Consider the following 56,361-nt stretch of genomic DNA (forward strand, 5'->3'; position numbering starts at 1 on the left):
ACCAAAGCAGGGCCCGGTGGTGGCCATCGGTTCGGAGAGGCAGCAAAAGCGCTGACTGTCTGTCCAGACCGGTTTCGAGAGGGAGCCCGTGAGGGCTCCAGTAAATCTCCGTGTGCAGGATGTCCCTGATGTCACTCACACTTACATATACCCACCGGCATCAGCCGGCATCCTGCACCCCTCATACCGCCAGGCCGGAAGGTCGTGGCGCTGAAAGTGCTTCGTCCTCCCCGCCCGGGGGAGGTGTCCCGAAGGGACGGAGGGGGAATGGTGAAGGATGGGGCGCCGAATACCCCCATCGACCCGCGGCCTTGCCGCGGCCCACTTCCCCCGGCGGGGGAAGATGAAAGTCGCTCTGACACCCGGGACCACCGTTCCCGCAAGCGCGACTGCGCGCCGGCCCTTATGGGCCGCCCCATCGGAGGCGTCCGCGAAGCGGACTGCCGTGAGATCGAACAGATTACCCGGGGGAAGACGAAGCGTCCCATGGAAGCAAAGGCCCGGAACCTCGCTGCAAGATGGCCGGGGCTGCAGTCAGGGTTCCAGGGCTGCGGCGAGGGCGTTGAGGTCTGCCGGGATGTCGGCGACCAGGACTGGGCGTTCCAGGACGGCGCCCAGCGAGGACGGGAGCGGGATGGTCTGGCCGATCAGAGGCTCGACGATGTCGGCGAATTTGGCGGGGTGCGCCGTTGCGCCGATGATCCAGCCGCGGTCCTCGCGCGCTTTGCGGGAAAGGCGTTTCCAGGCGGCGAGAGCGGTCGCCGTGTGCGGACAGGCGATATAGCCCGTCGTCTCGAAGGTCGAACGGATCGTCTCGCGAATGGCGTCGTCATCGACGCGGATGGCCGCCTCGATCGTGCTCTGCCCGCCGTCCTCGGAGAAGGCGGCGAGGCGTTCGAAATTGCTCGGCGCGCCGACATCCATCGCATTCGCAAGCGTCGCGAGGGAGGGGCGGGCGCGGTATTCGCCTGTCTCCCGCCAGTCCGCCAGGGTGGCGTTGGCATTGGTCGCGAGCACGACGGGTCCGATGGGAAGGCCGCAGGCGCGGGCGAGAATGGCGGCGAAGGCATTGCCCAGATTGCCGGTCGGGATGACGAGGCCCGGCTTCTCGCCCCTGGCCCTGAAGTGCCGGAGCGAGGCATGCGCCCAATAGCTCATCTGCGGCAGAAGCCGTCCCACGCTGATCGAGTTCGCCGAGGTCAGATGATGCCGGCCGGTCAGGGCGGTGTCCGCGAAGGCCGCTTTTACGAGCCGCTGACAATCGTCGAAATCGCCGTCGATCCGCAGGGCCGAGACCGGCGGTTTCCAGCAACAAAGCTGGCGCTCCTGGAAGGCCGAGATACGTCCCTTCGGGAAGAGGATGAAGGCGCGCACACCGGCCAGGCCTTCGGCCGCGCAGCCGACGGCACCGCCTGTATCGCCCGAGGTCGCGACAAGAACCGTGAACGGGGCGTCCTCGGACTGGCCCAGCGCCGCGAAGGCGCGGAACAGGAAGCGGGCGCCGAAATCCTTGAAGGCCCCGGTCGGCCCGTGGAAAAGCTCGAGAATGGCGGGGCCGGTATCGGGACCGAAGGGACGGACTTCGGGACAGGGAAAGTCGAAGGCGTCGCGGCAGATTTCCGCCAGGGCGGCTGCGAGCGGCGTGCCGGCGAAGAAGGGCGCCAGGAGACGTCGGGCGACATCCGCCAGCCCGGTATCGGCATCGAAGTCGGCTGGCGTGAAGCCAGGAAGAAGGTCCGGGAGATAAAGGCCGCCATCGGGCGCGGCTCCGGCCTGGAGCGCGGCGTCGGCGGAAACCGGAGGGGCGTCGCCCCGGGTGGAGAGAAACTTCATTCGACCGCCTCCACACGCAGTCCGCTGGAATCGATATCGGCCTGATAGGCAGTCGCCTCGCAGCCGGCCGACCGGAAGGCCTGGAGCATGGCGGCTTCGACCGCATCGCGGTCGGCGTCCCGGACCCAGGCGAAGACCGAAGGGCCGGATCCGGAGAAGGAGCAGCCCAGCGCGCCGGCCGCGCCTGCGGCGTCCTTGACGGCGGTGAGTTCGGGCAGGAGCGGCAGGCGTTGCGGTTCGATCAGGATATCTTTCAGGCCCGACGCGACGAGGTCGAGATCATCGGCTGCGCAGCCGGCGACGAAGGCTGCGATGTTACGGGCGTGCTCGACGGCGATATCCCGGGCAACGTCCGACGCAAGAAGTTCGCGCGCCGCCTGCGTCTCGATATGCCGGTCCGGATGGATCAGGACGCAGGCCACGCCGGAGGGGACGGGCAGGCGCCGGATCAGCGGCGGGTCGAGTCGTGCGGCGAGAACCATGCCGCCCAGCAGGGCGGACATGACATTGTCCCAGGGCGGCGGATCGGCGGAGACGCGTTCCCCTTCCATGGCGAGCGGAAGCAGGTTTTCGAGCGCAAACGGCTCGCCGAGCAAGGCATTGGTGGCGCCTGCGGCCGCCACAGCCGATGCCGCAGAGCCGCCCATTCCCGCACTCAGGGGCACGCCCTTGTCGATATCGAGGCGCAGTCCGAACGAAGCGCCCGCCGCGTCGATCACCGCCTTGGCGGCTGCGAGTGCGCAATTCCGCTCGACCGCGTCGGGAAGCGTGTCGACGAGACCGCTGACGGCACCGAGACGGATGCCGGGCTCGGGCTCCCGGAAGACGGTAACGCGATCCCGGACCGCATCGAAGGCGAGGCCGAGCGCGTCGAACCCGACGCCGATATTCCCGATACTGGCCGGCGCGCTGGCGCATGCCCGGCGAATGGACTGGTTCATGCTGGCCTTCCCGAAGACAGGCGAGCGTCATGGCTAAGCGGATTCTCCGCCAGCCGCGATTCCCCGGCGAGGGTTTGCGGATGATCCGCCGCGGCGAGCTCACGCTGAACGTCCATGATGTCGGCGAAGACCGCTTCCGCCGTCGGCCAGCGTCCGGCTCCCTTGCCGGTGAGGCATTCGGTTCGGCCCGGCAATTCCAGCAGGAACCCATTGCCCTCGTTTCTGAGCGCGGCGAGGGGGTGGTTCGGCTCGAGGGCGCGAATCTCGACGGCGGCATCGACACTTCCATCGGGGCGCGTGGAGCATCGGGCGATCTGTTTGAAAACCCGGCCCTGTTCCCGGGCTGCATGAATCTTTTCAGCAGGCAGGGCCGACAGGCTTTCGCGCCTGATCTGGTCGGGATAGAGCGGGACGCCGAAGGCGTGGCGGACGATGAGTGCGAGCTTGTCGGCGGCGTCATGGCCGTCCAGATCGGTCGACGGGTCGGCCTCGGCGAACCCCAGCCGCTGGGCTTCCGAGACGGCTTCCGCGAGCGTGGCGCCGGCGTCCAGCTGGCCGAACACGAAATTACAGGTCCCGTTGAGAACGGCCTCGACGGAGAGGACGCCGTCGCCCCGTTTCAGCGCATCGAGCCGTTCGAGGACGGGTACGCCGCCGCCGACGGCTGCGGAATAGTGCAGCTTCAGGCCGTTGGCGTCGGCCAGGTCGCGGAGCCGTTCGATATCCAGGGCGATAACCGCCTTGTTTGCGGAGACGAGGTGAGCGCCGTCGCGCAGGACGCTCTGCGACAAGGCGCGGGCCAGTCCGGTTCCGCCGATCGTCTCGACGACGAGTTGCGGCGAACCGGCGAGGGCCTCGGCGGGATCTTCGGTGAAGTCGAGGCCCGGCGCCAGTGCGGCATGGCGGTCCCGGTCCCGGACGAGAACCGGATTGAGCGAGAAACGGCCCGGATGGGCGAGGATGTGTTCGCAGACACCCGCACCTACGGCCCCGTGGCCGAGCACGGCAACGCGCAGCGGAGCGCACTCGCGTGCGGCGGCTTCACGCCGCTTCACGCTGTCGATCCGCGTGGCATAGCCCCGCCCCAGAGCGGCGACCTCGATGACGACATTCTTGTCGCGTGCCTGGAAGATGGCTTTTTCCTGCACGAGGCCGCGGCTGACACGAGCAGCTTCCTCGTAATCGAGTTGTTCGAGGCGCCGGGCATTGGCGACTTGCGCCGGATCGTCGGAATAGACGCCATCGACATCCTTGATGAGCCGGACCCGGTTCGCGCCCAGCCAGTGCGCGAACTCCACAGCCGTCAGATCGGTTCCGCCGCGACCCAGCGTCACCGGACCGGCTTCGCCTTCGCCGAAGAAGCCCGGCGCCACGATGACGTCGGCCTGATCGAAGTGGGCGAGCACGCGTTCGGCGTCCAGACCGGTGAGATTGGCATCGAGCGGCGACCCTTCCGCCTTCAGGCCCATCTCATGCGGGTCGAGCACGCTGACCGGGACGCCCGAGCGCTGCAGGGCCAGTCCCATCAGGGATGCCGATTTGAGCTCCCCGCAACGGACCAGGCGGGCAACCAGGCTGTCGCTCTGACCGTCGCCGACGGCCGCACCGACCTCGAACAGTGCATCGGTTTCGCCATCCAGCGCGGAGACCACGGCCACGACCTTCTCTCCGCCTCTAACATGGCGGTAGATTTCATGGGCGGCGCGGGCGTAGTCGTCCGGTTTTCGGAGCACGCTGCTACCGAATTTCAAAACGCAGAACTGGCGGGGCCGGGCTGGCTGTTCGTGTTGGGGCATCGGGTCCTCTCGGGTCTTGGTCTGACGGTTGGTCTGGAATTCGGGCATGAAAAAACCCGCTCGCCTTGCGGGGAGCGGGTTGGTGTGTCTTCGCGGTTATTTGTCTTCCGCTAGCGCACGCCGGCCGCCCCCCTTTCATAGGTGGAGGTCGTAATCATCATGGTGATGGTGGTGGACGTGCGGGTCATGGAACGCGCGCAGGAGCTCGCCGTCATGCCGGGCCGGGCATGTGCGGAAAGAGCCGTGATGTCGCGAACGAGCGCCATGTCAGTGTCCATTTTTTCGCCGCAGCTCGTGCTGCATCTGCGAGATACTGTTTCAAGCAAGGCTGAAAAAAGTCTCAAGGTCAAACATATTTTTCCGCATGAGCTGATTTTGACGAGGCTGCTCGGCGAAATCTATTCGCTCAGTCACGTTTCCCGCACGAAAATTTCACGCGACGGTTTTGCGCTTGGGGGAGGTCCAACCTGTTGTCCAAAAAAAAGAACCCCGGCCGAAGCCGGGGTTCCCGATGAGTCGTCGTGTAAGGTGCGCTATTCGGCCGCCGTTTCCAGGACGCGGCCCTTGGCCTTCGGTGCAGCGGCGCGGACATAGGGCGCGACATGGTCTTCGAAGACCTTGAAGTTGTCGTTGAACATGGTGGCCAGCTTGGCCGCCTGGCGGTCGTAGGCCTCCTGGTCGGACCAGGTCGAGCGCGGATCGAGGATCGCGCTGTCCACGCCGTCGACAGCGATCGGGACCATGAAGCCGAAATTCGGGTCTTCGCGATAGGCCGCTTCGTTCAGCGATCCGTCCAGTGCGGCATTGAGCAGGGCACGCGTCGCCTTGATCGGCATGCGATGACCTTCGCCGTAGGCGCCGCCGGTCCAGCCGGTATTCACCAGCCAGCAGTCGACATCGTGTTCTGCGATCAGCTCGCGGAGCAGGGCGCCGTACTCGACCGGGTGACGCGGCATGAAAGGCGCACCGAAGCAGGCGGAGAAGGTGGCGGTTGGCTCGGTCACGCCTTTTTCCGTACCGGCGACCTTTGCGGTATAGCCGGACAGGAAATGGTACATCGCCTGGGCCGGCGTGAGCTTGGCGATCGGCGGCATGATGCCGAAGGCGTCGCAGGTCAGCATGACCAGGTTTTTCGGGTGACCGCAGCGCCCTGTCTCGCTGGCATTCGGGATCGCCGAAAGCGGATAGGCGCCGCGGCTGTTCTCGGCCAGGCTCGGATCGTCCAGATCAAGGACACGCGTCTCCGGATCCATCACGACATTCTCGAGCACCGTGCCCCACATTTTCGTGGTGGCGTGGATCTCAGGCTCGGCTTCCGCGGAGAGGCGGATCATCTTCGCATAGCAGCCGCCCTCGAAATTGAAGAGACCATTCTCCGACCAGCCGTGTTCGTCATCGCCGATCAGCGTGCGGCTGGCATCGGCGGAGAGCGTGGTCTTTCCGGTGCCGGACAGGCCGAAGAAAATCGCGGCATCGTCATTCTCGCCGACATTCACCGAGCAGTGCATCGGCATGATTTTCTTGGCAGGCAGGAGATAGTTGAGAATGGTGAAGACCGATTTCTTGGTCTCGCCGGCATAGGATGTGCCGCCGATCAGCACCAGCTTGCGCGCGAAATCGACGCCGATGACGGTCTCGGAGCGGCAGCCATGGCGTTCCGGGTCGGCCTTGAAGCTCGGCAGGTTCACGATGGTGAACTCGGGATCGAAGCCGGCGTATTCGTCCTCCGCGGGAATGCGCAGGAGGTGACGGATGAAGAGGGAGTGCCAGGCCAGCTCGTTGACGACCCGGACCGGAAGCCGGTGATCGAGATCGGCACCACCGAACAATTGCTGCACGAAGAGCTCCTTGCCCTCCATATGCGCGCGGAAATCGTCCCAGATCGCTGCGAAATGATCCGGCGAGATCGAGGCATTGCTGTCCCACCAGACCTGGTCCTCGGTCTCGGCATCGCGGACCGTGAACTTGTCCTTGGCGGACCGGCCCGTATGGGCGCCGGTCTTCACGACCAGGGCGCCGCCCTCGGCCACTTCGCCTTCGCCACGGCGCACGACTTCCTCGTACAGGCGCGCTTCGTTCCAGTTGAGGTGAACCGTTCCGGCTCGAATCCCCAATGCGTCTAGGCCGCCGTCGCGACGATCAGTGTTCAACATGATTTTCCTTACCCCCAGTGCGCTCGGGTTCTTTGTATGCCGCGAGCCGGTCACCTTATGCCAAGGCCTGCAGGGGCCGCTCCCGGCGGTCCCGATGCCTCGAGTTCAGATCAACGGAAAGCAAGTCCCTTGCCAGCTCCGCCGAATGGTTTTGGAATATCGCGGGTACCAGATCGGGCGGGTGCAGAAAAGCCCCCTAGGCACGACCGAAATCGAATGTGAAGGGGGAGACAAGCAATGATCGCCAAGTCCATTTTCCGCTGTGCCGCTGTTTTTGCTTTGCTTTGCAGCAACATCGCGACTGCGCAGGAAGAGCAAGACCAGATGGATGGGGAAACCCGATTCATGCAGCTCGCACTGGATTGCGTGCAGCGCGAATATCCCAACAAGGTGAGTCACGTCCTGCAGGGCGACTCGGACGCCCTGCCGCCCCGCGCGCTGCACCCCGCCTTCTACGGGTGTTATGACTGGCACTCGGCGGTGCACGGGCACTGGCTTCTGGTCCGCCTTCTGCGCTCCTCGCCGGAGAGCGAGCTGGCCGCGGCAGCGACTGCGGCGCTCGACGCCAATCTGACGCCGCAGACCATCGCCGGCGAAGTCGCCTATTTCCGCGGCGAGGGGCGGGCGTCCTTCGAGCGTCCCTACGGTCTTGCCTGGTTGCTACAGCTCGGCCTCGAACTGCGCGAATGGGACGATCCCCGTGCATCACGCTGGGCCGAAGCGCTCGCGCCGCTGGAGGCGGAAGTCGCCGACCGGTATCGCAGCTGGTTGCCCAATCTGCTCTACCCGATCCGCATCGGGACGCATAACCAGTCCGCCTTCGGTTTTGCCCTGGCTCTCGACTGGGCGCGGGAGACGGGGGATCGCGAGCTCGAGCGGCTGATCGTCGAGAAGTCTCTGGAATTCCATGGCGATGACCGGAACTGTCCTATCGCCTATGAGCCGTCCGGCGAAGATTTCCTGTCGCCCTGCCTGATGGAAGCGGACCTGATGCGCCGCATCCTGCCGCCCGATACCTATCCGGACTGGCTGGCCGAATTCCTGCCCGGCATCCCGACCGATGGCAGTGCCGACTGGCTCGAGCCGGGTGAAGTCGTCGACCCGACGGATGGCAAACTGGTTCATCTGGATGGTGTGAACCTGTCCCGCGCCTGGAATCTCGACGCGATCGCCGCGGCTCTGCCGGAAGACGATGCCCGCCGTGCGGCGCTTCTCGCGGCGGCCCGGCGGCATGCCGAGACCGGGATCGCATCGGTCAGCGGCGAAAATTACGAAGGCGGTCACTGGCTGGCGAGTTTCGCGACCTATTACACGACCCGCCGGGCACTGGAGGCGCCGGCCTGGCGCCCGGTGCCGGAGGCGGACGCGCCCTGATCAGCTGGTGGGGCAGTCCTTGCTGGCTTCGACGGGTTCATGGCTCGGCTTGCCGTCGGGCAGGGGAATGTGTTCCGTCTCGCCTTCCGGAAGGGTGAAGCGCCCGCCGGCCGGGAACCCCTGCTCCGCGGCCCGGGTCCAGTCGGCGCGGGCAGCCTGGATTTTTGACGCATCCGACGCAACGAAATTCCAGTCGATCTTGCGTGTGCCCAGCGACTGCCCCCCGCACAACATGACGATGCTGTCGGTCGCTGCTGAGATTTGCGGCGCGCTTCCCGGAGCGAGCACCGCCATCTCGCCCGGTGATATGCTTTCGCCGTCGATGCTGACGTCGCCCTCCACCAGGTAGAGCGCCCGTTCATCATGCGTGATGTCGAGCGTGGTGGTGCTGCGGGCGGGCATGGCGCCGTGCAGGTAGAAGATCGGCGAAAAGACCTCGACAGGGGACGTCTCGCCCCAGGCATCGCCAAGGATCAGCCGGAAGGTCGCACCACCGCGCGAGATTTCCGGCAGGGCTCCGGCATCATGGTGATGGAAGGCCGGGTCCGCGTCTTCGAGCCGCTCGGGCAGGGCGACCCAGACCTGAACGCCATAGAGCCGGTGACCCGTTTCGCGCTCGGGATCGGGCGTGCGTTCGGAATGGACGACGCCGCGACCCGCGGTCATCCAGTTGATGTCGCCGGGACGAATCACTTGGCTGATGCCGAGGCTGTCACGGTGGTGCATCGCTCCGTCGAACAGATAGGTGACGGTCGCAAGCCCGATATGCGGGTGAGGCCGCACATCGATACCCTGTCCCGGTGGCAATTCCGCCGGGCCCATCTGATCGAAAAATATGAAGGGGCCGACGGTCCGGCGCTTGGAGAAGGGAAGTACGCGGGCGACTTCGAAACCGCCGATGTCCCGGCGGCGGCCCTCGATCCGGCATTCGATGGACGTGGTGGCAGTATCGGTCATGATCTTTCCTTCCCTGCAGCCCGACCTGCCGCCGATCGGCGAAAGATCGCACCGCTCTCTCTTGCGTCGCGCGGCGTGGCGCTCATAGTGCTGCCATCGATATTCGGGGAGAATACAATGAAAGCAATCGTCGCGCTCGGAATGACGGTCTTTCTGTCGGCGGAAACAATCGCCCAGGAGCGGTTCGAGGTTTCCGAAACGCATGCCGAGACCACCCAGGCGCTCATCGACACCGCGCTTGAGAGCGATCTCGCCTGGGACATCGTCGAGTCCCTGACGACGGAAGTCGGTCCGCGCCTGGCCGGTTCCGAAGCCGAGGCCCGCGGCCGCGAATGGGGGCGTGCGCTGGGCGAGGAGCTGAGCTTCGACAGGGTCGTGGTGGAAGAGTTCACCATGCCGTTCTGGGATCGTGGCGAGATGGAAATCGTCATGACGGCGCCCTACGACATGCCCTTGCACGGCACGGCGCTGGGCGGTTCGGGACGTTCTCCACGCCTTGGCCGCCTCGAATCCGAGATCGTATATTTCCGCAATGTCGATGCCCTGATGGCGGCAGAAGACGGGTCGCTCGATGGACGCATTGCCTTCGTCGATGGCGACGCCATGGTGCCGAGCCAGACCGGTGCCGGCTACGGTCCTGCCAATCAGCGCCGCCGTATCGGCTGGCAGCATGCCGAGCGAGCCGGGGCCGAGGCCCTCGTCGTCCGTTCGGTGGGATCGGACAGTCACCGCAATCCGCACACCGGCATGATGTCCTCGATGGACGGCGCGTGGGCGGACATCCCGGTCATCGCCGTCTCCAACCCGGACGCCGATCATTTGCGCCGGCTGCACCAGGGAGGCGAGAGCATCTCGCTGCGCATCCACTCCACCGCCGGCTGGCATGGCGATGTTTCGAGCGGCAATGTCGTCCTGGACATCGTCGGCAGCGAATACCCCGACGAGATCGTCCTGATCGGCGGCCATCTGGACAGCTGGGACCTGGGTACGGGCGCGGTCGATGACGGCGCCGGCATTGCGATCACGGTTGCGGCCGCCGAACTGGTGGCCCGCCTGCCTGAGCGCCCGCGCCGCACGATCCGCGTCGTCATGTTCGGGGCCGAGGAAGTCGGCCTGCTCGGCGCACGTGCCTATGCCGAAGCGCATGCGGATGAAATCGGAAATCACGTCCTGGCGACCGAGTCCGACTTCGGTGCCGGCACGATCTGGCAATTCGTCTCGAACGTGTCGGACGAGGCCGATCCGGCCGTCGATGCCATCGGACGGGCGATCGCGCCGCTGGGGATCATCCGCGGCGGCAGCGATGTTCCGGGCGGCGGACCGGACATTATTCCGCTGGCCATGCAGGGCGTGCCGACGGTTCGCCTGAACCAGAACGGCATGGACTATTTCGATCTGCACCACACGCCGGACGACACGCTCGACAAGATCGATCCCGACGCGCTGGCCCAGAATGTCGCGGCCTATGCGGCCCTGATCTATCTTGCGGCCAATCTCGATGTGGACTTCCGGACGCGGGAAGAGATGGCGGGAACCGAATAGGCCGACGCCATCTCGCTGGTCCAGCATGAAAAAGGGCGGCTCCTGCGAGCCGCCCTTTTTATTGTCCGGAGTTCAGTGTCGGACCAGCCGTCTGCGACCGGCTATCCGCCGATAATGCCGAATTTCCCGCCGCGCTCCAGCGCACGCTTGTAGGCCGGCCGCTCATGAATCCGGTCGAGCCAGGCGCGGATATTCGTATGGGACGCATCCAGCCCGCCCCGCGCCGAGGCCGCTTCGATGGGGAAGCTCATCTGGATGTCCGCCCCGGTCAGCTCGTCGCCGGCAAACCAGTCACGGTCCGACAATGCGGCGTCGACATACGCGAAAAGGCGTTCGATTTCCGGATTGGTGAAGCTGCTATTGAGCTTGTTCGCCAGCATCCGCGCGATCGGCCGGACCAGGAAGGGGACGCGCGGCCCGGTCAACTGGGACAGCACGAGGCGGACGAGGAGGGGCGGCATGAGGGACCCTTCTGCGAAGTGGAGCCAGTAGGTGTAGCGTCGCGCTGCTTCCGTTCCCGCGTCCGGCCGCAGCTTCGGCGCATAGGTTTCGATGAGATATTCGATAATGGCTCCCGATTCCGCGACGCGAATCGCGCCATCGGTAATCACGGGTGACTTGCCGAGAGGGTGGATGTCGCGCAGCGCGGCAGGGGCCCGCATCGTCTTGGAATCGCGCTTGTAGAGCTTCACCTCGTATTCGATGCCGATTTCCTCAAGCAGCCAGAGAATGCGCTGCGAGCGCGAATTGTCGAGGTGGTGGAGCGTTATCATGGCTGGGACCCGGCGTTTGAGGACGATAGTTCGAAACTAGCCTTCATACGGGGCGCTGCAATGGGTAGATCAGTCGAGCTGCGGTTCGATCGCATCAGCCGCCGGAGCGTCCCAGCCTTCGAGCGTCATTCCGAAGTCCAGACCGGCATGCCGAAAGCGGTGATGAAGCTCGTCCGCCAGTCGCGTATTGCCGTCCGCCAGGTCGATGATGGTGTACAGGCTGAGACGCGCCACATGGCCGACATGGGTGTGGCCGTGGTCGGCGAGGGTAAAGGCGAGCTCCATCAGATGGGGCTGGCGGGCACAGAAGGTGATGATGTCCTTGTCGACGATCCGGCGCAGCGTTTCCCGGCCATGGCGGGCGGAGTGCTCATAGACGGCATCAGCCATTTTGCTCAATCCCTAGCGGCTCGGCATGTGCGATACACTAGATATTGTGGTGATGCGCGAGTCGGGGGAACGCATAATCTATAACCTGCGGTGCCCGCTTGTGGATAAGCGCGCAGCCGCCCGCATGTCCGGGCCCATAGCGTCAGGCGGGAGTCACATCGAGAGGTCTGGCAGACTCAAATGTCGTACCAGACCGCGTATATTCCCAATTGAGAGAAGACCGCGTCCCAGTAGGCGCGAAGCTCGGTATGCTGGTCCCGTTCCCAGCCGTCGCGGGGGATCAGACGGATTTCCAGCGTTACGCCGCGAAGCGTATCGCCATAGGTTTCGCGGATCGTTGCGGCCACACTGGCCGACGGCGGAAGCCGGCGGGCGAGGTCGCCGCGATTGCGGCCATAGACGCTGAAGGTCTCGGAGTTCTGAAGCATGTCAGAAACCAGCACGATCCGGCGTGCCGGGACGTTGCGGTCGAAGCTCGGATCCTGGCCGAGGCGCGCCAGCGCCTCGATGATCGGGCTGCTCGGCGCATCCTTCGGCTCCACCAGGTCCGCGAGGGCGCGATCCAGCGGGTCCGCGAACAGTGCTTCATAGCGGGCCTGGATGCGGGTCGGATTGCGGTAGAGCGGATTGACCTGCGCGCCTGCCCCCGGATTGCATAGCGAGAACCGGTTGGTGTTGCGCAGCTGGCCCGTCTGGTTGAGTTCGTAGAGGGACAGCCGCTCGCCCACATCCAGCGCATCGCGCTCTTGAAGGATCAGATTCCCGATCATGTTCGCCTGTGCCGGCGAGTAGAGGTCCGTCTTGTCGATGACCACGACGCGGTGAGGCGGAACACTGTCCGCGAGACACAGCGTCTGGCTGTCGTATTCGGCCGGCTTCAGGACGAAAGCCGCATAGCTGATTGCACCGAGTACGCCGACAATGATCAGCAGGTTGAATAATCCCAAGGCGTCGCGTCCGGACATGGCCCCCCCTCCGTCGCAGTCAGAACGAAGCGACGCCGGAGCGCCGCTTCGCGTTCAGCTTAACCATGCTGGCCCGGTCCGGCCAGATCGATACAGATCTGCTCGTGAAGATCCTTGGCGGCGACCAGTTGTTCCAGTTCACCCTGGCTCAGCTTCTTGGCATCCTTCCAGCCCGATTCCAGCGTCTTTTCGAGATCGCGCGACGCGGCTTCCAGGCGGCGGGTGACAGCGCCATATCCGGGGATGGCGTCGTCGAACGTGCGACCCTTATAGGCGGCGATTGCGGCGAAAGTCGTGCCCAGAATGAACAGCAGCAAGGCTTCCAGCGTCTGAATTCCGAACGGGTTCTGCCGCGCTTCCGTAACTGGCGTCAGGACTTCGCCCGTTGTCTCCGCACCGCCGAGCGCCAGCGTTGCGGCGTTCAGCTCCAGCAGGTCGCGGAAGTGCGATGCTGTGAGATTCAGTGCGATCAGGGCAGCGATCGCGACGGCGACACCGGCAGCAGCGGCTCCGCTGATCAGAGGTTTGTGACGGTTGGACATGTGTCTCAGACCGATGAAACCGATCAGGAAGAAGGCGGCGATGACATTAGTGAAGGAGACGGTGATCGCCTGCAGCCAGCCACCCAGCAGGCCGAGATCGGACCCCTTCGAGAAGAAGTATGCGTTCGCCAGGCCTTCAAAGAGAACCAGGGCTGCCAAAACGGAGAAGTGCAGGATGTGGCTTTTGGGATAGACCGCGGCCCGGTCGATCGGCTTGATCGCCGGCTTGTCGGTGCCCTGCGAGTCTTCGACCGCACCACCCCAGGTCCGGCGGAATTTGAGCAGGTCGGCCCGGCGCGCTTCTGCGATGGCACGCGCACGGCCAAGCTGAATCATCGCGGCCGGAGCCCGCGTATCGCGAAAATCCGAGATGTCGGAGCGTTCGTCCGCACGCGACTCGAAGACGTCATTATCGAAGTCGTTACGGTCGAGAACTGTCTGGTCCAAGGGCATGGCCTCCCCCTTTATTCAAAATGCCGGTCCGGCACATGAATTAGGGTTAATGATGAATTGTGAACCGAAATGGGGCGGAATGCGGCAATTTGTGGGTCAATTCGATTTCGCAAATTCCGTTTGCGATTGAACTTCGAGGTTCGGGGACGCAGATTTGCGGGGGAAGCCGGTATGGGGAGAAGCATGAAGAAATCAGACACGTCGCGCCGCGATCTGCTCAAGGGTGGTGCCGTTGCGGTGATCGGCGCCGGCGCATCGGGCGCTGCTTTCGGGCAGTCGCAGGCCCCTGCCGCTACCGCCATCGAGGCGTCCTCTCCGGTCACAGTCGATACGGTCCAGTGTGCCGAGGCCCTGTTCGACGTCCAGTATAGCGATTCCGAGCGTGAGCAGCTGGTGATGGAGATCGACGATTGGATCGATCGGATGACGCAGCACCGCGGGCTGGAAAAGCCGAACACGCTCGCACCGGCCAGTGTCTTCGACCCGCGACTGCCGGGGCGTGCCTATCGGGCGCAGGACGGTGGGGTGATCGCGTCGGGAGCCCGTGCGGGGCCCTTGCCGTCCGATGATGCCGCGATCGCCTTTGCGCCGGTCTGGAAACTGTCGACCTGGCTGCATGCCGGGCAGTTGACCTCCCGCCGGCTCACCGAGATCTATCTGGATCGCATTGCCCGCCACGGCTCAACCCTCGAATGCTTCGTTACCGTCACGCCGGACATCGCTCGGCGTGAGGCCGACATTTGTGATCTCGAGTTTGCCGAAGGACGCTCGCGGGGGCCCTTGCACGGCATTCCCTACGGTATGAAGGACATTATCGACGTGGCCGGTGTTGCTGCGACCTGGGGGGCGACACCCTATCGCGACCGGGTTGCCGAGACCGACGCTGCGGTCACGCAACGCCTGCGCGAAGCCGGGGCGGTTCTGCTCGGCAAGACCACGAACGGTGCCATTGCCTATGGCGACCGCTGGTTTGGCGGCGTCACACGCAATCCCTGGAACACGGCGGAAGGATCATCGGGCTCGAGCGCCGGCTCCGCATCCGCGACCGCGGCGGGTCTGATCGGATTCGGGATCGGGACGGAGACGCTCGGCTCGATCGTCTCGCCCTCCAATCGTTGCGGCACGACAGGCCTGCGGCCGACATTCGGCCGCGTATCGCGATCTGGGGCGATGGCCTTGTGCTGGTCGCTCGACAAGATCGGTCCGATCGTGCGCGGAGTCGAGGACACGGCATTCGTGCTGGCGGCGATCAATGGCTTCGATCCGCAGGACCCGGGCTCAGTCGAAGCCGGGTTCGAGGCGAATGCGGGGCGCGATGTCCGCGGCATGAGGGTCGGCTACAATCCGGCCTGGTTCGAGAACGGGACGGATGCCGACCGCGCCGCACTCGAGGGGGCCCGAGCGGCCGGCGTCGAACTGGTCGAGGTCAGTCTGCCCGACTTGCCCTATGACGCGCTGTTCGCTGCCGTCGAGGCCGAATCCGCGGCGGCCTTCGAGGATCTGACCCTGAGCGATCGCGATGATCTGCTCGTCTGGCAGGAACCGGCGGCCTGGCCGAATACCTGGCGCCGGGCACGCTTCATATCGGCGGTCGACATGATCAATGTCGACCGTTTCCGCCGTCAGGTCATGGTCGAGATGGATGCTGTCTTCTCGGATCTGGATGCGATGATCGCGCCGAATTTCGCGGCAGGCCTTCTCGTTATCACCAATTTCACCGGTCATCCGCAGCTTGCTTTCCGATCCGGCTATAACGAGGTGCCGACCCGGACCATATTCGGCGATTCCGCGACGGAGAATCCGGAGCGTTTTCGCGTCCCGCAGACGACCAGCTTGTGGGCGCCCCTTTTCGAAGAGGGCAATATCATCGCGCTGGGGCGGGAAATCGAGCGGCGCCTCGGTGTCGCGGACGATCGTCCGGCCGGCTTTGCATAGGGGAAGTTCATGAAATTCTACGATTACAAGCCCGCGCCCAGCCCGCGACGTGCCCGGATATTCATGGCCGAGAAGGGGATCGAGATCGAGACCGAACAGGTCGATCTCGCGGAGAAGGCCCAGTTTTCCGATGCCTATCGTGCGGTCAATCCGCGATGCACCGTGCCGGCGCTTCAGCTCGACGACGGCGCTGTGCTCTGCGACAACGCCTCCATCATGCGCTATCTTGAGGAGATATATCCCGATCCGCCTCTGCTCGGTCGTGACCCGGTGGAGAAGGCGATGGTTGCGGAATGGATTGCCCGCGTCGAAGGCGAGGGGCTGATGGGTGTCATGGAGGCGCTGCGCAATCGTTCCGAATTCTTCAAGGATTCGTCCCTGACCGGCCCGCAGCGTTTCGCCCAGGTTCCCGAACTGATCGAACGGGGGCGTGCACGCGCGGAGGCCTTCATGGCCGAACTCGACAAGCGTCTCGCCGAAAGCGCCTATCTGGCCGGCGATACCTTCAGCGCGGCGGACATAGCGGCGGCCGTCTTTCTGGATTTCGCAGGCTGGATCAAGCTGCCGGTTCCCGAAACGCTGACCCACCTGGCGCGATGGCGCGAAGCGGTTGCCGCACGTCCGAGCATGTCGGCCTAGTCTGACGGTCCGCGCGGGGAGGGCGGCCAGACCCGCTCTCCCTTGAGGCGCAGTTCGAACAGGTCCGGGCGAGCGTAATGCCCGGCCGGATCGCAGGCCGATTTGGCCTTGCGCACTTCTTCCATTTTCGCAGTGGCATAGAGGATGGTCTCGCCATCGGCCGGCCCGGCGATGATTTCTCCGCGCGGATCGATGATCGCGCTTTGCCCCGTATGCTCGAACGTGCTCAGCGAGCGGAAACGGTCCGGGACGTGCTCGTTCAACCGGAGCCCGGCCGGTGCGATGACATAAGCGCCGGCCTGGCTGGCGAAGGCGCGCGACAACAGAATCTGGCGAGACCAGACGGGCTCGGTCGGCGCGGTTTCCGGTTCTCGTCCCGGCCATGCGGCGACGTGAATCTGCGTGCCTTGGCTGATCAGCGTGAAACCGGGAAGCAGGATGTTGTGCTCCCAGCAGTTCAGGCCGGACAGCCGGCCATAGGGGCGCTCATGCACACGAAGCCCGCCGGCATCGCCATCCGCCCACACTGAACGCTCGTGATGGGTCGGTTTGAGCTTGCGGTGGCGGCCAAGTATTTCGCCGTCGCGACTGATGAAGAGGAGGGTCGCGTAGACGCTCCCTTGCGTGTCCGGGTCAAGCTCGGCGATCCCGATCACGACATCCGTGCCGGCAGCTCGGGCCGCGGCACAGAGCCGGTCCGTCTCGCCGCCCGGAACCGTGACGGCCTGGTCCAGATAGAGCGCAGCCGCTTCCCACCAGAGATCGCTCAGCGGAGCCTCGATGAAGAAGGGATAACCGGGCAGCCAGGTCTCCCCGAATGCCGCGATGTCCGCACCCTGCCGCCCGGCCTCGGCAATCAGCGAGCAGGCCTTGTCCAACGAGGCCGCGCGGTCGAAATAGACCGGCGCTGCCTGGATTGCTGCAAGCTTGAGTGTCTTCACCGGTCGGTCCCGGCGACGTTGTCCGACGCTGCGGTCTGCGGGTCATATGTCTCGAACCAGCGCAGGATCTCGGCGACCTTGCTGAGCAGCCGGCTGGGGCGCGAATTCGAGATGCCGTGGAAGGAGTCCGGGATGACGACGAGGCGCGTCGGGACGCCCTCGAGCTGGAGCGCGGAATAGTATTGCTCCGTCTCAGAGCGCGGCGTGCGGACATCCGCTCCTCCCACCATCATCAGGGTCGGTGTCTCGACATTACCCACGAGCGAGAGCGGCGAACGGCGCCAGTACTCCTCCGGCGCTTCCCAGGGGGGTGCGGCGAACCAGTAGCGCGAGAAGAATTGCGGCAGGTCGGCGTGCAGCACGAAGCTCGACCAGTTGATCACGGGCTTGACCACGGCTGCAGCCGCAAAGCGGTCCGTATTGCCGATGATCCAGGCCGTCAGCACGCCGCCACCGGATCCGCCGGTCACGAAGAGCCTCTCCTCGTCGATGAAGCCGCGGTCCAGCATCGTGTCGATGGCGCCCATGAGGTCGTCATAATCATTGCCGGGATAGTCGTGGTGGATCAGGTTGGCAAAGTCGTAGCCATAGCTCGTGGAGCCGCGGGGGTTGGTATAGAGGACGACATAGCCCGCTGCTGCCATCAGCTGAAGCTCGGCAGTGAAGGAAGGGCCGTAGGCCGAGAACGGGCCGCCATGAATTTCGAGGATGAGCGGCCACTCTTCCGACGGATCGAAACCGGGCGGGTAGAGCACCCATCCCTGTATCTCCGTCCCGTCATGCGGGGATGTCCAGCGAATGTCCTCCGCCATGGAAAGCGACCGGTGGGCCAGAACGTCTTCATTGAGCGCCGTGACCTGCCTCGCCTCCTCACCTTGCGGGAAGACCGTGATGTCGGACGGGCGGACCGGGGAGCCGGTCATCGCCGCAACAGTACCGTCGTCGGCGACACTGTAGCTACCGCCCGTATAGGGGCGGCCGAACGTGGCGCCGATCAGACCGTCGGCCCGGATCGTGACTTCACCTCCAAGCGAGACGAAGGCGACACGGGTCTGTCCGTGATCGTCGTACTGGACATAGAGACCGCTCCCGTCATCAGCCCAGACCGGGGCGCTGACAGACCGGTCCAGACCGGCCGTCAGGGATTGCGGATCGGACCCGTCCGGAGCGCCGACATAGAGTTCCACATTATGATAGCCCATCCGGTGGTCGTCATATCCAAGCCAGGCGAGACGCGACCCGTCCGGTGCGCTGCGCGGGCTGCTGTCAGGGCCGCGCCGGTTGGTGAGCTGGGAAATGTCTCCATCGCGCAGCGTAATCCGATGCAGCTCGGTGTCTGGTGCAAGGCTGCCGGCGTCGGGGCGCCGGTCGGCGGAAAAGAGAATGGCGCTGCCGTCCGCCGACCAGGTGAAGTCCCCGGATGCGCCGGGCGAACCGTCGGTCAGCTGGCGGGTATTTCCGGTTTCCGGGTCGAGAATGAAGATTTGCTGTGAACCACGGGGCAGGGCGCCCGTTCCGTCGAAGCGGAACATGAGCCGGTCCTCCACGGTAGCGGACGCGGCCCATTCGGCCCCTTCCGGCTGTTCGGGCAGCGGGGCCGGATCGAGCCCGCCTTCAGGTACGAAGCTGGCGAAGGCGAGCCGGCGGCCGTCGGGGGACCAGGACAGATTGGAGACGCCGCCCTGCACGGTGGTCAGTTCGCGGTCTCCGGACGCGTCGTGAATGCGGATGCTGGCACCGTTCTCGACCGACTGGACAAAGGCGAGTCGACTACCGTCTGGCGACCACTGTGGCGATTGGGTCTGAGCATCGCCGGCAACCAGCGGGCGATGATTGCTTCCATCGGTGTCGACCAGCCAGATCGAAGACCGGGTCTGGTCGGTCATGATGTCATTCGAACGCCGGATATAGGCGATCGTGGATCCGTCGGGCGCGATGCGGGGCTCCGCGGCAGCCTCGAGCAGGAAAATATCCTCGGGAGAAAGCGGTTCCGCCGACTGAGCGAAAACCGGGTTCGATGCTGCACCCGCACAGGCGAGTGCTGCAATCGCGAAGGCCAATCCGGACACCCGTCCGTAAAACATACTCGTCACGCTCTATCTCCCGTCTCGCCTTTTGGTTGCGAATGGAAACGCGGCGAGGCGTTCGCTTCATTCCTCGGTCTGTCGATTGTGACAGGTACGCAACACTCGGCAGAAATCATGCGATTTGAACATCAAGTTCGTCGAAATGGCCACCTTCAAGCAGCAATTGTGCTTCACCCGCCAGGCGATCTGCACCAGATTTGGTTCAGCGCGTGGCTCCCGGATTCCCGGGACCGGCCGCGTTCGATAAGCGGCAATGCCCGCATTCCAACGGGAGGAAGTTAAAGCATGTCTTCGACCAAGCGCACCCTTTTGCTCGCCGCAGCATCCGCTGTCGCGATTACCGGCAGCCAGGCCTTTGCCCAGGAAAGCCGGTCTGTCGACGTGATCACCGTGACGGCCCAGAAGCGCGAGCAGGGCATTCAGGACGTTCCGGTCGCCGTGACCGCGTACAATGAGGAACTGCTCACGAACGCCGGCATCCGCGACATCAAGGATCTCGCGGTCATCGCTCCGGGTATCAATGTGACGTCTACGTCCAACGAGTTCGTGACGACGGCCCGCATCCGCGGCATCGGCACCGTGGGCGATAATCCGGGTCTGGAATCGTCTGTCGGCATCGTCATCGACGGTGTTCCGCGCGCCCGTAACGGTGTCGGGTTCAACGATCTCGGCGAAATCGAACGCATCGAAGTCCTGCGCGGCCCGCAGGGTACGCTGTTCGGAGCCAACACCTCCGCCGGCATCATCAATGTGGTGACCAAGCGTCCGGAATATGAGTTCAGCTCGCACGCCGCGCTGGAATACACCGCTGGTGCTGTTGAAGGTTACGGCGTGTCCGGCGGTTTCACCGGCGGCGTATCCGACAATATGGCGATGCGCCTTTTTGGCGCCGTTCGCGAACGTGACGGCTTCCAGTCGGTCGAAACCTTCGGGGGGCCACGCACCGAGACCGAAGATGCGGATCAGGATTACTATACGGTTCGGTCTCAATTCCTGTTCGATCTCAATGACAATGCCAGCCTCCTGCTGACTGGCGACTACACCAAGCGTGAAGAGAATTGTTGTGGCGCGCCGAGCCTTGTCTCAGGCCCGACTGCATTGGCAATCAATGCGCTGGTGCCGGGGGCACGTCCGCTTCCCGGTTCGGAAGATCCGTTCAGCCGCGTTATCCAGTCTAATCGCGATACGTCTCAGGATATCATCGATCACGGCTATAGTGCCGAGCTGAACTGGGAGTTCGACAATTTCGACATGACTGCGATCTATTCGGATCGCACTTATGGGCTTCGGTCTGGTCAGGATACTGACTTTACCGGTGCGGACATCGTGTTCCGTGATGCTGACTCGAACACGTTCGACTTCGACAACTCGACTTTCGAGCTTCGCTTCTCGGGCGCTACGGAAAATGTCGATTGGCTTGTCGGCATGTACTATTCCGACGAACTGCTTCGTCGCGGCGACCAGATTCAGATGGGCTCGGTCTTCGAACCCTATCTTGGCCTACTCGGCGGTAGCCCGACGCTGGTGACGGACCTGGCCAACGGCCTGGGCCTGACCTTCATTCCGGGCTTTACGCCGCTCGCACCCGGCTCCGGCGCGCCGCTCAATGGCGGCAATGCCGAGGGTGACCTGTTCACGCAGGAAGGCGAGAGCCTCAGCTTCTTCACCCACAACACCTGGCACCTGACCGAAAGCACCGATTTCACCTTCGGTCTGCGTCACACCAGCACCGACAAGACGGCCACGTTCGACTTCGGCGACAGCAATGTACCGGCGTGTGACGTCTGGGAAGCCGTTTTCGGCGATGCGCTGGACTTCTCCGATCCGACCAACCAGGCGATTCTGTCCGGTTTCTCGACGGGTTCGGGCGTGCCGGTTGCAAGCCTTGTGACCTTCGGCACATTCACCTGTCTACCGTTCTCACGTGACGTCTATCAGCAGATCGACAACACGCAGTCTCTGAGCGAGAACGAGTTCTCCGGCCTGCTCTCGCTGTCGCACCGTTTCAATGACGACCTGCTCGTCTACGGTACGTATTCGCGCGGCTACAAGGCCGGCGGTTTCAACCTCGATCGCTTTACGCAATCCGGTTCCTCCGCTGTCGACTTTACCGCTGTTCTCGCCGACCCGAGCAGCTATCCGGCCCGTTTCGATCCGGAAATCGTCGACAGCTTCGAACTCGGTTTCAAGACCGAGTGGGCCAATGACACCGTCCTTGCCAATTTCTATCTCTTCTACTCGGATTTCGAGACCTACCAGCTGAATACGTTCAACGGTCTCGGCTATTTCGTGACCTCGATCGACGGTGCTTCGACGCAGGGCGCCGAAGCGGAAATCCTGTGGCTGCCGGACTCCATTCCGGGGCTGACGGTTCAGGGTGGCATCACCTACGCGGACGCCAGCTATGACGAGTTCGCCCCGACCGGTACGCCGGATGTCGATGTCTTGTCCGGCCGCAATTTCTCGCTGGCTCCGGAGTGGTATACCTCGGGCTCGGTCACCTATAATGGTGAACTCGAGAACGGCATGACCTGGCTCGCCCACCTCAACGGCCGCTGGGTCTCCGAGCAGAATACCGGCTCGGATCTGGATCCGGAGAAGGAGCAGGACGCCTATGCGATCTTCAGCGGTCGTGTCGGTGTCGGCGCCGGTGACGAGAGCTGGTCGCTCGAGCTGTGGGGCCAGAACCTGTTCGATGAGGAATACATCCAGGTCGGCTTCGACGGTCCGTTCCAGCCGGGCTCCTTCAATGCCTTCCTCGGCCAGGAGCGCACCTATGGCCTGACGCTGCGTCTGCGCAACTAGGCCTGATACCGTCAGACGGTTCGGGAAGGGCCGGGGCCGCAAGCCCCGGCCCTTTCTGTTTGGCGGCAATTAACCGCAGGCAGGGTTTGCACTCTGGAGATGCCCAATCTTTAATGGTAACGGCTGGGGGTAGCACTGCCCTGAAAACGCCGAGATTCGCGGGTTTACCGCGTTGCCTGACAGGTTTCCGATCCGATGCTTCGCACGACCATGACAAACCGGGTTCGAAAAATCCTTCTGATCGCTGCCGGCGTTCTCGTGCTTGGCGGCGCGCTGATGATGTCCGTGGGGCCGTTCTCGGTCGGCGCTGTCGAGGCACGGCTGACGCAGTCCGCCGAGGATGCGCTCAGCCTGCGCGGGCATGATTGGGCGGCGGTTCGCTTTTCCGGTCAGCATGCGACCCTGACCGGTGCCGCGCCGAGCGAGCGTGCGCGGCTCGATGCGCTGGAAACCGTGGCTCGGTCAACCTGGTCGGGCGGGCGTATCGCCGGCGGCGTGACGCGCGTGACCGACGAGACGGTCGAGGCCCGGCTGCAGCGCGGGTTCATCTTCCGCGCTGACGTGGCGGTCAATGGCCGCGTCCTGATTCGTGGCGATGCGACCGACGCCAATGCGCGCCAGGCGATTACACGCTACGCCGATGCCAATTTCCCCAATGGTGCCGATACCGACCTGACCCTGGTGCCCGGCGGCTCCCGGTCTCCGGACTGGGAAGAGGCCGCGAAGCGGTTGCTGGGCCAGCTCGCGCGACTGGAGCGTGGTGCCGTCGTGCTGCAGGGCGATGAGGGCGCGCTGGTCGGCGAAGCTGCCAATCCGCAAATCGCTCAATCGGTGTCGGTCGCCTTGCAGACCATGCCCGAACCGTTTCGCGCCGCGGTGCTGATTTCGCCCTCCGGTGCGCCGGAAGTGCGGCGTATCGTCGACGTGAATGCCTGCGCTGTGATCGTGCAGGCGGCCCAGGGCACGGAGAGTCTCCGATTCGACCGGAGCGGACCTGCGCCGAGCCCACTTACCGCGGTCGCCCTTCGGCGCGTCGGTCGTGCCTTCGATGCCTGTCCGGCTGATGCCGCCCTGACAGTGTCCGTGCTGAGAGAGGCAGACGAGGCCGGTCTCGATGCGGCACGGATCGAGGCGGTGGAAGCCCTGGTCACCAATGGAAACAGCAATCCGCGCATCCAGGTCCGGCTCGTCCAGGACCAGGCCGACGCGATTTCGTTCGCAATTTCGACGCTTGAGGAGTGATGCATGCTCTGGCTGATCTGGGATATGGGCCTTCTTCTTCTGCTCGCCTTCGCATTCGGTGTCGGCGTGGGTTGGCAAATCTGGAGCGGCGATGCGCGTAACGCCGAGGCCGAGAAGGCGCTTGCCGAAAATGCCCGGCTCCGGAACGAAAACGAGACGCTCGCCCGCCGTCTCGGTGATGCCGAGGCCCGCCGCGACAGTCTTGCGGTCGCGAGTGCCGGCAAGACCGGCGCAGCCGCCGAGCCGGAAGCCGAGACGCGGATCGTGAAGCCGGTCGCCAAGCCCGAACCCGCAAAGGCCGAAGCCCCGGCCAAGACAGGCAGTTCAGGGAAGCCGGCACGCGCCAGGGCGTCGGTCGCGAAAGCCAAGTCCGACGTGCCCTCCAAGACCGGTCATGTTGATACGCTGCCAGCCGGTCAGGACGATCTCACCGCCATCAAGGGGCTGGGCCCCAAGGCGGCGGCGGCCCTGAAAGCAGGCGGCGTGACCCGCTTCAGCGACATTGCCGGCTGGAGCGAAGCCGATGTGGCGGACTGGGACGAGCGCATCAATGGCCGCGGCCGCATCGTCCGCGACAAGTGGGTGGAGCAGGCTCTCACACTTGCCAAGGACAGCTAGTCCCTTGGACCAGCACCATTTCAATGCGTTCTGCGACGGCCTGCCGGCGACCACGCACGTGGTGCAATGGGGCGGCGCCGATGTCTGGAAGGTCGGCGGCAAGGTGTTCGCGATCGCCAGCTGGGACGGCGGCAAACATGCCGGAATCACCTTCAAGGTGTCCGATATTTCCTTCGAGATACTCGGTGAACTGCCTGGCCTCCGCCCCGCACCCTATCTGGCGTCCCGGGGCATGCCCTGGATACAGCATCATGCCGAGCCGGGATTGTCCGACACCGATCTCGAATCCTATCTCGCCGAGAGCCACAGGCTCGTCGCGGCCGGGTTGAGCAAGAAGCGTCAGCGTGAGCTCGGTCTCGAGCCCGCGATCCCTCAATCCTCCGAATAGGCGAGGACGCTCTGGGCGTCATAGGCGTCGGGCAGGCGCGGTCGGTCACCGTCCCGGATGACGATCTCCAGAGAGACCGACTTTTCGCCCGCATCGCCATCGATCCGTACGCCAAGGCCGACGCCGCTCGAGGACCATCCTCCCGATCCGGTCGAATAACGTGCGCCGCCCGTCAGCCCGACGGGGTTACGGTCATTGCCCTCACGCGAGCGGGAGACGACGAGGAACCAGCTGCCGCCATTTTCCAGGGTGAGTTCGGCGGCCCGTCTCAGCGCGAGATCTTCGGCTTCGTCGAAAGTGATGTCGCTGCCGCCGGAGAAGCGCACGCGATAGCGGCTCTCCTCGATCCGCAATTCCGAATAGCCCCGGTCGCCCTCACTGGCAGGGCCGTATTGGGTCGGCGCGCTTGCGCAGGCGGTCATGGCCGTGGCAAGGCCGGCGACAAGCAGGTAATTCCGTACACGCATTCATCTCTCCCAGACCACGTCCCTCGGTGGAGATTGGGCGGTTAAACGAGCCTGGGGTCAAGAGGCGGCGCGCGATGCCGCCATCGCCAGTCGACATGGACACGGCGAAGGCGTAGGCGATGACCTCGCGCCAGCCTGAAGGATCGCCCTATGAGTGAATTGCCGCCTTGTCCCAAATGCCAGTCCTCCTTCACCTATGAGGACGGCGCCTTGTTGATGTGTCCGGAGTGCGGTCATGAATGGTCGCCGGAGGCGCCGGTCGAAGCCGGTCCGGTCTGGCGCGACTCCAATGGCTCGGAACTGCAGGACGGCGACACGGTCACCCTGATCAAGGATCTGAAGATCAAGGGCTCGTCCCAGGTGCTGAAAGTGGGGACCAAGGTCAAGAACATCCGCCTGATCGAAGGCGATCACGACATCGACTGCCGCATCGAGGGGATCGGCCCGATGCAGCTCAAGTCGGAATTCGTCAAGAAGGCCTAGCGCGCCGGGTCGATCCCGCGAGGCAGGCGAAGGCGGTTATTCCGACATCGCCTCCTCGACACCCATGCGCTCGAGAAGAACGAGTGCACTGTCGGCAATGACCGTACCCGGCGGGAAGACGGCAGCCGCGCCCATCTGACGGAGCACCGGTTCGTCGTCGGGCGGGATGACGCCGCCCACAATGACGAGGATGTCCTCGCGGCCGCGCTCCTGCAGGGCGTTGCGCAGCTCCGGCACCAGCGTCAGGTGACCGGCAGCGAGCGATGAGGCTGCGGCGGCGTCGACCTTTTCCTCGACGGCCAGATCGGCCGCTTCCTCGGGTGTCTGGAAGAGGGGGCCGATCACCACATCCCATCCCAGATCGGAATAGGCGGATGCGACGACTTTCTGGCCGCGGTCGTGTCCGTCCTGGCCGAGCTTGGCGATCAGGATTTTCGGTTTTCTCCCGTGCTGCGCGGTAAAGCGTTCCGCAAGGGCCTTTGCGCGTTTCACCTTGTCGTCGTCACCGGCGGCATCGGCATAGACACCGGTGACGGCCTTGATTTCGGCAACGTGCCGATTGAAGGCGCGTTCCATGGCGTCGGATATCTCGCCCACGGTTGCCTTGGCGCGAGCGGCATGCACGGACAGCGCCAGAAGATTGCCGTCCCCGGTCTCGGCGGCCTTGGCGAGCGCATCCAGTGCGGCTTCGACCGAAGCCGGGTCGCGTTCTTTGCGCAGGCGCTCGAGTTTCTCGATCTGCTGTTTGCGAACGAGATAGTTGTCGACCTTGAGCACCGGCACGTCTTCGGCTTCTTCGAGCCGGAACTTGTTGACGCCGGTAATGGTCTGCTGGCCGCTGTCGATGCGGGCCTGCGTCCGTGCCGCGGCCTCTTCGATGCGCAGTTTGGGAATGCCAGCCTCGATGGCCTTGGCCATGCCGCCCAACTCGTCGACTTCGGCGATATGGAGCAGCGCCCGGTCGGCGAGATCATGGGTCAGGCGTTCGATATAATGGCTGCCGCCCCAGGGGTCGATCGCGTCGCAGAGATGCGCCTCCCCAGCCAGGAGGAGCTGGGTGTTGCGGGCGATCCGTGCGGAGAAGTCCGTCGGCAGGGCGAGGGCCTCGTCGAGCGAATTGGTGTGCAGGGATTGCGTGTGACCGTCGACGGCGGCGATCGCTTCGAGGGCCGTCCGGCCGACATTGTTGAACAGGTCCTGGGCCGTCAGCGACCAGCCGGAGGTCTGGCAGTGCGTGCGCAGGCAGATCGACTTGTCCGATTCCGGCGAGAAGCGCTCCTTCACGAGTTTCGCCCAGAGCAGACGCGCAGCGCGCAGCTTGGCGATCTCCATGAAGACGTTCATGCCGATGCCGAAGAAGAAGGAGAGGCGCGGTGCGAACGCATCCACGTCCAGCCCTGCATCGATTCCGGTGCGGATGTATTCCAGCCCGTCGGCGATCGTGTAGGCGAGTTCGAGATCGGCCGGGGCGCCGGCCTCCTGCATGTGATAGCCGGAGATCGATATGGAGTTGAATTTCGGCATTTTCGTCGAGGTGTACTCGAAGATGTCCGAGATGACCCGCATCGAGGGCGCCGGCGGATAGATGTAGGTATTGCGGACCATGAACTCCTTGAGGATGTCGTTCTGGATGGTCCCCGAGAGCTGTTCCGGCTTCACGCCCTGTTCTTCAGCCGCGACGATATAGAGCGCCATCACGGGCAGGACGGCACCGTTCATCGTCATGGACACGCTCATCTGGTCGAGCGGAATACCGTCGAACAGGGTTCGCATGTCGTAGATCGAGTCGATGGCCACGCCGGCCATGCCCACATCGCCCGCGACACGCGGATGGTCGCTGTCGTATCCGCGGTGGGTGGCAAGGTCGAAGGCGACCGAGAGGCCTTTCTGGCCGGCGGCCAGATTGCGCCGGTAAAAAGCGTTCGAATCCTCGGCCGTGGAGAAACCGGCATATTGCCGGATCGTCCAGGGACGCTGGAGATACATGGTCGGATAAGGCCCGCGCACGAAGGGTGCGGCACCGGGCACGGAGCCGATGAAATCGATGTTGTCGCTATCGTCATGCCGGTACTGCGCATGGATCGGAATGCCTTCGGCCGGCGTCCAGTCCTCGCGCAGTTCGGCGGCAATGTCCGACCCGGCAGGGCTTTGCGCTGCGCCAAGATCGATCTGGGTGAAGTCGGGCGTCCGGCTCATTGAGCAGCTCCTTCAGCCTGGGTCTCGAAGGCGGCGGCAATGCGCATGGGAGAAAGGGCCCGTTCCGGCATGTCGGCGGGCCTTGGCCAGGCGCCGCCGGTTTCCAGCGCACGCGGGTCCGGGTCGGCATATTGGGTGACGCCGAGGATTGGCTGATCGCCAGCCTCGACGCGGGCCTGACGGGCATCGCGCTGTTGAGCGATCCGGCTGGGCAGCCAGCCCGACCCGATGACCTCGGCGAGACCGCCTTCGGCCTCGATCTCCTGGAACAGTGTCCAGCCCGCTTCGGCGAGAGCATCCGACAGGGTTTCGTGCAGATAGGAGCCGGCAGCCGGGTCGGTTACTTTTCCGAGATGGCTTTCCTCGGCCAGCATGATGTGAAGATTGCGCGCGACCCGGCGCGCAAATCCGGTCGGGCGTCCGATGGCATCGGTGAGCGGGCGGATGCTGATCGCGTCGGCGCCGCCAGCGGCAGCCGCGAAGCCGGCGCAGGCATTGCGGACAAGATTGGTCCAGGGGTCGCTGGCAGAGAGCATGCGGCCAGCCGTGGTCGCATGCAGCGAAACGCGCCGCTTGTCTGCGCTGGCGCCGAAGCTTTCAGCAATGCGCGCGAAAATGCGGCGCGCGGCACGCAGCTTGGCGATGGTGAGGTGGATATCGACATCCGCCGAAAGGCGTGCTTCGACGGCGTTCGCCGCGCTGTCTGCGTCGAAGCCTGCCTCCAGAAGTTCGCGCATATAGGCGGCGCTGGCGGCGGCCATCACGGCAAGCTCCTGGACTTCGCTGCCACCAGCTTCGAATGCCAGGGCGGCATCGGCGCGGAAGATTTTCAGGTTCGGGAAGGCCGCCTGCGAGAGTTGGGCGATTTCACGCGCCTTGTCGAAGCTGTCGTGTGCAAGCGTCTCACCGGTTCGCGCGGCGCGCTCGATCGGGCTCAGTCCGAGACCGCCTTCGAGCGTCTCGCCGTCGAGGCGGCGGCGGGCGAACAGGGTGAGAGCGAGCTGCGCGTGGTGACCTTGACCCGACAGGCAGTCGAGGTGGATCGGCGCCAGCGAAAGGTCGACACCCGTCAGCGCTGCGTCGAGGCTTTCCACATCATTGGCCTTCAGGCCGTAGGCACCTTCCGGGTCAAGGCGAAGCTCGAGCTCGGAGACGCCACCCATGAGGTCGTCGAGTGCCGCCGCGTTGGCCGCGGCAGGATCGGCGTCGACCAGCGTCTGGCGCATGCCCCAGGGCAGATGGAGATCGCGGGCGGCCGTATCGACCGCGTGTGTGCCTTCGGGGCGGTCGAAGAAGACCGGGCCGCGTTCCAGGCCGTCATCGCTCCTGCGGTCGAGTGCGGACAGGTCGGCGCCACGGAGTGCTTTCAGGGCGAGCCCTTGCCAGGCATCGGGTGAAACGTCTGGAAATCCCGCAGCCAGGGCGCGGATAGTGTCGGTCATGCCCAGCTTCCCCTCGAAAGTTGATGGCGTACTGCCGGGGGAGATGGCGCAGCGTGGCGGCGTGCGTCAAGTGCTGCTGTCTGCATGGATAGCCGGTTTGCCAATCCCCGGCGCCGGATTTGGCAGAAGACTCGAGGTGGCACAAAGGAGACCGCCATGAGCGAAACCAGTCCTAATCTCGATCTGCCCCTGGTCATGCCGGCCCAGGCGCAAAAGCATATCACCGTGAACGAGGCGCTGTTGCGACTGGACGGCGTGGTGCAGCTTCGCGCCGAAAGCCGGGGGCTTACCGTTCAGCCCGCAAGCCCGGTCGACGGGCAGGCCTGGATACTGCCGCCAGCCGCGAGTGGTGCCGACTGGTCGGCATATGCGGCCGGTGACATCGCGAGCTATCGAGATGGTGCGTGGTCTCGGCTCCAGCCGCGCAATGGCTGGAGCGCCTATATCGCCGATGAAAATGCCGAATGCCGCTTCGACGGCACCGGATGGCGCCGTGCGGGAGTGGGCGAAACCCTGTGCGAGGGCGATCAAGGCGCGGCAACCCGGGCCGTAATCCGCGAAGAGACGCTCACCGGCTTGAACGGCGCAAACCTTGCCGCAATCGGGTTGATACCGGCGCGGGCCGTGGTCTTCTGCGTATCCGTGACGGTCAGCGAGGCGGTCACGGGGGCAGCCTCGTTCGATTGCGGCATTCCCGGAGAAGCCGCCAAATTCGGCGGTCTTCTTGGTGTTTCGACGGGGGCGTCCAATCTCGGTGTAATCGGACCGACGGCGTTCTATTCGGATACCGACATCGTACTGACCGCCAATGGCGGGAATTTCACGGGCGGCGCGGTTCGCATCGCCGTTCATGCCTGGTTGCCGCAAGCGCCGGCCGTCTAGCCCAAGCGGTTCGCGAGATCGTCCATGATGGCATTCAGATAGGGTTGGGTGGTCTCGGTCATGCCGTGACCATTGACCGGAACAAGGTGAAAACCGGCATGTGGACAGGCCTTTGCCAGCCTGAAGGCCGAGCGGGCCGGGCAGACCATGTCATAGCGTGATTGCAGGATGTGCATCGGAATGCCGTCCAGGCGTCCGGCATTTGCCAGTAGCTGGCCGGGTTCGAGGAAGCAGCCATTGGTGAAATAGTGCGCCTCGATGAGAGAGTGGGCGGCGACGAAGTCCGCGCCTTTCGCCCGGAGTGCGTCGCGCACGGCTTCGGGCGAGTGTTCCAGATAGGACAGCCGGTCCTCGTATTCCGTCCAACGGTAGAGCGTCGAACGGCGAAGCGTACTCAGCGAGGCGTTCGGGTCTGACAGGGGGGCGAGATCCGGGCAGCCCTCGGCGATCTCCTGCTTCATCTGCTCGAAACACCAGTCCATCACGGCTCGCGGATCGTCGTGCAAGGCTTCCGGGACCGGGGCGATGAAGTCTTGCCAGGCGTCCGGGAAGACGGAGCGCACGCCACCCGGCCCATGCATCCAGGCGAGTTCGTCCGGCGAGCCGAGAAAAATACCTTCGACAACCAGGCCCGAGACGCGACCGGGGTGGGTCTGGGCATAGGCGAGGGACAGGGTCGAGCCCCAGGACGGACCGACCACGATCCAGGCTTCGATGCCGAGATGTTCCCGCAATCGTTCTATATCCGTGATCAGGGCCTGCGTCGTGTTTCCGGCGAGTTCGCAATGGGGCGTCGAGCGCCCCGCACCGCGCTGGTCGAGCAATACGACGTCGAATCGCTCAGGGTCGAACCATTGGCGATGTTTCGGCGCGCAGCCCGAGCCGGGCCCGCCGTGGAGGAAGATCAGCGGCAGGCCGCCCGGCGCGCCGCAGCGCTCCCAATAGAGGCTGTGATTGTCTGCGGTCTCGAGCCGGCCCTGCGCATACGGTGCCGTCGCATCGAAATAATGGGTCATGACTGCAGCCTAATTATCGGAGCGGTTGGCTGAAAGCTCACCGGGCACTCCTGCCGGTGTTCGCGGTGCCGCGAGTCCCGTTCCTGGCTTCGAGCAGCGGTTCGAGATGGCGGCCGGCCTGTTCGAGGCTCGAAAGTGCGGCGCCCGGCCGGTCCGTGTGCCGGTTCGAGTGGCCGCCAAGATGCACCGCCACGCTCCAGTCACATAGCGGTCCGGTTTCCGGTCCCGAGGCCGTGGCCGTCATTTCGTGTACGAGGATGTCCGGGCCGTCGGCAATCGGGCTGTAAACGGCGTTGGCATGTCCGGACAGACCGGCCTCGATCCGTGCGCGGGCCGCATTCTCGTCGAGCGGACAAAGCCGTCTCGCCTCGTAATCGTCCGTGACATTGATCAGGGTATAGACGAGGTCGGGCAGGGCGGGCGGTTCGTCATGACCTGCGGCAGGTCCCGGCGAAGCCTTCACGGCGGCCGTCGCTGCGGCGCAGGTCAGCATGAGCGCGCCCGAGGCCCGAAACAGATCGGAACGAAACATGTCCCCATTTCCCCCAGTATCGCGGCCACCCTCGCGACCGCTGCCCGGACAGTATGCATGCGCCGCAAGAGCGTCCAGACCATGCGCCTGCCGGTTGAGCAGCGATGATTGCAACGGGAATGGGAAAGTGGGTGGTGCCGCTAGAGTGATTTGAACACTCGACCTCTCCCTTACCAAGGGAACGCTCTACCCCTGAGCTATAGCGGCGCCGGGTCGCGGGATCGCGATAGAGAGCCGGGCGTATAACGCAAGCCGGGGCCCGCGCCAAGAGTGTCTTGACGTGATGTGCAGCGTTCGACATGACCAATTGCATGAGCAATGCACCTGAAGATACCGGAACGCCGCGCGGGAAGTCGGCAGGACGGCCCGAACCCGGCTCGCGGGAGGCCCGGTTGGCCGACGCCCTGCGCGCCAATCTGCGGCGCCGCAAGGCGGCTGCGCGAAAGCCTGCCGCGTCGCCCGACGCCGCAGATGCCGAGGCTGCGAAAACTTCACCCGAATCCGGGGACGACTCGTCATAATGGTGGCGTAAGCCCGCCATTCGACTCGCGGAGACGCCTGTGAGTGCCAGACCTTCGCCCTTGCGCCTGATCGCGCTGGACGCCGACGACCTTCCGCCAATCTCGGCAGCACTCCAGGATGCGGTCGCGCTTCTGGGGGATTTCGAATATTCGCGGGCCCGCGAGACGTTCACCATTGCGTTCAACCGGTTCTGCTGGGAGGGCGGGCGTCGCGACCGCCGCGTGCGGACCGGCCTTCAGGTCGGCCGGGTCAAGGCGGCGCGTGCGCAGAATATCCGGCAGGGCGCGGACGACGCGGTCGTGAACCTGCTATCCGTTCAGTTCGAACCGGATGGCGATCCGTCCGGTGACATCGTGCTGCTCTTTTCAGGTGGAGGAGAGGTTCGGTTGCAGGTCGAGTGCATCGATCTTGTCATGGCCGATCTCAGCGCGCCGTGGCGGGCTTCGGGCCGCCCGCAACATCAGGAGGCGGACACCGAATGAGTGAGTCACCCGACCGGATCGTCCGGATCGACCTGGATGCCGCCAGTATGGGGCCCGGCGACGTCAATGCCGATCACGAACGGCGCGTTGCCATTGCCGATCTTCTCGAGACCAATCGCTTTCGCCCGTCCGGCGAGGCCCTGGGACCGTTCGCGCTGCGCCTGGCGATCGAGGACGACCGCCTGGTCTTCGATGTTCGCCAGGATGACGACACGCCCGTACGCGCCTTCGTTTTTGCGCTGGGGCCGCTGCGACGGATCATCAAGGATTATTTCCTGATCTGCGAAAGCTATTACGAGGCCGTGCGTGACGCGCCCCTCGCCCAGATCGAGGCCATCGATATGGGGCGCCGCGGCGTCCACAATGAGGGCTCCAGCCTGCTCAAGGAGCGTCTCGCCGGAAAGATCGAGGTCGATTTCGATACGGCGCGGCGCCTGTTCACGCTGATCTGCGCCCTGCACCGGCGGGCGGCTTCATGAGCGTGCCCTCGGTTCTTTTCGTCTGCGGACGAAATGCGATTCGCTCCCCGATGGGGGCGGCGCTCTGGCAAAAACGGTTCGGCGAGCAGACGAGCGCACGCTCCTGCGGTGTGATCCCCGCCGCCTTCGTCGATCCTTTCATGGTCGCGGTCATGCTCGAACACGGCGTCGATCTGGAGGACTTCTCTCCCATCGCGCTGAACGGTGTGGGGGAGCCTGCGGCGGAGCTGGTCGTCTCGCTGTCGACCGCGGCCGACCGCACGGCGCGGGACTATGCGGAGCGAACCGGGGCGGAGTTCCAGGCCTGGCCGATTCCCGATCCCAGCGAGACCGGCGGCAATCGCGACATGCGCTTGGCCGCCTATCGCGAGACCCGCGATGCCATCGCCGACCGCATCTCGAAATGGGAGGCCGCGCTAAAAAGCGCCTGAAGCCTCGACTTTACCCCGGTGGAGAGACTATATAGCGCGCTCCGGGGCGCCGGCCGCACGGCGAGTCGGCGTTTTACCCCGTAATTCCAGCATCCGGACCGGTCCGAAATCGGTCTGGATCATCAATGAGGAGCCGCATGGCGAAAGAAGAGTTGTTGGAGTTTCCCGGCGAGGTGACGGAATTGCTTCCGAACGCGACCTTCCGGGTGAAGCTCGAAAATGATCACGAGATCATTGCCCACACGGCGGGCAAGATGCGCAAGAACCGTATTCGGGTTCTGGCCGGCGACAAGGTGCTCGTCGAGATGACGCCCTATGATCTGACCAAGGGCCGGATCACCTATCGCTTCAAGTAAGACCGTATCCGGCGGGGTGACGCGATGATGGATGCCGTACCGGCCGATCGCCACCCGCGCCTGGTCCTGGCGAGCGCGTCGCCGCGCCGCCTCGATCTCCTGACCGGTGCCGGACTGGCACCCGACGCGGTCGAACCCACCCATATCGACGAGAGCGAGATACCCGGCGAATTGCCCGGACCGCTCGCCCTGCGCCTGGCGCAGGAAAAGGCCATGGCGCATCCGGGCGAGGGCAGTTTCGTGCTGGCGGCGGACACGGTCGTCGGCGTGGGCCGGCGTGTGCTGCCAAAGACCGAGGACGAAGCCGGGGCACGCCGCTGTCTGGCGCTGCTCTCCGGGCGCGGTCACCGGGTCTATACCGGGGTGGCCGTCCGCGCCCCCGACGGCGAGCTCGTGGCACGTGTGGTGGAAACGCGCGTGAAGTTCAAACGCCTCTCGCAGGCCGAGACCGACGCCTATATCGCCTCCGGCGAATGGCACGGGAAAGCCGGCGGATACGGCATTCAGGGGCGCGCCGGAGCCTTCGTCGTCAATCTGGTCGGTTCCTATACCGGCGTTGTCGGATTGCCGCTCTACGAGACGGCGAACCTGCTGCGCGGATTGGGATATCCCGTCACACATCGCCTCGGCGAGACCGCCGCGGAAGGGCAATCGGCATGAACCGACAGATCCTGATCGAGGAAAATGTGGGCGAGACCCGCGCTGCCGTCGCCGAGAATGGCCGCATCGTCGAGCTGCATCTCGACCGCTGGAGCGAGCAGGGGCAGCGCGCGGTCGAGGGCGAGGTCTATCGCGGCCGCGTGCGCCGCGTGGAGCCGGCGCTCAACGCGGCCTTCGTCGATATCGGCGTCGGTGAGGAGGGCTTTCTTCCCTTCGGCAAGTCCGGGCGCCCGAAAGGCCTGCACGAAGGCGCGGCCATCGGCGTGCGGATCGCACGCGAGGCCCATGCCGAGAAGGGGCCCAATCTCGCCATGGTGGAGGTCGAGCCGGGCGACGCGCCGGAATGCCTCGAGCCCGCGGCCATTCTCGCCCAGCGGCTGGTGAAAGCCTATGGCGATGCCGAGGCCGTCTGGGCGGACGAGACGGATCACGATCTCGAAGCCGTGTTCGAGGAAGCGCTCGACCCGTTCGCCCCCGTGCCGGGCGGCGGTTCGCTCTATATCGAACAAACGCGCGCCATGGTGACGGTGGACGTCGATGCCGAAGGGCGCAAGGGGCAGGGCAATGCCGCCCAGCTGGCCGCTGCTCTGAATGTGTCCGCAGCCAAGGAAGCGGCGCGCCAGATCCGTCTGCGCGGTCTGGGCGGCATCGCCGCGATCGATTTCGTCCACATGCGCGCCCAGCCCGATCGCAAGGCGGTCGAACAGGCGCTGCGCGGAGCCTTCAAGCGCGACCGCGCCAAGGTCGATGTGGCGCCGCTCTCGCAATTCTGCGTCGGCGAACTGGCGCGCCAGCGCCGCACGCGTTCGCTGGCGGAAATCCAGCACGATGCCCATGGCCGTCTCTCCGTCGAGACCTGCGCGCTCGCAGCCTTGCGCCGTCTGCAGAGCGAGGCCATGGCCGACCGGGCTCGGCGCCAGGTGCTCGAAGTTGGACCTGACGTCCATGCCTGGCTCGACGCGGACGCGATCGGCTGGCAATCCGCCATGACCGAGCGCATCGGGCCGCGTTTCGCTCTGGCACTGAAACAGGATATGGCGCGTGAGGATTGCGCGGTGAAGCGCGCCTGATCATGCCGATACCCAGGGGAAATACGATGAAATGTCCGATCTGCCGCCAGCCGGCGGACCCCGAGTTCAAGCCTTTCTGCTCCAAGCGCTGTGCCGACCTCGATCTCGGCAAGTGGATGAGCGACAGCTACGCCATTCCAGGCGAGCCGGCCGATGTCGCCGAGGACAATCCGCCGAGCGAGGAAGACCAGTAGTCGCACCTGCACACGATGCAGCGAAGCGCTGAAACGGGCGTGGACAGCGCCGGAAAGGCCGCTTATAAACCGCGCTCTCGACAGCGGCCGAGGCCGCCCGTCGACCCGGTGCCCGGGTAGCTCAGTTGGTAGAGCAGCGGATTGAAAATCCGCGTGTCGGTGGTTCGAATCCGCCCCCGGGCACCATTTTTCTTCCGACCCGCCGCATGGCGGGTTTTTTGTTGTCCGGACAGTCTCGCAAACAAAAAACGCCCGGTCGATCGACCGGGCGTTTCCGTGTGCGGATGTAGCAGCGTCTAGACCAGCTCTTTCAGCTTTTCGGCGTTGAAGTCGCTCAGTTCGTCGAAGCGGCCGTCGCGGACCTTGGCGGCCCATTCGGGGTCGGAGATGAGGGCGCGGCCGACGGCGACGAGATCGAATTCGTCGTTCTCCAGACGCTCGATCAGATGGTCGAGGGAGGAGGCCGGCGAGTTCTCGCCCATGAAGGCGCCGAGGAAATCCGAATTGAGGCCGACCGAGCCGACAGTGATGGCCGGCTTGCCGGTGAGCTTTTTCGTCCAGCCGGCCAGGTTGAGGTCGGAGCCCTCGAATTCCGGGATCCAGAAGCGGCGCGTCGAGGCGTGGAACATGTCGACGCCGGCATCCGAGAGCGGGCCGAGGAATTCGGCGAGCGCGTCCGGCGTTTCGGCCAGCTTGGCATTGTAGTCCTGCTGCTTCCATTGCGAGTAGCGCAGGATGAGCGGCATATCGGCCGGGATTTCCGCGCGCACGGCGCGGACGATGTCCTGGACAATCTGCGTACGGGCCGTCAGGCCGCCGCCATAGCGGTCGTCGCGCCGGTTCATGCCCTCCCAGAAGAACTGGTCGAGCAGATAGCCGTGGGCGCCGTGAAGTTCGATGGCGTCGAAACCGGTCTCGACCGCCGCCTTGGCGGCTTTGGCGAAGGCGGAGATGGTGTCGGCAATGTCCTCGGCGCTCATCGGCTCGCCGACCTGTTTGCCGTCCGGCAGGACGCCGGACGGGCTGTCCGACGCAGCGTCCGGGTTCGGACCCGTTCCCGGGCGGCGGGCGAGGCCGACATGCCAGAGCTGGGGCGCGATCTTGCCGCCGGCCTCGTGGACGGCTTCGACGACCTTGCGCCAGCCTTCCAGGGAGTCCGGATTATGAAAATTCGGTATGGCCGGGTCGAAGCTGGCGCCCGGCCGGTCGACCGTCGTGCCCTCGGTGACGATGAGGCCGACAGCGTTCTCGGCGCGGCGCCGGTAGTAGGCCGCGACATTCTCGCCCGGCACCCCGCCAGGGCTTTTCGAGCGGGTCATGGGGGCCATGACGATACGGTTTGAAAGCTCCAACGAGCCCAGTGAGAAGGGCTTGAAAAGCGCGCTGGTACTGGTCATTCGCGGTTCCTCTACAAATAGTCCGCTGCATCAGGTAATGATTTTGACCGAGAAAGCGAGCCTGTCTGCTGCATCGCGGCAATTCACAGACGTCCGGTTGCTCGGGCGTTTGTGCGTTGTGCGGGGGCGAAGAGGCTTGTCCGGGGAAGAAAACGGTGTTCACTTTTTTAGTGCGCATGACTGAAGAGTGAGTATGGGGGATGGGTTTGCCCGCATCGACTGAAACGGATTTCGACGTGGTCGTCGTCGGCGCCGGCCTGTCCGGCGTCGGGGCCGGCTATCATCTCCAGACGCGGTCGCCCGATCGCAGCTATGTCATTCTGGAATCGCGGGACGCGCTGGGGGGCACCTGGGATCTGTTCCGCTATCCGGGCATTCGCTCGGACAGCGACATGTACACCTTCGGCTATGCCTTCCGTCCCTGGACGGGCGGCAAGGTTTTCGCCGACGGCCCGGCCATCAAGGAGTATGTCCGCGCCACGGCCGAGGATAACGGGATCGACCGGCACATCCGCTACGGCCACCGGGTGATCTCCGCAAACTGGGACAGCGAGACGGCGCGCTGGACCGTGGCGGCCGTGCGCGGGGAGGGAGAACGCGTCACCTTTACCTGCCGCTTCCTGCTGATGTGTTCGGGCTATTACCGTTACGAGCATGGCTACATGCCGGAATTCGACGGCATGAAGGACTTCGACGGCGAGATCGTCCATCCGCAGCTCTGGCCGGAAGACCTCGACTATTCGGGCAAGAAGGTCGTGATCATCGGATCGGGGGCGACGGCGGTGACGCTGGTCCCGGCGATGGCGAAGAAGGCCGCGCACGTCACCATGCTGCAGCGTTCGCCGACCTATATCGCCGGCCGGCCGTCGCGCGACGGGTTTGCCGAATGGTTGCGCAAGGTCCTGCCCGAGACGATCGCCTACGGGATCACGCGGAGCCGGAACATCCTGCTCGCGATCTATTTCTACCAGTTCGCCAAACGCTTCCCGGATCTGGTGAAGCGGAATGTCATCAAGCTGATCCGGGACGAGCTCGGCGAAGACTTCGACGTCGAGACGCATTTCACGCCCAGCTATAACCCCTGGGACCAGCGCTTCTGCCTGGCGCCCGACGGGGATTTCTTCCAGTCGCTCAAATCCGGAGAGGCGTCGATCGTTACGGACCATATCGATCGTTTCACCCCGACGGGCCTCCGGCTCAAATCGGGGGAGGAGATCGAGGCCGACATCATCGTGCCGGCCACCGGGCTCGACATGCGCATCGCCGGCGGCGCCAGACTCTGCCTCGACGGGCAATTGCTGAACCCGCCGGACCTCTACACCTATCGTGGCATGATGCTGGGCAATGTGCCCAATTTCGCGCTGGCGTTCGGTTATACCAATGCGTCCTGGACGCTTAAGGTCGATCTGACCTTCGAGCGGGTCTGCCGCATGCTCAATCGCATGCGCGACACGGGAACGGATGTGTGCGTCCCTGTGACGCCCGACGATATCGAACCGGCACCTCTGCTCGATTTCTCGTCCGGCTATATCCAGCGGGCCTTGCCGCATCTGCCCAGACAGGGCTCGAAAGCCCCCTGGCGCACCTATCAGAACTATGTCCAGGACATGCTCGCCATCCGCTTCGGGCGGCTCGAGGACGGCTATATGGAATTCGCCGAGGCCGGGGCGTGGAAACCGGCCGCTGCGCCGCGAATTGCGGTCAAGGAAGCAGCGGAATGAGCCGTTTCGTATTCGAAGGGCGCACGGCGGTCATTACCGGCGCGGCCAGCGGGATTGGCGAAGCGCTCGCCGAGGCTCTCGCGGCCCGCGGCGCGCATCTGGCGCTGGCCGATATCAATGCGGCACGAATGGCGGAGGTCGCCCAGCGGCTCGAGGCGCCCGGCCGGCGAGTGACGGCGACCGCGCTCGACGTAACCGACCGGGCTGCAGTGAACGAATTCGCCGAGGAAGTGCGGCGTCAGCATGGGGCGGCTCACCTGGTTTTCAACAATGCAGGCGTCGCGCTCGGCGGCACGTTCGACCAGGTCAGCGCGGATGATTTCGACTGGTTGATGAAGATCAATTTCCATGGCGTGGTCGACATGACCCGGGCCTTCCTTCCGCTTCTGCGCGAGGCCGACGAGGCGCGGCTGGTCAATATCTCCAGCCTGTTCGGTCTCGTCGCTCCGCCCGGGCAGACGGCCTACAGCGCCGCGAAATTCGCCGTGCGCGGCTTTTCCGCAGCGCTTCGCCACGAATTGCTGGGAACGCCGATCGGCGTGACCACGGTGCATCCCGGCGGGGTGAATACCCGCATCGCCGAGGATGCGCGCATGGCCGACGCGGCAACGCCGGAGCAGATCGAGGCCGGGCAGGCGCGGTTGAAGCGCATGCTGGTCATGCCGCCGCCGGAAGCCGCCCGGATCATCCTGCGCGGGGTGGAGCGCCGCAAGACGCGGGTCCTAGTCGGGCGCGACGCCCATACCATGGCGGTCCTCGAGCGCCTCTGGCCGGCGAGTTACTGGTCGCTGGTGAGCCGCGCGCTCGGGGTGAAGCCGGGCGCGACGCATTGACCGGCGCCCAAGCAATAGCAAGGGGGAGACGAGGGTGAGCATTATCGGCTGGATATTGGGGGCGATCATCCTGGCGATCGTGATTGGCGTTATCGTCGCCTGGCGTTTTTCCACCGGGGTGGCGAAAAAGGCCGAGCAGGCCCTGCCACCGGCGGGGCGCTTCACAGCGGTCACGGGCGGGCGCATCCACTGGGTCGAGCAAGGCGAAGGGCGTCCGGTGGTGATGATCCACGGGTTGGCCGGCAATCTCCACAATTTCACCTATGCGCTGACCGGCGATCTGGCACGCGACCATCGGGTAATCGCGCTCGACCGGCCCGGTTGCGGCTATTCCGAGCGCGAAAGCGACGAGCTGGCCCGGATACCGAACCAGGCCCGCATGATCGCCGATTTCCTGCGCGAGGAGGGGATCGAGCAGCCGCTTCTGGTCGGACATTCCCTCGGTGGTGCGATTTCTCTCGCCCTGGCGCTCGATCATCGCGAACAGGTCGGCGGTCTTGCCCTGATCTCGCCCCTGGTCGGTGTGCAGGAAAACGCTCCGAGCGTGTTCAGCGGCATCGACGTGTCCAATCCGGCCGTGCGCAGCTTTATCGCGAACACGCTGGCCATACCGGCCTCGATCCGCAATGGCAGCAAGACGTTAGAGGCGATCTTCGCGCCCGATGTGCCGCCGGCCGACTTCGCCATGCGCGGCGGCGGTGTGCTGGCCATGCGGCCGCGCGCCTTCTATGCGGCCGCGACGGATCTGCAGGCGGTGCCGCTGGACATGCGCGAACAGTCGCAGCGTTATGGCGAGCTCGATCTTCCGGTGGGCATGTTCTACGGCGAGGACGACCGGGTGCTCTCGGCGTCCGACCAGATCGCAGCGCTCAAGGCCGGGCTGCCGGAGTTCGACCTTGAAACGCTCCCTGGCCGGGGCCACATGCCTGTCATCGTCGAGGCCGAGCGCACGGCGGCGTTCATTCGCCGTATGGCGCAACGGCTGGACTGAACCGGCTTCGAAGTGCGGCCGTCGAAAAATCGGCTGGACAGATTGCGCAAGAGCGGACAGAGTTTTCGCGAAGGAATGAGGTTGACCATGCCGTCACAGGCCAAGGCTCGCAGCATCGATACCCGGGCGGTCCAGCTCCGCACGCTGGGTCTGTCTTCGCTCATTCTTTTTTCGATTATCTGGATCGGCACGACCCTGATGGGAGCGTTGCTCGGCTCTGCTTGACGTCCACCTAGAGGACCCCGGCGCAGATCGAACCCCGCTCCACCGAGCGGGGTTTTTTAGTGCGTGCGCGGTCGACACGGAGAAGCTCATGGCGCTTCCTGCCAAGACCCCAACGGAATCCGGCCTGCCGCCCTGGCTGGTTGATGCTTTCGACTTCGTCGACGGGCTGCACGATGCCGGCATGGGGGGCGTGCTTTGTTCGCCCTGTATCCCGGCCCCCATGCTATCCGCGCAGCTGGGCTGCGAGATCGTGGTCAAGCTGGAGAATCTGCAGGCAACGGGCTCATTCAAGGAACGCGGTGCCTATGCCCGCATCGCGGCCCTGGGGGCTGCGGAATGCGCGCGGGGCGTGATCGCGGCGTCGGCGGGCAATCATGCGCAGGGCGTGGCGCGGCATGCCACGGCCCGGAATATCCCGGCGACCATCGTGATGCCCGAGGGCACGCCCATGGTGAAGGTGAACCAGACGCGGGCGCTGGGCGCGGAAGTCGTGATCGCCGGGGCCGATTTCGATGCCGCGAAGGCTCGGGCCCTCGCGCAGGCAGACGCCGAGGGCCGGGTTTTCATTCATCCTTTCGACGACCCTCTGGTGATTGCAGGGCAGGGGACGCTGGCGCGGGAAATGCTGCGCGACGAACCGGGCCTCGATGCCCTCGTACTGCCGATCGGTGGCGGCGGTCTGGCAGCAGGAGCAGGCCTGGCGGCCCGGCGGATCAATCCGCAGATCGAGGTCTACGGCGTGCAAGCGGACCTCTTTCCTGCCTACGCCAACTTGCATGACGGCGCGGAGCGCCCCGTCGGCGGCGTCACTCTGGCAGAAGGGATAGCCGTGCGCGAGCCGGGCCGGTTGACGCGCGGCATTCTCGCGGATCTGCTTGACGATGTTGTCCTGGTCGACGAGCGGCAAATCGAGCGGGCGCTGAACCTCTTCATCTCGCATCTTCGGGTCCTTCCCGAAGGCGCCGGTGCGGCAGGCCTTGCGGCGCTCCTCGCGGCTCCGGAGCGGTTTGCCGGCAAGCGGGTTGGCCTTGTGCTGACCGGCGGCAATGTCGATACGCGGCTGCTGTCTTCCCTGCTACTAAGGGACCTTGCCCGTTCCCGACGGCTGGCGCGCCTTCGTATCGAGCTCGTCGATGTGCCGGGCCAGCTGTCCGCCGTGTCGGACGTGATCGCGAAGGCGGAAGGCAATGTGACCGATGTGGCCTACCACAAGACCTTCTCCGATCTGCCGGCCAAGGTGACCTATATCGACATCTCGCTCGAGGCTCAGGACGCCGCCCATATGGACCGGATTCAGGCGGCGCTGGGAGAGGCCGGCTTCAAGGCGGAACCTGCGAGTTACTGATTTGTCGAGGAAAACAGTTTTGATTTGTCACAAAGCATCGCTAACACTCGGGACGATGATCCGATCGCCAGCCCGCACAGGAGTAGTTTCATGAAGTTCTTTGTCGATACGGCCGATACCGAAGCCATTCGCGACCTCGCCGATGCCGGGCTGGTCGATGGCGTGACCACGAATCCGTCGCTGGTCGCGAAAGCGGGACGAGATTTCATCGAGGTGGTGCAGGAGATCTGCGCCATGATCGACGGCCCCGTCAGCGCCGAGGTCACGGCGCTCGAGACCGACGGCATGCTGAGCGAAGCGCGCAAGCTGGCGAAGCTCGCGGATAATGTCGTCGTCAAACTGCCTTTGACCTTCGATGGGCTGAAAGCCTGCCAGGCCCTGACGGCCGAAGGCATCAAGACCAATGTCACGCTGTGTTTCTCGGCCAATCAGGGCCTGCTCGCCGCCAAGGCGGGCGCGACCTATGTGTCGCCCTTTATCGGCCGGCTGGACGATCTGGATGTGGACGGCATGGAGCTGATCCACGAATTGCGTGTGATCTTCGATAATTACGGGTTCGAGACCGAAATCCTCGCGGCGTCGATCCGCTCTGCCGATCATGTCCGGCGCTGTGCGCTCGCCGGGGCGGATGTGGCGACTGTGCCGCCGGCCGTGCTCAAGGGGCTGGTGCAGCACGCGCTCACCGACAAGGGGCTCGAGGCCTTTCTCGCGGACTGGAGAAAGACCGGTCAGTCCATTCTCTGACCGGTCTCAGAGCGCGATGCACAGGGCGCGCCGGGCTCCGACCTCTCCGGCGATGATGTCGTTATAGGCCTGCAGCGCGCCCTCCGCTCCGGACAGCGTTTCGTAGTCGAACATGTCCGCGGCGGCTTCGGCGAAGGCGCGCCAGGCAGTCTTGTAGCGACGGTCGAAGTCTTCCGCGCCCCATTCGCGGGCGCGCTGGCGGGCGTGATCCGGGGCGAAGAAGAATTGCGGTTTCGGACCTTTCAGGTCGCGTGCCGGAGCGCTTTGCTCCCAGTGGGCGCCGCCAACGCGGATATTGGCCAGGAGCCCGCCTTCGAGATGGCTGTGCAGCGTCCGGTTCAGCCCGCTGGCGCCCGCGAAATCGACGATGATGCGTGGCGTGTCCGGCTCGAGCAGGGGAATGTCGTCATAGCGCGTCACGCTGTCATAGATGCCCAGACCGCTCACGAACTCCGCATTGCCCGGTGAGGTCAGCGCGTCGACCCGAGCGCCGCCGGATTGCTTGAGCAGCCAGGCGAGGGCGATCGCGGTCTTGCTGGATGCGCTGGTCAGGGCGATGGCCGTCTCCGCTTGTGCGGTCTCCGGATCGCGTAGATGCACGTCGAGCAGGAAGGCAGTGATAAAGAGCGGCAGCATGACCATCTGCACATTCTCTCCACCGGCCGAATAGGTCGCGTCGGCGGCGCAGCGGACATAGTTATTGTAAGCCGGGGGAAGATCCGAGCGGTGCCCGGACATGTCCGTGAACCCGGCTTCGCCGATGCGGCCGGGCGATACGATCAACTCGCTCGCCGCCGGGAAATAGCCGTAGATACGCTCGCCTTCGGTGAGCCCTTCGACCGTGCTTTCTGCAATATCCGCGAACCCCCAGACCGGCAGGTGCCCGCGTCCCGGGGCCGCGGGGAAGAAGTCCCAATAACGCATGGCGTCGCCGAACGCGGCGTAGGTGATGTTGTTTGCGGTCAGGGCAAAGCGCGAAACAGAGAGGCGGATTTCCCCGTCCGCCAGCGGCCTGTCGGTCTGCGGCGAGATGGCCGCCTTCGAGATATCGTTCCGGTCGATGGACAGCGCCCACTTCATTCCGCACCCCCTTCTGTCATGTTCAAGAAGGAGGGTTCCGCCATTCGAGCGGGGGATCAAGCCAAGAAGCGGGGTCGGTACGCTCGATTCGCAGTCTCTCCGGATCGCGCAAGCGTCATTTCCAGTCGCAAATGGATTATTGGCGGTTGTAATGCCGGGTGTGTATCGCCAATGCCTTCAATTGACGGCGTAAACTCGCCGCCGCGCGACAAAATGCCATAGTTATTCTGGGGATATGCGTCAAATTGCCATAGAGAAGGTAGGGCGTTTTGGGGTACACCGGGGCCATTAAAAGCCAATCCGGGGGCGCATATGGATACCTCTCAAGCGCTGCGGCGGGCAGGGACTGACCCAGCCACAGCGATCGTCCTTTTCATTTCGGTACTGGGAGCGCTCTGGGCACTCTTCGCGGCGGCCTATGCGCCTGACGCGGCGATGCGCGGACAGTCCTGGTTGATCCTGGCCGGGTTTCTGACCGGTATCATCCTGACGATCGGGTCCATCGCCCAGGGCGGTGTCATCACCGACGAGCGCGAATACAATGAGAACCTGATCAAGGCGGGTGTGATCGCCTCCATGTTCTGGGGGATTGCGGGCCTGCTGGTCGGCGTGATTATCGCCTTCCAGCTGACTTTCCCGGTGCTCAATCTGGAAGCCTTCGGGTTCACGAATTTCGGACGTCTGCGTCCGCTACATACCTCCGCGGTGATTTTCGCCTTCGGCGGTAATGTGCTGATCGCGACGTCCTTCTACGTGGTGCAGCGGACCTGCCGGACCCGGATCGCTGGGGGCATTTGGCCCTGGTTCGTGTTCTGGGGGTATCAGTTCTTCATCCTGATTGCCGCCTCGGGCTATCTCATCGGCATCACGCAGTCGAAGGAATACGCCGAGCCTGAATGGTATGCCGACCTGTGGCTGACCCTGGTCTGGGTCGTCTATCTCCTCGTCTTCCTGGGCACGCTCTGGAAGCGCAAGGAGAAGCACATCTACGTCGCGAACTGGTTTTATCTCGCCTTTATCGTGACGATCGCCGTGCTGCATGTGATCAACAATCTCGCCATGCCTGTCTCCTGGCTCGGTTCGCGCAGCTATTCGGCCTTCGCGGGCGTACAGGATGCGCTGACGCAGTGGTGGTACGGCCATAATGCGGTGGGCTTCTTCCTCACCGCCGGCTTCCTCGGGATCATGTACTACTTCATCCCGAAGCGGGTGCAGCGTCCGGTCTATTCCTACCGGCTTTCCATCATCCACTTCTGGTCGCTGATCTTCATCTACATCTGGGCCGGCCCGCACCATTTGCACTACACGGCCCTGCCGGAGTGGGCACAGACGCTGGGGATGACCTTCTCGATCATGCTGTGGATGCCGTCCTGGGGCGGGATGATCAACGGCCTGATGACGCTGTCCGGCGCCTGGGACAAGCTGCGTACCGACCCGGTGGTCCGCATGCTGGTCCTCTCGGTGGCCTTCTACGGCATGTCCACTTTCGAAGGACCGGTGATGTCGATCCGCGCCGTCAACGCGCTCTCGCACTACACAGACTGGACGATCGGTCACGTGCACTCCGGTGCGCTGGGCTGGGTCGGCTTCGTCTCCTTCGGTGCGCTTTACTGCCTCGTCCCGTGGCTCTGGAAGCGCAGCGGAATGCATTCGAAAGCGCTGGTCGACTGGCACTTCTGGGTCGCGACCTTCGGCATCCTTCTCTACATCACCTCGATGTGGGTTGCCGGCATCATGCAGGGCCTGATGTGGCGTGCCTACAACTCGCTCGGCTTCCTCGAATTCTCCTTCGTGGAGACCGTCGAGGCGATGCATATCTCTTATCTCATCCGGGCGGTGGGCGGCCTGCTCTACCTCGCGGGTGCTCTGATCATGGCCTACAACGTCTATCGTACCATCAAGGGCGATGTGACCGAGGCCGACGAGTCGGTTGTTCCGCAACCGGCTCTGTCTCCGGCGCAATAGGGGGATCACGATGTCAGGCAAGAAAAGTCTGTGGAGCGATCTTCACAAGAAGCTCTTCGAGAAAAACTCGCTGATCCTCACGGTCGGCATTCTGGTGACCGTGTCCGTCGGAGGTATCGTCGAGATTGCGCCGCTTTTCTATCTCGACTCCACGATCGAGGAAGTCGAGGGCGTGCGGCCCTACACGCCGCTCGAGCAGCTGGGACGGGACGTCTATATTCGCGAGGGCTGCTATAACTGCCACTCGCAGATGGTCCGCCCGCTGCGCGACGAGGTGGAGCGCTACGGCCACTATTCGCTGGCCGCCGAGAGCATGTACGACCACCCCTTCCAGTGGGGCTCGAAGCGGACGGGACCGGATCTGGCCCGGGTCGGTGGCAAGTATTCCGACGAGTGGCATGCCGATCACCTGCGCGATCCGCAGTCCGTGGTGCCGGAATCGATCATGCCGGCCTATCCCTTCCTGGAAACGTCCGAGCTGGCCTTCGACAATGTCGACGCCAATCTTCGGGCGCTGCGCCGGGTGGGCGTGCCCTATACGGACGAGATGATCGAGGCCGCGGTCTCGGACATCGAGACGCAGCTCGATCCCTTCGCATCGGACTATGACGCCTTCCTGGAGCGTTACCCCGGCGCGGTGGTCCGCGATTTCGACGGCGACCCCTCCCGGGTGACGGAGCTGGATGCGCTCATCGCCTATCTGCAGGTCCTCGGCACCATGGTGGACTTCTCCACCTATGAGGCCGAAGCGGACGAGAATCTGAGGTAGCGCGATGTACGAAATCCTATCCAGCTTTGCCCAGACCTGGGGCCTCCTGCTCTTCGTCGCGCTTTTTGCCGGAGCGCTCGTCTATGCGCTCTGGCCGCGCAATCAGGGCCGGTTCGACCGGGCGGCCATGTCGCCGCTCACTGAAGGGGACACGCCGGAAACGGCAGATCAGAACGAGGACGCGAACCATGTCCGGACATGATCACGAACGTGAAACAGACGCCCATTCGGGCACCGAGACGACCGGCCATGAATGGGACGGTATCAAGGAGCTCGACACGCCGCTTCCGCGCTGGTGGCTGTACATTTTCTACGCCACAGTCGTCTGGTCGGTGATCTACTGGGTCTTCATGCCGGCCTGGCCGGCGCTGCCGGGTATGGCCGGCGAGACCGACCATACGCGTGGTCTCCGCGACCACTCCGAGCGGGCCAATGTGGCCATGGCCATGGAGGCGCTCGAAGCCTCCCGCGCCGGCGGGTTCGCCCGTCTGGAAGGAGCTTCGATCAGCGAGATCGAGAATGATCCCGACCTGCTGGGCTTCGTCCGCGCGGCCGGCGAGTCGGCTTTCGGCGACAACTGCTCGACCTGTCACGGTACGGGCGCCCAGGGTTTCGTGGGTTATCCGAACCTGAATGACGATGTCTGGCTCTGGGGCGGCACCTATGAGGATATCCGCACCACGCTGCGCTACGGCATCCGGGCGGAACACCCCGATACGCGCTTTTCGCAGATGCCGGCCTTCGGCCGCGACGAATTGCTGTCGCGCTCGCAGATCAGCGATGTGACGGATTATGTCCTGTCCTTCACGGGGCATGAGTCGGATGCCGGGTCGCTGGCCAATGGCGAGGCGATCTACAATCAGCAATGCGCCAGCTGCCACATGCCGGACGGATCGGGAGACCGGTCCCAGGGGGCGCCCAATCTGACCGACCAGAACTGGCTCTATGGCGGCAGCCACGATCAGGTGATGAACACCATCTATCGCGGTCCTTACGGCGTCATGCCGGCCTGGGAAGGCCGTCTCGACGACGCCACCATCGATGCCCTGGCCGCCTACGTCTATCTGCTGGGCGGCGGGGAGCCTGCGACAGGCGGTCTCACGGGGCAGTAGGTCGCATGGTGCAGCGCATCAATTCCGGGTCTAAACGCCGCCATGTCTGAGACAGCGAAACAGCGCATGGCGGCGCCCGGTGTGCGGCGTTCCAGGGCCGAAGCGGTCAATGCCGCGGAGACGCGCGAGCTCTACAAGAAGCGCGAGCAGATCTATCCCAAGCTGGCGCACGGCAAGTTCCGCTCGGTGAAGTGGATCGTCATGGCGGTCGCACTGGGGATCTATTACCTCGTGCCCTTCCTGCGCTGGGATCGCGGGCCCGACGCGCCGGACCAGGCCGTGCTGGTCGATTTCGCCGGTCGCCGTTTCTACTTCTTTTTCATCGAGATCTGGCCCCAGGAAGTCTATTACATCACGGGCCTGCTGATCCTCGGAGCGCTGGCGCTATTCCTCGCATCGGCGCTGTTCGGGCGGGTCTGGTGCGGCTATGCCTGCCCGCAGACCGTCTGGACCGATCTCTTCATCATGGTCGAGCGCATGTTCGAGGGCGACCGCAATGCCCGCATGAAGCTGGACCGCGCGAAATGGAGCTTCAACAAGCTTTGGCGCAAGACGGGCAAGCACGCGGTCTGGCTGCTCATCGCCCTGGCGACGGGGGGCGCCTGGGTTCTCTATTTCCACGACGCCTACGAGACGATCGGGAATTTCTTCACCGGCCAGGCGGCGGCCTCGACCTATCTCTTCGCCGGTGTGCTGACCTTCACCACCTATACGCTGGCCGGCATGATGCGGGAGCAGGTCTGCACCTATATGTGCCCCTGGCCGCGCATCCAGGCCGCGATGACGGACCGCGAGGCCCTCAACGTCACCTACCGGATCGATCGCGGCGAGCCGCGCGGCGCTCACAAGAAGGGCGAGACCTGGGAAGGGCGCGGCGACTGCATCGACTGCAAGCAGTGCGTCGCCGTTTGCCCGATGGGGATCGATATTCGCGACGGCGCGCAGCTCGAATGCATCCAGTGCGCGCTCTGCATCGACGCTTGCGACGACATCATGGGCAAGGTCGGCCGTCCCAAGGGGCTGATCACCTACGAGACCGACGACAATATCGACCGTTTCCAGGCCGGCGAGAAACCGCGCTATCGCTTCGTTCGCGCGCGTACCATGGTCTATGCCGTCGCCTTCGGTCTCGTGGCGCTGGTCATGCTGGCCGGCCTGCTGACCCGGACCGAGCTGGAACTGAATTCGGCGCGTGACCGCAATCCCAACTATGTCCGCCTGTCAGATGGTTCGGTGCGCAATGGCTACACGCTCAAAGTGGTCAACAAGGCCAATGAGGAACGCGCGCTCGAATTGATCATCGACGGCGATGCGCGCATCATGCCACGTGTGCTCGGTGCGTCGGAGGACGCGCCCATGCGACTGCATGTCGAGGCCGACCGGACGCGGGATTTCGTGATCTATCTGACCCTTCCGGCCGATGCCATCGACGGCGCCCGCGAACCGTTCCGCTTCCGCGTCGTCGATCCGCTGACCGGCGAGGTGGCGGAAACGCGGTCGGTCATCGTTACGGGAGTTGAGTCGTGAAATCGCCTTTCAATCCATTGCGCGGCTGGCATGTGCTGGTGCTGATCCTGGCCTTTTTCGGTGTCACGATCGGCGTGAATGCGGCTTTCATCACGCTCGCCCTGCGAACCCATCCGGGTGAGGACGTGCCGCGCTCCTACGTCCAGGGACTCAATTACAACGAGACCCTGGAGCGCCGCCGCGCCCAGGAGGAGCTCGGCTGGTCGGCACATTACAATCTCGTCGATGACGGGCTGGTGATAGAAGTTCTCGACCGCGAAGGTGCACCCGTCTCGGGCCTTCAGCTCGCAGGTGCCATGATCCATCCGACCGATACCTCGCGCGATTGCGAGATGGTCTTCGAGGAGGACCGCTCGGGTGTCTACCGTGTCGATCTGCCTTGCCGCGAAGCAGGGCAGTGGCGCGTGCACACGATCAATACGGGCGAGCTTCCCTTCGAGATGGAACACGATCTATGGCTGCCATAGACACGGATATTCCGGTCGGCCCCGGCAGCCAGGTCGATCCGAGAGCCTTCGTCCGCGTTTCCGGCGAGACAGCGCATATCGACCTGATGGTTCGCGGTGCGACCTGTGCCGGCTGTATCGCGCGGATCGAATCCGGTCTGCGCGAGGATCCGCGCGTCCAGAATGCGCGCCTCAATCTCTCGACAGGACGTCTGGCCGTCGACTGGAAGGGAGAGCCGGACGCGGCCCGTCACTTCGTCGACCTCCTGGGGCGGCTTGGATATCCGGCCACGCCCTACGAGCCGGAACTCGATACCGATCCGCAGAAGGAAGAGGAGCGGCGCCTGCTGCGCGCCATGGCTGTGGCCGGCTTCGCCATGGCCAATGTCATGCTGCTCTCCGTTTCGGTCTGGGCCGGCGGGCTGGAGATGACCGAGGCGACGCAGGCGCTCATGCACCGCATCTCCGCGCTGATCGTGCTCCCGTCGGCAGCCTATGCCGGCCAGCCCTTCTTCCGCTCGGCCTGGGCGGCGCTGCGTTCGGGCCATGTGAATATGGACGTGCCGATCTCGCTTGCCGTTTTCCTGGCCTGCGGCCTGTCGGTCTACGAGACCTTCATCGGGCATGGCGACACCTTCTACGACGCGGCCGCGATGCTGCTCTTCTTCCTGCTCATCGGACGTTTTCTCGACATGCGGCTGAGGGCGAGAGCAGGCCAGGCCGCACGGGGTCTCGCCGCCATGCAGGCCGCGACCGCCAACCGCTTGCGCGCGGACGGTCATATCGAGGCCGTTCCCGCCCGCGAGGTGAAGGCGGGAGACCGGCTCGTCCTTGCTGCCGGCGACCGCGTACCGGTCGATGCACGCATTGTCGAGGGCGAGGGCATGCTGGACGGTTCGCTGGTGACCGGTGAAACCGCGCCGGTGGCGGCGGCACCGGGAACGGACATCTGGTCGGGCATGCTCAATCTGGAGGGCAAACTGGTCGTCGAGGCGTCCGCGGACCGGGACAACTCCCTGCTGGCCGAGATCACGCGGCTGGTCGAAGCCGGCGAGCAGAGCCGCTCGCGCTATGTCCGGCTGGCCGACCGGGCTGCGCGTCTCTACGTGCCCGTCGTGCACTCTCTCGCTGCCCTGACCCTGGTCGGCTGGCTGATCGTCGCGGGGGAGCCCCGCACGGCCATCATCAATGCGATTGCGGTCCTGATCATTACCTGCCCCTGTGCGCTGGGCCTGGCGGTACCCGCCGTCCAGGTCGTCGCCTCGGGCCGGCTCTATCGCGGCGGCGTGCTGGTGAAGTCCGGCGATGCCATGGAGCGGCTGGCGACGATCGATCATGTCGTCTTCGACAAGACCGGCACGCTGACCGAGGGGCGCCCGCGCCTGGTCGAGCCGGAGGCTCTGCCAGCCGGAACGCTCGAAGCCGCCGCACGACTTGCCCGAACCAGCCGGCACCCGCTCTCGCGCGCGGTCGCGGATGCGGCCGGGATGGGCGAGGCGGCGCAGGATGTCCGTGAAATCGCGGGCGGCGGGCTTGAGGCGCAGGACGGCGAAGGGCGTGTGGTCCGTTTCGGTTCTGCGCGCTGGATGGGGCTGGACAGCGACAGCGAGCCCCATACGGAAGCCTGGTTGCAGGTGGAGGGCGAGGCACCGGTCCGCTTCCGCTTCCGCGACCGCATTCGGTCCGATGCAAGGGCTACGATCGCCGGCCTCGAGGCGCGCGGCTGCACGGTCGAGCTCCTTTCCGGAGACCGTGAAGGTCCGGTCGGAGGCGTGGCGGATGCGCTCGGTATCGGAGCCTGGCAGGCGGAGCTCAAACCCCAGGACAAGATCGCCCGTATCCAGGCGTTGAAATCGGATGGAGCCCGTGTCGCCATGATCGGCGACGGCATCAATGACGCGCCGGCGCTGGCCTCGGCGGACGTCTCCGTCTCCCTCGCTTCGGCGGCCGAGATCTCGCAGGCGGCCTCGGATTTCGTGCTTCAGGGCGATGCCCTCGAATCGAGCCTGCTTGCGCTCGACGTGTCGCGCGGTGCGAAGACCCGTGTGCTCGAGAATTTCGGTCTCGCGGCGATCTACAACGCGATTGCCGTGCCGATGGCCGTCGCGGGTTTCGTGACCCCGCTCGTGGCCGCGATCGCGATGTCGGCCTCGTCCATCCTTGTCACGCTGAACGCATTGAGGTTGTCGCGCTGATGTCCGTCCTGCTCTGGCTCATTCCCGTCGCGCTTGCCTTGGGAGCGCTCGGCCTCGCCGGTTTCCTCTGGAGTATTCGCAGCGGCCAGTTCGAGGATATGGACGGCGCGGCCCAGCGCATCCTCATGGACGACGACAAGCCGATCCCGCCGCGCGAGGACGACTAGTCCGGTCGCGGACGGCCCGGACGAGCCGGACCGCAGCGTGTCCGAATCTGTGCGTTCTAGACTGTCGGCTTGGGTGCGAAATCCCGATAGGCGTGCCAGGTCGCCAGCGCGACCCAGGGGAAGGTGACGGCCAGCCCCACAAGGAAGAAGACACTGCCCGCCACGATCATGAAGGCGATCAGCCAGGCCCAGGTGATCATCACGAAAGGCTGGTCGATAACGGCCCGGAAGCTCGCCACCAGGGCCGTCACCGCGTCCACATCCTGATCGACCAGCATGGGGAAGGAGAGCGCGCTCATGGCGAAGGCGATCGCCGCCAGCGTGCCGCCGATCAGCGTGCCCACGACCAGCAAGGTCAGTCCCGCCGGATCCGTCAGCATGAATTCGATGAAGGGGCCGGGTGTGAGCGGTCCGTCCGGTGCGAAAATCGCGACCAGAAATTGGGCTGCGCGAATCCAGACGAAGAGCAGCATGAGCAGGAGAATGCTGAGGAAGCCGATCTGGGAAATGCGCGAGGGAAAGCGCGAAACCACGATCCGGAACCGCGGTTCCTCGCCCCGCTCGAAAGCCCGGCTGACCTGATAGATGCCGATGGCCAGTGCCGGAGCGATCAGCGCGAAACTGCTCAGTGCCACAGGAATGATCGTGGCGCCGCCCGTGAACCACAAGCCGACGGATATCAGCAGGCCGACGGTCACGAATATCAGCCCGTAACCGATGCTGACGCGCGGTGCGCGTCTGAGGTCGGTCCAGCCGGCCTTGAGCCAATTCCAGGGTGCGTCCCGGCGCACCGTTTCAAGTCGAACCATGCTCACCTCCCCGAATAGTCTTTCCTATACAATGGTTTTCTGCTTTGCGTCACTACGCCACACTTTTCTCGCTGCGTGCCGCGTCGGATGACAGCGGCAGGGAGTTTCGACCGCATGGCGCCTGACAGTCTCGCATCTTTCGGCTTCGCCGGTGGCCTGCTCGCCGGTTTTGCCTCGAGCCTGCATTGCGTCGGCATGTGCGGCGGTATTGCTGCGGGGCTGACGGCAGGTTTCGCGCGCGAGGGGCGGCGAGCCGAGCCGATCCTGCTGATGCAGACGGGGCGGATTCTCGCCTATGTCACCGCGGGTATCGTGCTCGCGGCGCTCGGCTCCTCCGCCTATTTCGCGTTCGACCGGGAGGTGGCGCATCTCGTCCTGCGCTGGGCGGCAGGCGCCGTGCTGGTCTATATCGGCTTTTCCGTCGCAGGCTGGGCGCCCTCGCTGGCGGGTCTCGACCGTATCGGATACCGAGTCGCGGGCTTCCTTGAGGCGCCCCTCGGCCTGACCCTGAACCGGGCAGGTCCCGTCCTCGCCGGGTTCGTCTGGGGCTTCATGCCCTGCGGCATGGTCTATGCCACACTCTTCTACGCCATGCTGTCCGCCGACCCGATGAGCGGGGCACTGATCATGTTGGGCTTCGGCTTCGGCACGCTGCCGGCCGTAACGGCGACGGCGTTCGGTGCCGAGGCCATGATGCGGGCGGCCCGGCGCACCACGGTTAGGATACCGGTCGGCCTCGCCATCGCCGGTCTCGGCATCGCCTCCGCGGCCATCCCCTGGAAGACCATCGCGGCGCTGTGCGGAATCCCGGTGGACTGAACGGGGCGTGTGCCTGCTGCCACAATCTGCTCCTGAGACGGCCACCTTTCCAATTCATGAGTGCCATCTTTCCGGCCTTGTCCTATGGTTGTTTTTCGGGGACGGACAGGGAGAGACATGATGGGGTTCTGGCGCAACGGAGTTATCGCGTGTGTCGCAGCGGCGGCACTGGCTGGGTGCTCGCAGGAAACGGGCGACGAGCTCGAGCCGACCGGGCCGGCATTGACCGGCCGCGATGCCGACGCCCCGCGCGCGGCGCCGGAAACACCGTCCCAGTTCGCCTTCCTGCGTTATACGATTTCGGTCGAGAGTGACTCTCCTGAGCTCTGTCTGGGCTTTACCCATCCGCTCGACCCCGATGCCGATTACAGCGCCTATATCGACCTCGATCCCGACCGGCCGGTCGCGCTTTCGGTCAGCGGCCAGACCCTCTGCGTCGGCGGCCTCGGATTCGGCGAGGGGCAGAGCCTGACCCTGCGCGAGGGGCTTCCGGCCTCCAATGGTGACGGGCTCCTCTCGGACGAACGTGTCGAGATCGATTTCGGCGATCGCCCCGCTTTTGTGGGCATAGCCGGCGACGGTGTGATCCTGCCGCGCCTGGATGCGGACGGGCTGGCCATCGAAACCGTCAATGTCGAAACGGTGGATGTCGAGGTCTGGCGCATCAATGACCGCGCGCTCGCCTTCCGCTCGATCACGACCGGCTATAATGGCGCCGAAGGCGAGTATAACTGGCTTTCCTCCGACGAGCGCCCCGGCGGTGTCGGTGAGCGTGTCTGGGAAGGCGAAATGGACACGGACGGTGCGCTCAATACGCCCGTCACCACCGTTTTCCCCATCGCAGAGGCGATCGGCCGGCTGTCGCCCGGCGCCTATTTCATCCGCGTCGGCGATGCGGCGGCGCGCGAAAACAGTTCTCGCTCACCGGCCCGCGCCGAGCGCTGGCTGGTCATTACCGATCTCGCCCTGACCGCCTATCGCGGGCAGGACGGCGTCGATCTCGTCGTTCGCTCGCTGCAGACCGCACGTCCCGTTGCCGGCGTGCAGGTGGATCTCGTCGCCCGCAGTAATGAAATCCTCGGCAGCACGGTCACCGACGCTTCCGGCCGGGCGCGCTTCGCCGGTCCGTTGACCCGGGGTGAGGGGGCCATGGCGCCACGCCTGCTGACGGCCTACGGGCCGGACAATGATTTCGCCGTGCTCGATTTCAATCGCAATCCGGTGGACCTCTCCGGCCAGAATGTCGGCGGCCGCCAACGCCCTGACGGGGCTGACGGCTTCCTCTGGCTCGACCGCGGCATCTACAGGCCCGGCGAGACCGTGCATGTCGGTGCCATGGCGCGCGACGCGGAAGCCGAGGCCATCGCCGACCGGCCCGTCACGCTGACCCTCTACGGCCCGAACGGGCTGGAGGCAGCGAGTATCCGCCATGAAACGGCCCGCCAGGCCGGTTCGGTGTTCTGGGATTACGATCTGCCTCGTGCCGCCGCACGCGGCGAGTGGCGCATCGTCGCCGAGATGGACGGCTATGGCCGCATCGCCCAGACGCGCTTTTCGGTGGAGGACTTTGTGCCGCAGCGCATCGCGCTGGACCTGGATGCGGATGACGAGACGCCGATCGGCGCACGCGAGACGCGGGAAGTGGCGGCGGATATCCGTTTCCTCTACGGCGCGCCGGGCGCCGGCCTGCCGGTCGAGGCACGTCTGCGCATCGAAGCCGACCCCAATCCATTCCCGGACTATGACGGTTTCCGTTTCGGCCGTGCGGACGAGCCTTTCCGCGAGGTCAGCCGGGATTTGCCGGACACGGTTGCGGACGGTTCCGGCCATGCGGTGCAGCGCATCGATCCGGGGGTGACCGGGCTTGAGGCGACACAGCCGCTGCGCATCCGCACCGTGATCTCCGCCATCGAGCCTGGCGGCCGGGCCGTGGCCGACGATGTCCGCATCCCCTATCGCCCGGCCGATCTCTATCTCGGCCTGCGTCCGCAATTCGAGGGCCGCGCGCAACGCAATCGGGAGACGGCGTTCGATCTTGTCGCACTGGCTCCGGACGGAATCCCCACGGCTGCCGATATCAGCTGGCGGCTGGTACGGGTCGACTGGTCCTATGATTGGTACCGTCTGAACAATGGACGCTGGCAATGGCGCCGGTCGCGCCATGTCGTCGAGATCGAGAACGGCGTCATGACGCTCGACGGGACCGGTCCGGAAACCCTCGATATCCGTGCCCTCGACTGGGGCAATTACCAGATCGTCGTCGAGGATGCCGCCAGCGACATGTCCGCCAGCGCCAGTTTCTGGGTCGGCTGGGGCGGTACGTCCGAGCCGGGTGTCGAAGCACCCGACCGGGTCGCGCTCTCCGGACCGGAGGAGGCCGTCGCCATCGGCGACACGGTATCGCTTTCCATCCTGCCGCCCTATCCGGGCGAGGCCGAAGTGGTCATCGCCAACGACCGGGTCATCGAGACGCGCTCCGTGACGGTGCCCGAGGGCGGCGCCGAGCTGGCCTTCACGGTTACCGAGGACTGGGGGGCGGGGACCTATGCCATGGTCTCGGTCTACACGCCGCGCCACCCTGTCGACCGCCCGGCACCGCGACGGGCCGTCGGGGTCGCGCACATTCCCGT

At 64.8% G+C, this 56,361-nt stretch carries 53 protein-coding genes and 2 tRNA genes (1 of these 55 only partly in view); 34 read left to right on the plus strand and 21 right to left on the minus strand.

All coding sequences use genetic code 11. From position 1 onward, the window contains the following. Positions 1–534: 534 nt before the first annotated feature. From thrC to AC13HB_RS01855, 5 genes are all read right to left on the minus strand, one after another. Entirely contained in the window at positions 535–1,833 is a 1,299-nt protein-coding gene (thrC, locus tag AC13HB_RS01835) for a threonine synthase (protein WP_482948013.1), read from the minus strand. Further along, entirely contained in the window at positions 1,830–2,774 is a 945-nt protein-coding gene (locus AC13HB_RS01840) for a homoserine kinase (RefSeq protein WP_482948014.1), read from the minus strand. Before AC13HB_RS01840 ends, thrC begins: the two co-directional genes overlap by 4 nt. Further along, a complete protein-coding gene (locus AC13HB_RS01845; RefSeq protein WP_482948015.1) occupies positions 2,771–4,618 on the minus strand; it encodes a homoserine dehydrogenase in 1,848 nt (615 codons plus the stop codon). Before AC13HB_RS01845 ends, AC13HB_RS01840 begins: the two co-directional genes overlap by 4 nt. A 62-nt stretch (positions 4,619–4,680) precedes the next feature. Then, positions 4,681–4,848, minus strand: a complete 168-nt coding sequence (locus AC13HB_RS01850; protein ID WP_482948016.1) for a hypothetical protein — start codon at positions 4,846–4,848, stop codon at positions 4,681–4,683. A 255-nt stretch (positions 4,849–5,103) separates the two neighbouring features. Then, positions 5,104–6,723 (minus strand): phosphoenolpyruvate carboxykinase, encoded by a 1,620-nt coding sequence (locus AC13HB_RS01855; protein ID WP_482948017.1) that lies wholly within the window; start codon positions 6,721–6,723, stop codon positions 5,104–5,106. Between the two features lie 237 nt (positions 6,724–6,960). On the opposite strand from AC13HB_RS01855, the gene AC13HB_RS01860 reads away from it, so the two are divergent. Next, on the plus strand, positions 6,961–8,097 hold the full coding sequence (locus AC13HB_RS01860; protein ID WP_482948018.1) for a DUF2891 domain-containing protein: 1,137 nt from the start codon (positions 6,961–6,963) through the stop codon (positions 8,095–8,097). Here AC13HB_RS01860 and AC13HB_RS01865 read toward each other — a convergent pair whose 3' ends face one another. Next, on the minus strand, positions 8,098–9,054 hold the full coding sequence (locus AC13HB_RS01865) for a pirin family protein (RefSeq protein WP_482948019.1): 957 nt from the start codon (positions 9,052–9,054) through the stop codon (positions 8,098–8,100). It lies immediately after the preceding gene. Between the two features lie 117 nt (positions 9,055–9,171). On the opposite strand from AC13HB_RS01865, the gene AC13HB_RS01870 reads away from it, so the two are divergent. Beyond that, positions 9,172–10,596 carry a M20/M25/M40 family metallo-hydrolase gene (locus AC13HB_RS01870; protein ID WP_482948020.1) on the plus strand — a complete coding sequence of 475 codons (1,425 nt, stop codon included), beginning with the start codon at positions 9,172–9,174 and terminating at the stop codon, positions 10,594–10,596. A 101-nt stretch (positions 10,597–10,697) separates the two neighbouring features. Here the strand turns inward: AC13HB_RS01870 and AC13HB_RS01875 are convergent, their stop codons facing one another. From AC13HB_RS01875 to AC13HB_RS01890, 4 genes are all read right to left on the minus strand, one after another. Continuing rightward, the gene (locus AC13HB_RS01875; protein ID WP_482948021.1) at positions 10,698–11,369 is read right to left on the minus strand and encodes a glutathione S-transferase; all 672 of its coding nucleotides are present in this window, start codon (positions 11,367–11,369) and stop codon (positions 10,698–10,700) included. A gap of 69 nt (positions 11,370–11,438) precedes the next feature. Beyond that, positions 11,439–11,759 carry a hypothetical protein gene (locus tag AC13HB_RS01880; RefSeq protein WP_482948022.1) on the minus strand — a complete coding sequence of 107 codons (321 nt, stop codon included), beginning with the start codon at positions 11,757–11,759 and terminating at the stop codon, positions 11,439–11,441. A gap of 176 nt (positions 11,760–11,935) precedes the next feature. After that, complete coding sequence (locus tag AC13HB_RS01885; RefSeq protein WP_482948023.1) at positions 11,936–12,724, minus strand: hypothetical protein; 789 nt, start codon at positions 12,722–12,724, stop codon at positions 11,936–11,938. 59 nt (positions 12,725–12,783) lie between these two features. Next, positions 12,784–13,713, minus strand: coding sequence for a hypothetical protein (locus AC13HB_RS01890; RefSeq protein WP_482948024.1), 930 nt, complete (start codon positions 13,711–13,713; stop codon positions 12,784–12,786). 189 nt (positions 13,714–13,902) lie between these two features. Here AC13HB_RS01890 and AC13HB_RS01895 point away from each other — a divergent pair, with 189 nt between their 5' ends. Continuing rightward, positions 13,903–15,654: an amidase gene (locus AC13HB_RS01895; RefSeq protein ID WP_482948025.1), complete on the plus strand. Its 1,752-nt coding sequence runs from the start codon at positions 13,903–13,905 to the stop codon at positions 15,652–15,654. Positions 15,655–15,663: 9 nt separating this feature from the next. After that, positions 15,664–16,293 (plus strand): glutathione S-transferase family protein, encoded by a 630-nt coding sequence (locus AC13HB_RS01900; protein ID WP_482948026.1) that lies wholly within the window; start codon positions 15,664–15,666, stop codon positions 16,291–16,293. Here the strand turns inward: AC13HB_RS01900 and AC13HB_RS01905 are convergent. Further along, positions 16,290–17,234 carry a carbon-nitrogen hydrolase family protein gene (locus AC13HB_RS01905; protein ID WP_482948027.1) on the minus strand — a complete coding sequence of 315 codons (945 nt, stop codon included), beginning with the start codon at positions 17,232–17,234 and terminating at the stop codon, positions 16,290–16,292. The two genes, AC13HB_RS01900 and AC13HB_RS01905, sit on opposite strands and share 4 nt — an antisense overlap. After that, positions 17,231–19,318 (minus strand): S9 family peptidase, encoded by a 2,088-nt coding sequence (locus tag AC13HB_RS01910; RefSeq protein WP_482948086.1) that lies wholly within the window; start codon positions 19,316–19,318, stop codon positions 17,231–17,233. Before AC13HB_RS01910 ends, AC13HB_RS01905 begins: the two co-directional genes overlap by 4 nt. A gap of 288 nt (positions 19,319–19,606) precedes the next feature. Between AC13HB_RS01910 and AC13HB_RS01915 the strand changes: the two genes are divergently transcribed. The 4 genes from AC13HB_RS01915 to AC13HB_RS01930 all read left to right on the plus strand — a co-directional run bounded on the left by AC13HB_RS01915 (position 19,607) and on the right by AC13HB_RS01930 (position 24,374). Then, positions 19,607–22,126 carry a TonB-dependent receptor gene (locus AC13HB_RS01915; RefSeq protein ID WP_482948028.1) on the plus strand — a complete coding sequence of 840 codons (2,520 nt, stop codon included), beginning with the start codon at positions 19,607–19,609 and terminating at the stop codon, positions 22,124–22,126. Positions 22,127–22,321: 195 nt separating this feature from the next. Beyond that, positions 22,322–23,368 carry a hypothetical protein gene (locus tag AC13HB_RS01920; protein ID WP_482948029.1) on the plus strand — a complete coding sequence of 349 codons (1,047 nt, stop codon included), beginning with the start codon at positions 22,322–22,324 and terminating at the stop codon, positions 23,366–23,368. 3 nt (positions 23,369–23,371) lie between these two features. Continuing rightward, entirely contained in the window at positions 23,372–23,986 is a 615-nt protein-coding gene (locus AC13HB_RS01925; protein ID WP_482948030.1) for a hypothetical protein, read from the plus strand. Between the two features lie 4 nt (positions 23,987–23,990). Beyond that, positions 23,991–24,374 (plus strand): MmcQ/YjbR family DNA-binding protein, encoded by a 384-nt coding sequence (locus AC13HB_RS01930; RefSeq protein WP_482948031.1) that lies wholly within the window; start codon positions 23,991–23,993, stop codon positions 24,372–24,374. Here AC13HB_RS01930 and AC13HB_RS01935 read toward each other — a convergent pair. After that, positions 24,359–24,841: a CC0125/CC1285 family lipoprotein gene (locus tag AC13HB_RS01935; RefSeq protein ID WP_482948032.1), complete on the minus strand. Its 483-nt coding sequence runs from the start codon at positions 24,839–24,841 to the stop codon at positions 24,359–24,361. The genes AC13HB_RS01930 and AC13HB_RS01935 overlap by 16 nt on opposite strands. Before the next feature lie 150 nt (positions 24,842–24,991). On the opposite strand from AC13HB_RS01935, the gene AC13HB_RS01940 reads away from it, so the two are divergent. Beyond that, the gene (locus tag AC13HB_RS01940) at positions 24,992–25,324 is read left to right on the plus strand and encodes a zinc ribbon domain-containing protein YjdM (protein ID WP_482948033.1); all 333 of its coding nucleotides are present in this window, start codon (positions 24,992–24,994) and stop codon (positions 25,322–25,324) included. Between the two features lie 36 nt (positions 25,325–25,360). On the opposite strand, the gene scpA is transcribed toward AC13HB_RS01940, so the two are convergent. Together scpA and AC13HB_RS01950 are read right to left on the minus strand one after the other, a co-directional pair. Then, positions 25,361–27,520: a methylmalonyl-CoA mutase gene (gene scpA, locus AC13HB_RS01945; RefSeq protein ID WP_482948034.1), complete on the minus strand. Its 2,160-nt coding sequence runs from the start codon at positions 27,518–27,520 to the stop codon at positions 25,361–25,363. Further along, a complete protein-coding gene (locus AC13HB_RS01950) occupies positions 27,517–28,962 on the minus strand; it encodes a methylmalonyl-CoA mutase family protein (protein WP_482948035.1) in 1,446 nt (481 codons plus the stop codon). The genes scpA and AC13HB_RS01950 overlap by 4 nt, the downstream gene beginning before the upstream one ends. A gap of 156 nt (positions 28,963–29,118) precedes the next feature. Between AC13HB_RS01950 and AC13HB_RS01955 the strand changes: the two genes are divergently transcribed. Continuing rightward, the gene (locus AC13HB_RS01955) at positions 29,119–29,844 is read left to right on the plus strand and encodes a DUF2793 domain-containing protein (protein ID WP_482948036.1); all 726 of its coding nucleotides are present in this window, start codon (positions 29,119–29,121) and stop codon (positions 29,842–29,844) included. Here the strand turns inward: AC13HB_RS01955 and pip are convergent. The 3 genes from pip to AC13HB_RS01970 all read right to left on the minus strand — a co-directional run bounded on the left by pip (position 29,841) and on the right by AC13HB_RS01970 (position 31,599). Beyond that, a complete protein-coding gene (gene pip / locus AC13HB_RS01960) occupies positions 29,841–30,860 on the minus strand; it encodes a prolyl aminopeptidase (RefSeq protein WP_482948037.1) in 1,020 nt (339 codons plus the stop codon). The two genes, AC13HB_RS01955 and pip, sit on opposite strands and share 4 nt — an antisense overlap. A 37-nt stretch (positions 30,861–30,897) precedes the next feature. After that, a complete protein-coding gene (locus AC13HB_RS01965; RefSeq protein ID WP_482948038.1) occupies positions 30,898–31,392 on the minus strand; it encodes a hypothetical protein in 495 nt (164 codons plus the stop codon). 132 nt (positions 31,393–31,524) lie between these two features. Beyond that, positions 31,525–31,599, minus strand: a tRNA-Thr gene (locus tag AC13HB_RS01970). A 353-nt stretch (positions 31,600–31,952) separates the two neighbouring features. Here AC13HB_RS01970 and AC13HB_RS01975 point away from each other — a divergent pair. From AC13HB_RS01975 to AC13HB_RS02010, 8 genes are all read left to right on the plus strand, one after another. Then, entirely contained in the window at positions 31,953–32,396 is a 444-nt protein-coding gene (locus tag AC13HB_RS01975; RefSeq protein WP_482948039.1) for a DUF2948 family protein, read from the plus strand. After that, positions 32,393–32,875 carry a UPF0262 family protein gene (locus AC13HB_RS01980; protein ID WP_482948040.1) on the plus strand — a complete coding sequence of 161 codons (483 nt, stop codon included), beginning with the start codon at positions 32,393–32,395 and terminating at the stop codon, positions 32,873–32,875. Before AC13HB_RS01975 ends, AC13HB_RS01980 begins: the two co-directional genes overlap by 4 nt. After that, positions 32,872–33,306, plus strand: a complete 435-nt coding sequence (locus AC13HB_RS01985; RefSeq protein WP_482948041.1) for an arsenate-mycothiol transferase ArsC — start codon at positions 32,872–32,874, stop codon at positions 33,304–33,306. Before AC13HB_RS01980 ends, AC13HB_RS01985 begins: the two co-directional genes overlap by 4 nt. Before the next feature lie 137 nt (positions 33,307–33,443). Beyond that, the gene (infA, locus tag AC13HB_RS01990) at positions 33,444–33,662 is read left to right on the plus strand and encodes a translation initiation factor IF-1 (RefSeq protein ID WP_019961978.1); all 219 of its coding nucleotides are present in this window, start codon (positions 33,444–33,446) and stop codon (positions 33,660–33,662) included. Positions 33,663–33,686: 24 nt separating this feature from the next. Then, a complete protein-coding gene (locus tag AC13HB_RS01995; protein ID WP_482948042.1) occupies positions 33,687–34,322 on the plus strand; it encodes a Maf family nucleotide pyrophosphatase in 636 nt (211 codons plus the stop codon). After that, on the plus strand, positions 34,319–35,392 hold the full coding sequence (locus AC13HB_RS02000) for a ribonuclease E/G (protein ID WP_482948043.1): 1,074 nt from the start codon (positions 34,319–34,321) through the stop codon (positions 35,390–35,392). The genes AC13HB_RS01995 and AC13HB_RS02000 overlap by 4 nt, the downstream gene beginning before the upstream one ends. A 26-nt stretch (positions 35,393–35,418) precedes the next feature. Further along, positions 35,419–35,586, plus strand: a complete 168-nt coding sequence (locus AC13HB_RS02005) for a DNA gyrase inhibitor YacG (RefSeq protein WP_482948044.1) — start codon at positions 35,419–35,421, stop codon at positions 35,584–35,586. 110 nt (positions 35,587–35,696) lie between these two features. Then, a tRNA-Phe gene (locus tag AC13HB_RS02010) sits at positions 35,697–35,772 on the plus strand. A 110-nt stretch (positions 35,773–35,882) separates the two neighbouring features. On the opposite strand, the gene AC13HB_RS02015 is transcribed toward AC13HB_RS02010, so the two are convergent. Continuing rightward, positions 35,883–36,983 (minus strand): NADH:flavin oxidoreductase, encoded by a 1,101-nt coding sequence (locus AC13HB_RS02015; protein ID WP_482948045.1) that lies wholly within the window; start codon positions 36,981–36,983, stop codon positions 35,883–35,885. A gap of 200 nt (positions 36,984–37,183) precedes the next feature. On the opposite strand from AC13HB_RS02015, the gene AC13HB_RS02020 reads away from it, so the two are divergent. From AC13HB_RS02020 to fsa, 6 genes are all read left to right on the plus strand, one after another. Beyond that, a complete protein-coding gene (locus AC13HB_RS02020) occupies positions 37,184–38,704 on the plus strand; it encodes a flavin-containing monooxygenase (protein WP_482948046.1) in 1,521 nt (506 codons plus the stop codon). Further along, complete coding sequence (locus AC13HB_RS02025; RefSeq protein WP_482948047.1) at positions 38,701–39,537, plus strand: SDR family NAD(P)-dependent oxidoreductase; 837 nt, start codon at positions 38,701–38,703, stop codon at positions 39,535–39,537. The genes AC13HB_RS02020 and AC13HB_RS02025 overlap by 4 nt, the downstream gene beginning before the upstream one ends. A 34-nt stretch (positions 39,538–39,571) precedes the next feature. Beyond that, positions 39,572–40,528 (plus strand): alpha/beta fold hydrolase, encoded by a 957-nt coding sequence (locus AC13HB_RS02030; RefSeq protein WP_482948048.1) that lies wholly within the window; start codon positions 39,572–39,574, stop codon positions 40,526–40,528. Between the two features lie 87 nt (positions 40,529–40,615). After that, positions 40,616–40,753, plus strand: coding sequence for a hypothetical protein (locus AC13HB_RS02035; RefSeq protein ID WP_482948049.1), 138 nt, complete (start codon positions 40,616–40,618; stop codon positions 40,751–40,753). A gap of 88 nt (positions 40,754–40,841) precedes the next feature. Next, positions 40,842–42,098: a threonine ammonia-lyase gene (locus tag AC13HB_RS02040; RefSeq protein ID WP_482948050.1), complete on the plus strand. Its 1,257-nt coding sequence runs from the start codon at positions 40,842–40,844 to the stop codon at positions 42,096–42,098. A 90-nt stretch (positions 42,099–42,188) separates the two neighbouring features. Continuing rightward, entirely contained in the window at positions 42,189–42,842 is a 654-nt protein-coding gene (gene fsa / locus AC13HB_RS02045; protein WP_482948051.1) for a fructose-6-phosphate aldolase, read from the plus strand. 6 nt (positions 42,843–42,848) lie between these two features. On the opposite strand, the gene AC13HB_RS02050 is transcribed toward fsa, so the two are convergent. Next, the gene (locus tag AC13HB_RS02050; protein WP_482948052.1) at positions 42,849–43,922 is read right to left on the minus strand and encodes a DUF2855 family protein; all 1,074 of its coding nucleotides are present in this window, start codon (positions 43,920–43,922) and stop codon (positions 42,849–42,851) included. Between the two features lie 312 nt (positions 43,923–44,234). Between AC13HB_RS02050 and ccoN the strand changes: the two genes are divergently transcribed. From ccoN to ccoS, 8 genes are read left to right on the plus strand one after another with little or no spacing between them, the layout of a single operon-like run. Then, complete coding sequence (gene ccoN / locus AC13HB_RS02055; RefSeq protein ID WP_482948053.1) at positions 44,235–45,887, plus strand: cytochrome-c oxidase, cbb3-type subunit I; 1,653 nt, start codon at positions 44,235–44,237, stop codon at positions 45,885–45,887. A 10-nt stretch (positions 45,888–45,897) separates the two neighbouring features. Further along, positions 45,898–46,656 (plus strand): cytochrome-c oxidase, cbb3-type subunit II, encoded by a 759-nt coding sequence (ccoO, locus tag AC13HB_RS02060; protein ID WP_482948054.1) that lies wholly within the window; start codon positions 45,898–45,900, stop codon positions 46,654–46,656. 4 nt (positions 46,657–46,660) lie between these two features. Then, positions 46,661–46,858 (plus strand): cbb3-type cytochrome c oxidase subunit 3, encoded by a 198-nt coding sequence (locus AC13HB_RS02065; protein ID WP_482948055.1) that lies wholly within the window; start codon positions 46,661–46,663, stop codon positions 46,856–46,858. Then, positions 46,845–47,768, plus strand: coding sequence for a cytochrome-c oxidase, cbb3-type subunit III (gene ccoP, locus AC13HB_RS02070; RefSeq protein WP_482948056.1), 924 nt, complete (start codon positions 46,845–46,847; stop codon positions 47,766–47,768). The genes AC13HB_RS02065 and ccoP overlap by 14 nt, the downstream gene beginning before the upstream one ends. Before the next feature lie 42 nt (positions 47,769–47,810). Next, positions 47,811–49,295, plus strand: a complete 1,485-nt coding sequence (gene ccoG, locus AC13HB_RS02075; RefSeq protein ID WP_482948057.1) for a cytochrome c oxidase accessory protein CcoG — start codon at positions 47,811–47,813, stop codon at positions 49,293–49,295. Next, entirely contained in the window at positions 49,292–49,762 is a 471-nt protein-coding gene (locus tag AC13HB_RS02080; protein ID WP_482948058.1) for a FixH family protein, read from the plus strand. Before ccoG ends, AC13HB_RS02080 begins: the two co-directional genes overlap by 4 nt. Then, a complete protein-coding gene (locus AC13HB_RS02085) occupies positions 49,750–51,936 on the plus strand; it encodes a heavy metal translocating P-type ATPase (RefSeq protein WP_482948059.1) in 2,187 nt (728 codons plus the stop codon). Before AC13HB_RS02080 ends, AC13HB_RS02085 begins: the two co-directional genes overlap by 13 nt. Then, on the plus strand, positions 51,936–52,103 hold the full coding sequence (ccoS, locus tag AC13HB_RS02090) for a cbb3-type cytochrome oxidase assembly protein CcoS (RefSeq protein ID WP_482948060.1): 168 nt from the start codon (positions 51,936–51,938) through the stop codon (positions 52,101–52,103). The genes AC13HB_RS02085 and ccoS overlap by 1 nt, the downstream gene beginning before the upstream one ends. 56 nt (positions 52,104–52,159) lie before the next feature. Here ccoS and AC13HB_RS02095 read toward each other — a convergent pair whose 3' ends face one another. Then, on the minus strand, positions 52,160–52,912 hold the full coding sequence (locus AC13HB_RS02095; RefSeq protein ID WP_482948061.1) for a DUF2189 domain-containing protein: 753 nt from the start codon (positions 52,910–52,912) through the stop codon (positions 52,160–52,162). Positions 52,913–53,026: 114 nt separating this feature from the next. Here AC13HB_RS02095 and AC13HB_RS02100 point away from each other — a divergent pair, with 114 nt between their 5' ends. Continuing rightward, positions 53,027–53,731, plus strand: coding sequence for a sulfite exporter TauE/SafE family protein (locus AC13HB_RS02100; RefSeq protein WP_482948062.1), 705 nt, complete (start codon positions 53,027–53,029; stop codon positions 53,729–53,731). Positions 53,732–53,851: 120 nt separating this feature from the next. Then, on the plus strand, positions 53,852–56,361 hold the 5' portion of the coding sequence (locus tag AC13HB_RS02105) for an alpha-2-macroglobulin family protein (protein WP_482948063.1). It continues 2,362 nt past the right edge of the window; 2,510 of the gene's 4,872 nt are visible here — the first part of the coding sequence; it begins with the start codon at positions 53,852–53,854; its stop codon lies off the right edge, out of view.

It is taken from the genome of Maricaulis sp. B-26 (genome assembly GCF_056857855.1).

Bases quoted from the DNA above. Each gene is read 5' to 3' on its own strand.
- AC13HB_RS02035 (WP_482948049.1), top strand. From the start codon at position 40,616: ATGCCGTCACAGGCCAAGGCTCGCAGCATCGATACCCGGGCGGTCCAG.
- AC13HB_RS01840 (WP_482948014.1), bottom strand. From the start codon at position 2,774: ATGAACCAGTCCATTCGCCGGGCATGCGCCAGCGCGCCGGCCAGTATC.
- AC13HB_RS02025 (WP_482948047.1), top strand. From the start codon at position 38,701: ATGAGCCGTTTCGTATTCGAAGGGCGCACGGCGGTCATTACCGGCGCG.
- AC13HB_RS02000 (WP_482948043.1), top strand. From the start codon at position 34,319: ATGAACCGACAGATCCTGATCGAGGAAAATGTGGGCGAGACCCGCGCT.
- AC13HB_RS02015 (WP_482948045.1), bottom strand. From the start codon at position 36,983: ATGACCAGTACCAGCGCGCTTTTCAAGCCCTTCTCACTGGGCTCGTTG.
- AC13HB_RS02050 (WP_482948052.1), bottom strand. From the start codon at position 43,922: ATGAAGTGGGCGCTGTCCATCGACCGGAACGATATCTCGAAGGCGGCC.
- ccoO (WP_482948054.1), top strand. From the start codon at position 45,898: ATGTCAGGCAAGAAAAGTCTGTGGAGCGATCTTCACAAGAAGCTCTTC.
- AC13HB_RS02100 (WP_482948062.1), top strand. From the start codon at position 53,027: ATGGCGCCTGACAGTCTCGCATCTTTCGGCTTCGCCGGTGGCCTGCTC.
- fsa (WP_482948051.1), top strand. From the start codon at position 42,189: ATGAAGTTCTTTGTCGATACGGCCGATACCGAAGCCATTCGCGACCTC.
- ccoP (WP_482948056.1), top strand. From the start codon at position 46,845: ATGTCCGGACATGATCACGAACGTGAAACAGACGCCCATTCGGGCACC.
- AC13HB_RS02005 (WP_482948044.1), top strand. From the start codon at position 35,419: ATGAAATGTCCGATCTGCCGCCAGCCGGCGGACCCCGAGTTCAAGCCT.
- AC13HB_RS01940 (WP_482948033.1), top strand. From the start codon at position 24,992: ATGAGTGAATTGCCGCCTTGTCCCAAATGCCAGTCCTCCTTCACCTAT.
- ccoG (WP_482948057.1), top strand. From the start codon at position 47,811: ATGTCTGAGACAGCGAAACAGCGCATGGCGGCGCCCGGTGTGCGGCGT.
- AC13HB_RS01875 (WP_482948021.1), bottom strand. From the start codon at position 11,369: ATGATAACGCTCCACCACCTCGACAATTCGCGCTCGCAGCGCATTCTC.
- AC13HB_RS01855 (WP_482948017.1), bottom strand. From the start codon at position 6,723: ATGTTGAACACTGATCGTCGCGACGGCGGCCTAGACGCATTGGGGATT.
- ccoS (WP_482948060.1), top strand. From the start codon at position 51,936: ATGTCCGTCCTGCTCTGGCTCATTCCCGTCGCGCTTGCCTTGGGAGCG.
- scpA (WP_482948034.1), bottom strand. From the start codon at position 27,520: ATGAGCCGGACGCCCGACTTCACCCAGATCGATCTTGGCGCAGCGCAA.
- AC13HB_RS01865 (WP_482948019.1), bottom strand. From the start codon at position 9,054: ATGACCGATACTGCCACCACGTCCATCGAATGCCGGATCGAGGGCCGC.
- AC13HB_RS01935 (WP_482948032.1), bottom strand. From the start codon at position 24,841: ATGCGTGTACGGAATTACCTGCTTGTCGCCGGCCTTGCCACGGCCATG.
- AC13HB_RS01860 (WP_482948018.1), top strand. From the start codon at position 6,961: ATGATCGCCAAGTCCATTTTCCGCTGTGCCGCTGTTTTTGCTTTGCTT.
- pip (WP_482948037.1), bottom strand. From the start codon at position 30,860: ATGACCCATTATTTCGATGCGACGGCACCGTATGCGCAGGGCCGGCTC.
- AC13HB_RS01900 (WP_482948026.1), top strand. From the start codon at position 15,664: ATGAAATTCTACGATTACAAGCCCGCGCCCAGCCCGCGACGTGCCCGG.
- AC13HB_RS01925 (WP_482948030.1), top strand. From the start codon at position 23,372: ATGCTCTGGCTGATCTGGGATATGGGCCTTCTTCTTCTGCTCGCCTTC.
- AC13HB_RS02095 (WP_482948061.1), bottom strand. From the start codon at position 52,912: ATGGTTCGACTTGAAACGGTGCGCCGGGACGCACCCTGGAATTGGCTC.
- AC13HB_RS01845 (WP_482948015.1), bottom strand. From the start codon at position 4,618: ATGCCCGAATTCCAGACCAACCGTCAGACCAAGACCCGAGAGGACCCG.
- AC13HB_RS01880 (WP_482948022.1), bottom strand. From the start codon at position 11,759: ATGGCTGATGCCGTCTATGAGCACTCCGCCCGCCATGGCCGGGAAACG.
- AC13HB_RS01955 (WP_482948036.1), top strand. From the start codon at position 29,119: ATGAGCGAAACCAGTCCTAATCTCGATCTGCCCCTGGTCATGCCGGCC.
- AC13HB_RS02085 (WP_482948059.1), top strand. From the start codon at position 49,750: ATGGCTGCCATAGACACGGATATTCCGGTCGGCCCCGGCAGCCAGGTC.
- AC13HB_RS01870 (WP_482948020.1), top strand. From the start codon at position 9,172: ATGAAAGCAATCGTCGCGCTCGGAATGACGGTCTTTCTGTCGGCGGAA.
- AC13HB_RS01950 (WP_482948035.1), bottom strand. From the start codon at position 28,962: ATGACCGACACTATCCGCGCCCTGGCTGCGGGATTTCCAGACGTTTCA.
- thrC (WP_482948013.1), bottom strand. From the start codon at position 1,833: ATGAAGTTTCTCTCCACCCGGGGCGACGCCCCTCCGGTTTCCGCCGAC.
- AC13HB_RS01995 (WP_482948042.1), top strand. From the start codon at position 33,687: ATGATGGATGCCGTACCGGCCGATCGCCACCCGCGCCTGGTCCTGGCG.
- AC13HB_RS01985 (WP_482948041.1), top strand. From the start codon at position 32,872: ATGAGCGTGCCCTCGGTTCTTTTCGTCTGCGGACGAAATGCGATTCGC.
- AC13HB_RS01920 (WP_482948029.1), top strand. From the start codon at position 22,322: ATGCTTCGCACGACCATGACAAACCGGGTTCGAAAAATCCTTCTGATC.
- AC13HB_RS02020 (WP_482948046.1), top strand. From the start codon at position 37,184: ATGGGTTTGCCCGCATCGACTGAAACGGATTTCGACGTGGTCGTCGTC.
- AC13HB_RS01895 (WP_482948025.1), top strand. From the start codon at position 13,903: ATGAAGAAATCAGACACGTCGCGCCGCGATCTGCTCAAGGGTGGTGCC.
- AC13HB_RS01965 (WP_482948038.1), bottom strand. From the start codon at position 31,392: ATGTTTCGTTCCGATCTGTTTCGGGCCTCGGGCGCGCTCATGCTGACC.
- AC13HB_RS01910 (WP_482948086.1), bottom strand. From the start codon at position 19,318: ATGTTTTACGGACGGGTGTCCGGATTGGCCTTCGCGATTGCAGCACTC.
- AC13HB_RS01915 (WP_482948028.1), top strand. From the start codon at position 19,607: ATGTCTTCGACCAAGCGCACCCTTTTGCTCGCCGCAGCATCCGCTGTC.
- AC13HB_RS01885 (WP_482948023.1), bottom strand. From the start codon at position 12,724: ATGTCCGGACGCGACGCCTTGGGATTATTCAACCTGCTGATCATTGTC.
- AC13HB_RS01850 (WP_482948016.1), bottom strand. From the start codon at position 4,848: ATGGACACTGACATGGCGCTCGTTCGCGACATCACGGCTCTTTCCGCA.
- AC13HB_RS01980 (WP_482948040.1), top strand. From the start codon at position 32,393: ATGAGTGAGTCACCCGACCGGATCGTCCGGATCGACCTGGATGCCGCC.
- ccoN (WP_482948053.1), top strand. From the start codon at position 44,235: ATGGATACCTCTCAAGCGCTGCGGCGGGCAGGGACTGACCCAGCCACA.
- infA (WP_019961978.1), top strand. From the start codon at position 33,444: ATGGCGAAAGAAGAGTTGTTGGAGTTTCCCGGCGAGGTGACGGAATTG.
- AC13HB_RS02065 (WP_482948055.1), top strand. From the start codon at position 46,661: ATGTACGAAATCCTATCCAGCTTTGCCCAGACCTGGGGCCTCCTGCTC.
- AC13HB_RS02040 (WP_482948050.1), top strand. From the start codon at position 40,842: ATGGCGCTTCCTGCCAAGACCCCAACGGAATCCGGCCTGCCGCCCTGG.